This window comes from Burkholderia sp. 22088 (assembly GCF_052045915.1).
GTDB lineage: Bacteria > Pseudomonadota > Gammaproteobacteria > Burkholderiales > Burkholderiaceae > Burkholderia > Burkholderia cepacia.
Genome location: NZ_JBQEPY010000016.1, coordinates 170,813 through 228,483, shown reverse-complemented (window position 1 = coordinate 228,483; position 57,671 = coordinate 170,813). Strand labels below are relative to the sequence as shown.

The following is a 57,671-nucleotide window of genomic DNA, read 5'->3' as shown; positions in this document are numbered from 1 at the left end:
GTGACGCTGATCTCGCTCGTGCTCGGCACGCTCGTCGCGTTCGCCGTCGCGCTCACGATGCTGCGCGATTCGCCGGTGCATGCGGTGAGGGAGGCACGCCATACGATGGATGCGGTCGGCTGGGCCGCGATCCTGCCGCAGATGCTCGCGGCGCTCGGCGCGCTGTTCGCGGTCGCGGGTGTCGGCGGGGTGGTGTCGGGGCTCGTGAAGGAGTGGGTGCCGATCGATTCGCCGTTCGCGGTGGTCGCGGCCTACACGGTCGGCATGGCGCTGTTCACGATGATCATGGGCAACGGCTTCGCCGCGTTCCCCGTGATGACGGCCGGCATCGGCCTGCCGCTGATCGTCCACCAGTTCCACGGCAACCCGGCGATCGTCGGCGCGATCGGGATGCTGAGCGGCTTCTGCGGTACGCTGATGACGCCGATGGCCGCGAACTTCAACATCGTGCCGGCGGCGCTGCTCGAACTGAAGGACAAGAACGGCGTGATCAAGGCGCAGTGGCCGACCGCCGTGCTGCTGCTCGCCGTGAACACGTTGCTGATGTATGCGTTCGTATTCCGCTTCTGACTCGATGGACGAGATCCTCATGACCGACCGACTCACCCCCGAACTCGCGTCGAAGTTCGCGTCGCTCGCGCTCGCGCACCTGACCCGCGAATATCCGAACAAGCTCACGCATTCGCTCGCCGGCCCGCAAGACGTGCAAGGGCCGCGTGCGCTGCACCCGATCTTCTACGGCAGCTACGACTGGCACTCGTGCGTGCACGGCTACTGGCTCGTGCTGCGCGTGCTCGAACGCTACCCGGCATTGCCGGAGGCCGAACGCATCGTCGCGATCGTCGATGCGCACTTCACCGATGCGAACGTCGCCGGCGAGCGGGCGTACCTCGCGCTGCCGCACAACAGCGGCTTCGAGCGGCCCTACGGCTGGGCGTGGCTGCTCGCGCTCGCCGCGCAGCTCGAGCGGCTCGCGCTGAGGGGCGCGCTGCCGCAGGCCGCGCGCTGGGCGAAGACGATGGCACCGCTCACCGACCTGTTCGTGTCGCGCTTCGAGACCTTCCTGCCGAAAGCGACCTATCCGCTGCGCGTCGGCACGCACTTCAACACCGCGTTCGCGCTGGCGCTCACGCTCGACTTCGCGCGCGACACGCAGCGCGACGGGCTCGCGGCGCTGATCGTCGATACCGCGAAGCGCTGGCACCTGAACGACGTCGCGTGCCAGGCGTGGGAGCCGTCGGGCGACGAATTCCTGTCGCCGGCGCTGATGGAGGCCGAGCTGATGCGGCGCGTGCTGCCGGCCGCCGAATTCGACGGCTGGTTCGCGCGCTTCCTGCCCGATCTCGCGCGCGGCGAGCCGGCGACGCTGTTCGAGCCGGCGACGGTCAGCGATCGCAGCGACGGCAAGATCGCCCATCTCGACGGGCTGAACCTGAGCCGCGCGTGGTGCCAGCGCGCGCTCGCCGGCGCGCTGCCGGAAGGCGACGCGCGGCGCGCGAAGCTGCTCGATGCGGCCGGCCGGCACCTCGCGAGCGCGCTCGCGCACGTGGCCGGCGACTACATGGGCGAGCACTGGCTCGCGACGTTCGCGTTGCTCGCGCTGGAGGCGTAGCGCGCGAAACCCCACGGGCGGCAAGGTCATCGATGCGCGGCTATACTCGCCGCTCGAGCCGCCTCGTGCCATCCATGTTGCGCGAGGCGGCCATCCCTCCGTTCGCCGCCTCGCCATGGACAAGCTCATTTCCTACGTCGCCGCGATCCACGGGCTCGCGGGCCCGGTGTCGATCGTGTCGCATGTCACGTCGCACGACCGCTGGACCGACGACGACGTCGAGGTCACGCGCGACGAAACCGAATACCGCTTCGACAACGGCGCGATCGTGCGCCGCTCGGTCGAGCAGGACCGCGCGCCGTCCGACCTGCTGTGCGCCGAGTGCTGGATCGACTACGACGTGCTTCGCCATCCCGATGCGCAGCCGATCGGCCCGACGCGGATGACGTTCGACAACGCGTGCCGCGAAACCTTCTGGCTGCGTTATCACCTCGCGTGACCGAGTGACCGAGTGACCGAGTGACCGAGTGACCGAGTGACCGAGTGACCGCGCACAGCCGCTTCAACCCGCCGGCGCGCCATCGGCCGCCTGCAGCAGCGGCGCGAGCCGCGTCGCCGCGTCGCGCATTTTCGGCACGTTCTCCAGCAGATCGTTGAGCGTCGCGCGCGCGGTCGGCGCATGCACGGCGAGCGCCGCAAGCACGCGGCCGCTCGCCGCATCCTTCACCGGCACCGCGACGGCCACCATCCCGCGTACAAATTCCTCGTTGTCGATGCCGACGCCGCGCGCGGCGAGCCGGTCGAGCTCGGCCGCGAGCAGTTGCGCATCGGTCAGCGTCCGGTAGGTCATCTTCTTCAGCGTGAGCCGCGCGAGCATCGCGTTGCGCTCCAGCGCATTCATCTGCGACAGGAACAGCTTGCCGCTCGCCGTGCAGTGCAGCGGCACGCGCATGCCGGGCCGCATCTCGAGCCGCAGCGGCTCGGTCGTCTCGACGCGTTCGACGTACAGCACCGTGTCGCCGTCGAGCGCGGTGAGGTTGCAGGTTTCGCCGAGCACGTCGACGAGCGCGCGCAGCACCGAGCGGCAGCCGCGCGTGAAGGTGTTGTTCGACAGCGCCGCGAGCGCGAACTGCGCGGAGCGCGGGCCGAGCGCGATGCCGCGGTCGTGGCCGCGCGAGTCGGGCATGTGGATCACGTAGCCGCGCGCCTCCAGCGACTCGATCAGCCGCAGCAGCGTCGCCTTCGGGATATGCAGCCGCGCGGCGAGCTGCGACAGCGTGTACGGCTGGCCGGCCGACGCGAGCGCTTCGAGCACGGCGAGGGCGCGCAGCACGCGCGCGTCGTCGGCGGGCGCGCCATCGGGCAGCGCGGGGGCAGGTTCGCGCATGTGTCTCCTCCGTCGGGATCGGCGTGCGTCCCGGGATGGTGTGTGTGCGATGGAAATGAAACGAATTGAACGGTTTTTGTACCACATTCGCCGCGTGGACAATAAATCGGCTTGTACGTGTTCCGTGTGCTCAATAAATTTGGACGAAACATACCGGATTTTTTCAAAACCCCGGAACGGAGACACGGAATGACACGCAGCTTCGACTATGTCGTGGTCGGCGCGGGATCGGCCGGTTGCGTCCTCGCCAACCGGCTGTCCGACGGCGGCCGCCATACGGTGTGCCTGCTGGAAGCCGGCCCCGCCGACAGCTATATGTGGATCCACGTGCCGATCGGTTACGGCAAGACGATGTTCCACCCCGTGTACAACTGGGGCTTCCACACCGATCCCGATCCGAACATGCACAACCGCCGCCTCTACTGGCCGCGCGGCCGCACGCTCGGCGGCTGCAGCTCGATCAACGGGCTGATCTACGTGCGCGGGCAGCAGCAGGACTACGATCACTGGGCCGCGCTCGGCAATCGCGGCTGGAGCTGGCGCGAATGCCTGCCGTATTTCCGCAAGCTCGAACACAACACGCTCGGCGAAGGGCCGACGCGCGGCACCGGCGGCCCGCTGTGGGCTTCCGCGATCCGGCAGCGGCACGAACTCGTCGATGCGTTCGTCGCCGCGTCGAACCGGCTCGGCGTGCGCGCCGTCGACGATTTCAACACGGGCGACCAGGAGGGCGTGGGCTACTACCAGCTCACCACGCGCAACGGGCTGCGCTGCTCGACGGCGGTGGCCTACCTGAAACCCGCGCGCGGGCGGCCGAATCTGCATGTCGAAACCGATGCGCAGGCGCTGAAGGTGCTGTTCGACGGCACGCAGGCGTCCGGCGTGCGGTACGTGCAGCACGGCAAGGTTCACGACGTGCGTGCGCTGCGCGAGGTGATCCTCGCGGCCGGCGCGCTGCAGTCGCCGCAACTGCTGCAGGTGTCGGGCGTCGGGCCGGCCGCGCTGCTGGGGCGGCACGGGATTCCGGTCGTCGCCGATCGGGCGGGCGTCGGAGAGAACCTGCAGGATCATCTGCAGATTCGTCTGATCTATGAAGTGACGAAGCCGATCACGACCAACGACGAACTGCATTCGTGGGTCGGCCGCGCGAAGATGGGGCTGCAATGGGCGCTGTTCCGCGGCGGCCCGCTCGCGATCGGCATCAACCAGGGCGGGATGTTCTGCCGTGCGCTGCCGGACGAATCGGCGACGCCCGACATCCAGTTCCATTTCTCGACGCTGTCGGCGGATTCGGCGGGCGGCAGCGTGCATCCGTTTCCCGGCTGCACGTATTCGATCTGCCAGCTGCGGCCCGAATCGCGCGGCACCGTGCGAATCCGCACCGACGACGCGCGCGATGCGCCGTCTATCCAGCCGAACTATCTCGACACCGAGCGCGACCGCCGCACGACGGTGGCCGGCGTGCGCTTCGCGCGACGCGTCGCGGCCGCCGAGCCGATGGCGCCGCTGATGAAGCGCGAGGTGCGGCCGGGCGCGGACGCGCAGACGGACGACGAGCTGCTCGAGTTCTGCCGGGAATACGGGCAGACGATCTTTCATCCGTCCGGTACGGCGAAAATGGGCGTCGCGAGCGATCCGCTCGCGGTCGTCGACGAGCGGCTGCGCGTGTACGGCACGCGCGGGCTGCGCGTGGTCGACTGCTCGATCATGCCGACCCTCGTATCGGGCAATACCAACGTGCCGATCGTGATGGTCGCCGAGAAGGCGTCCGACATGATCCTCGAGGACGCGCGCGCCGCCGATCGCGGCCGCAGCGTCGCGCCGGCCGCCGAGGCCGTCGCGTAGGGCCTCGCCACGCATCTCCCCGCGTGGCCCGTGCGCCTGCGCCCGGACGGCCGCCGCGCGTTCATCGATGCCCCTGCCGGTACGGCGCCGGGGCAGGTTGCGGCGCATCCTTACCTGGAGAAGCTCGCATGGCAATCGAATCCCGGGTCGTCCGACGCGTGGCCGCGGCCAGCGTGATCGGCGCGACCGTCGAGTGGTACGACTTTTTCCTGTACGGCGTCGTCGCCGGCATCGTGTTCGACAAGCAGTACTTTCCGGCCGGCGACCCGTTCGTGTCGACGATGCTCGCGTATGCGACGTTCGCGGTCGGCTTCGTCACGCGGCCGCTCGGCGGCTTGCTGTTCGGCCATCTCGGCGACCGCGTCGGGCGCAAGTCCGCGCTGATCCTGACGATGCTGATCATGGGCGTGTCGACGGCCGGCGTCGCGTTCCTGCCGACCTACGCGCAGATCGGCATGTGGGCGCCGGTGCTGCTGCTGACGCTGCGCGTGCTGCAGGGCATCGGCCTCGGCGGCGAGTGGGGCGGCGCGGTGCTGATGGCGTACGAATATGCGCCGCCGCACCGGCGCGGGCTGTACGCGAGCCTGCCGCAGATCGGGCTCGCGATCGGGCTGTGCCTCGCGGCCGGCGTGGTCGCGGCGCTGTCGCGCGTGTTGCCTGACGCCGCGTTCCTCGCATGGGGCTGGCGCGTGGCGTTCGCGGCGTCGCTGCTGCTCGTCGCGGTCGGCTTCTACATCCGCACGCGGGTGGCCGATACGCCCGAATTCGTCGCGCTCAAGCGCCAGCGGCGCGATACGAAGCTGCCGGTGGTCGAACTGCTCGCCAACTACCGGCAGGCGATCCTGCTCGGGATGGGCGCGCGCTATATCGACGGCGTGTTCTTCAACGTGTTCGCGGTGTTCTCGATCGGCTACATGACGCGCAACCTGTCGATCTCGCGCGGCGACGCGCTGCTCGGCGTGATGAGCGCGGCGGTCGTGATGTGCGGGTTCATCCCCGTGTTCGGCAGCCTGTCCGACCGGCTCGGCCGCGCACGCGTGTACCGGTGGGGCGCGACGCTGTGCGGGCTGTCGGTGCTACCGGCGTTCTGGCTGCTGCAGACGCAGTCGTCGAACCTGCTCGCCGTATGGCTCGCGCTGGTGATCCCGTTCGGGATCTTCTACGCGATGGCGTACGGGCCCGAGGCCGCGCTGTTCGCGGAGCTGTTCGACGCGAACGTGCGGTACACGGGCATTTCGTTCGTCTACCAGGTGTCGGGCATCTTCGCGAGCGGCCTGACGCCGATCGTCGCGACCGCGTTGCTGCGCGTGAACGGCGGTGCGCCGTGGCTCGTCGGGGTGTACGTGATGTTGTCTGCACTCCTGTCGATCGTGTCCGCGCGGGCGATCGAGAAGCGCGGCAGCGTGGCCGAGGTCGCGGTGCGCGCGATGTGACGGCGGGCGGGGCGGAGGGAGCGGGCGGGGCGCGGGGCCGTTTCGACGAGGCGGTTGGCGGTCGTCGATCATCAGTCGGCGGCGCCCGCGCCCGCGCTGCTGATCGTTGCCGCCAACCGCTCGTCCGCTGTTCCCCGCCGTTCGGCACCCTCGCACGCTGGTCCAAGCGAATCCGGCCCACTGGCCCTACCTGCCAAAAAACGGCCTGCCTACACTTTCCTCGACAGATCGCCGCATTGAAGCATCTGCACACGATCGACCCGAAGAGAACGATCAGGAGACAGGCATGACCAACAGGCAGTCGGCAGCATTCGCCCGCCCGGCGAGCGTACGCCCCGCATCAGTCAGTCGAATCGCCTCGCGCGCCCGTTGCGGCGCGGCAGGCAAGCCCGCGTCGGAGGTCTGACCATGTCGACCCCTTCCATCGAACGCACCGCGAGCGGTTTTGCCGGCGGCCGGTCGAACGATACGCGTTACGACCCGACCTACGATCCGCTCGTGTCGCCGGGGCCAGGTTGCGGCAAGCAGTACGCGCCGACCTACTGGGTCGCGACGGCCGGCAACCCGCCGCCCGACGACGGCCCCGTCACGCGCGACCTCGACGTCGACGTCGCGATCATCGGCGCCGGCTACACGGGCCTCGCGACCGCGCTGTGCCTCGCGCGGGACCATGGCATCAAGGCCGTCGTGCTCGAGGCCAACCGCACCAGCTGGGGCTGCAGCAGCCGCAACGGCGGGCAGGGGCAGAACGCATCGGGCCGGCTGTCGCGCTCGCAGTGGATCGAGAGCTGGGGCAAGGACGTCGCGCTGAAGATGCACGACGAGATCCTCGAAGGCTTCGAACACTTCAAGTCGCTCGTGTCGGAAATCGACTGCGATCCGCAGCCGGGCGGCCATTTCCTGATCGCGCACCGTCCGCGCATCATGGCGAAGCTCGCGGCCGAGGCGAAGGTGTGGAAGGACGTGTTCGGCTACCCGTCCGAACTGCTGAGCGCGGAAACCTTCCGCCGTGAATTCATCAACGACCACGAGGCGGCCGGCGCGCTGCACGAGCCGGAAGGCATCGGCATCCATGCGCTGAAGCTCGCGTTCGGCTACCTGCGCCTCGCGCGCGCAGCCGGCGCGAAGGTGCATACGAGCAGCCCGGTGCTCGGCTTCGAGACGATCGACGGCGTGCACCATCTGCGCACGCCCGGCGGCGTCGTGCGTGCCCGCGCGGTCGGCATCGCGACCGGTGCGTACACGGCGCAGACGCTGCATCCGTCGCTGCGCAGCAAGGTGATGCCGATCCTGTCGAATTCGATGGTCACGCGCCCGCTCACCGACGCGGAAATCGACGCGTGCAATTTCCGCACGACGCAGGTGCTGACCGATACGCGTACGCTGCGCTTCTACTACCGTTTCCTGCCCGATCGCCGTCTGCAGATCGGCAGCCGCAGCGCGATCACCGGCGACGATGCACCGAACCCGCGCCATGTCGAATTGCTGAAGGAAGGGATGGCGCGCAAGTTTCCCGCGCTGCGCGGCGTGCAGATCGATTATTCGTGGTGGGGCTGGGTCGACGTGAGCCACGACATGATGCCGCGCGTGTGCCAGCCCGATCCGCGCCAGTCGGTGTACTACGCGCTCGGCTACGGCGGCAACGGCGTGTCGTATTCGCAGCAGGCCGGCCGCCGGCTCGCCGAACAGATCGCGGGGAAGGGCGCACGCCAGACGCTGCCGATCTTCACGTCACCGCTGCCCGGCCACCCGTTCGCGCCGTTCCGGCGCATCGGGCAGCGGATGCTCTACCTGTCGTACTTCAGGAACGACGAAAAGCCCTGAAAAAGCCCTGAACGCAGTGCACATCGCCCGGGGTGATGCAACGCGCGCCGGGCCGTCCAACACAAGAAAAGCAACGGAAATCCGTGCGGCCGGGGCTGCAGGCGCCCCTGTACGCGCCGTCGCCGGCGGCGCCCGCGTTCACCCGACGGTGGCGCGGGCGGCGTCCGGACAACTGGATATGGAGAAGACATGCAACCCTCGATGAACCAGAGTGACCTGAAGTGTGGGCTCAAGCAGCGCCACATGACGATGATCGCGCTTGGCGGCGTGATCGGTGCCGGGCTGTTCGTCGGCAGCGGCGTGGTGATTCAGCAGACCGGGCCGGCCGCGATCCTGTCGTTCCTGATCACGGGCGGGCTGGTCGTGCTCGTGATGCGGATGCTCGGCGAGATGGCGTGCGCGATGCCGGCCGTCGGCTCGTTCTACGAATACGCGCGCCTCGCGTTCGGCAACTGGCGCGGGCCCGGCAAGATGGCGGGCTTCCTCACCGGCTGGATGTACTGGTATTTCTGGGTGATCGTCGTCGCGCTCGAAGCGGTCGCCGGCGCCAAGCTGATCCAGTTCTGGCTGCCCGACACACCGGCGTGGATCATCAGCCTCGCGCTGCTGGTCGTGCTGACGCTCACGAACCTGATCTCGGTCGGCAGCTACGGCGAGTTCGAGTTCTGGTTCTCGTCGATCAAGGTCGGCGCGATCATCGTGTTCCTGTTCCTCGGCGGCCTCTACGTGCTCGGCCTGTGGCCCGCGTCGATGCACACGACTTCCGTGCTGCCGACGCTGCTCGGCCACGGCGGTTTCATGCCGCTCGGCATCGGGCCGGTGATGAGCGGGGCGGTCGCGGCCACCGGCTTCTACTTCGGCGCCGAGATCGTCACGATCGCGGCGGCCGAGGCCAAGGAGCCCGCGAAAGCCGTCGCGAAGGCCACCAATTCGGTGATCACCCGCGTGCTGGTGTTCTACGTCGGCTCGGTCGCGCTCGTCGTCGCGCTGGTGCCGTGGAATTCGCATCAGATGGCCACGCCGTACGTCAGCGCACTCGAAGTGATGGGCCTGCCGGCCGCCGCCAACGTGATGAACGCGATCGTGCTGACGGCCGTGCTGTCCGCGCTCAACTCGGGCCTCTATGCGGCGTCGCGGATGCTGTTTGCACTGACCCGCCACGGCGATGCGCCGGCCGCACTCGCGAAGGTCAACAAGCGCGGCGTGCCGGTGCGCGCGATCCTGCTCGGCACGGTGTTCGGCTACGTGTCGGTCGTGATGTCGTACGTGTCGCCCGATACCGTGTTCGCGTTCCTCGTCAATTCGTACGGCACCGTCGCGCTGTTCGTGTACGTGCTGATCGCGTTCTCGCAACTGCGCCTGCGCAAGCGTCTCGACCCGGTGGCCGCGAGCAAGCTGCGCGTCAGGATGTGGGCGTATCCGTACCTCACCTGGGTCGCGATCGTCGGCATGGTCGGCATCCTCGTCGCGATGGCGTTCATCCCGGACCAGCGCAAGCCGCTGTGGCTCGGCGTCGCAAGCCTTGCCGTGCTGGCCATCGCTTACGGACTCACGCGCCGCAGCCGCCGCGAGCATCTCGACGACAGCGAACTGCTCGCGTATCCGCCGCGGTAATGCACGGTAACGCATGACGCTGAAGGCCCGGCACGCAAGCCGGGTCTTTGCGCATGCGGCGCCGGCGTCGGCCCGATGGATCGCGCGGCCAACTATCGGGCCGCGCGATAGAACCGATCGGAGGATGCGACTTTATGTCGGCGGCCGGCGCGACTAGCATGGACGAATCGATTCACGGGCGTGCCCCGCGGGGGGCGCCCTCATCCGCGAACGAGGACAGACGATGGAACATCGGGCACGCGAGCGCGACGAGCAGGCCGATATCAAGACGACGACGTGCTACATGTGCGCGTGCCGCTGCGGCATCCGCGTGCACCTGCGCGACGGCGAGGTGCGTTACATCGACGGCAATCCGGAGCATCCGCTGAACCAGGGCGTCATCTGCGCGAAAGGTTCGTCCGGGATCATGAAGCAGTATTCGCCCGCGCGGCTCACGCAGCCGCTGATGCGCAAACCGGGCGCCGAGCGCGGCGACGCGCAGTTCGAGCCGGTATCGTGGGACGTCGCGTTCGACGTGCTCGAAAAGCGCCTCGCGCACCTGCGCGCGACCGATCCGAAGCGGTTCGCGCTGTTCACCGGCCGCGACCAGATGCAGGCGCTCACCGGCCTGTTCGCGAAACAGTTCGGTACGCCGAACTATGCGGCGCATGGCGGGTTCTGTTCGGCGAACATGGCGGCCGGGATGATCTACACGATCGGCGGCTCGTTCTGGGAATTCGGCGGACCCGATCTCGACCACGCGAAGCTGTTCTTCATGATCGGCACCGCGGAAGACCACCATTCGAATCCGCTGAAGATCGCGCTCGGCAAGTTCAAGCGCGCGGGCGGCCGCTTCATCGCGATCAATCCGGTGCGCACCGGCTACGCGGCGATCGCCGACGAATGGATTCCGATTCGCCCCGGCACCGACGGCGCGCTGTTCATTGCGCTGATGCATGAGCTGATCGCGCGCGACGCGTTCGACCTCGAATTCGTGTCGCGCTTCACGAACGCGGCCGAGCTGGTTGACCAGCGCGACGGCGCCGACACGTTCGGGCTGTTCGTGCGTGACGCCGGCGCGCCGGAAGTCAACGCGCTGTATCCGCAGAACCGGATGTGGTGGGACACGAAGACGAACCGCGCGGTGCTGCATCACACGGAAGGCGCCGAACCGGCGCTCGACGGCCGCTACACGCTCGACGACGGCACGCCCGTCGCGCCGTCGTTCACGCTGCTGCGCGAACAGGTGGCCGGTTGCACGCCCGAGTGGGCGGCCGACATCACCGGCATCGCGGCCGACACGATCCGCCGCCTCGCCCGCGAGATGGAGACGGTCGCGCGCGACCACGCGATCGAACTGCCGGTGCGCTGGACCGACTCGTGGGGCAAGGAACACGCGACGGTGAAGGGCGTGCCGATCGCGTTCCATGCGATGCGCGGGCTCGCCGCCCATTCGAACGGCTTCCAGACGATCCGCGCGCTCGCGGTGCTGATGTCGCTGCTCGGCACGATCGACCGGCCGGGCGGCTTCCGGCACAAGGCGCCGTATCCGCGCGCGGTGCCGCCGTCGGCGAAACCGCCGAACGATCCCGGCCAGGTCAGGCCGAACACGCCGCTTGCGACCGGCCCGCTCGGCTGGCCCGCCGGCCCCGAGGACCTGTTCGTGCATCCGGACGGCACGCCCGCGCGGCTGGACAAGGCGTTTTCCTGGGAATATCCGCTCGCGGTGCACGGGCTCATGCATTCGGTAATCACCAATGCGTGGCGCGGCGATCCTTATCCGATCGATACGCTGCTGATCTTCATGGCCAACATGGCGTGGAATTCGTCGATGAACACGACGGAAGTGCGCAAGATGCTGGTCGACAAGCGCGACGACGGCGAATACCGGATCCCGTTCCTCGTCGTGTGCGATGCGTTCGCGTCGGAGATGACGGCGTTCGCCGACCTGATCCTGCCCGACACCACCTACCTCGAACGGCATGACGTGATGTCGGTGCTCGACCGGCCGATCTCCGAATTCGACGGCCCGGTCGACTCGGTGCGCGTGCCCGTCGTGCCGCCGACCGGCGAGTGCAAACCGTTCCAGGAAGTGCTGATCGAGCTCGCGAGCCGGTTGAAGTTTCCGGCCTTCACGACGGCGGACGGGCAGCGCAAGTACCGCGACTATCCGGATTTCGTCATCAACTTCCAGACCGCGCCGGATTCGGGCACCGGCTTCCTGATCGGCTGGCGCGGCAAGGACGGCGACAAGGCCGTCGTCGGCGAGCCGAACCCCGACCAGTGGAAGCGTTACGCGGAGAACAACTGCGTGTACCACCACCGGTTGCCGGAGCCGCTGCAGTACATGCGCAACTGCAACGGGCCTTACATGCAGTGGGCGGTCGACAACGGGATGCGCAAGTTCGGCGTGCCGATCGTGATCCAGCTCTACTCGGACGTGATGCAGAAATTCCGGCTCGCCGCGCAGGGTCGCACGTCGGGCCGCCAGCCGCCCGACCATCTGCGCGAACGCATCGCGCGTTATTTCGATCCGCTGCCGTTCTGGCACCGGTCGCTCGAAAGCGGGTTGACCGACGCGGGCCGCTATCCGCTCGCGGCGATCACGCAGCGGCCGATGGCGATGTACCACTCGTGGGATTCGCAGAACGCGTGGCTGCGGCAGATCCACGGCGAGAACCATCTGTTCGTGAACCCCGTGACGGCCGCCGCGCAGCAGATCGACGACGGCGCGTGGATCTACGTCGAATCGCCGTGGGGCAAGGTGCGTTGCCGCGCGCGCTACAGCGAGGCCGTGGAGCCCGGCACCGTGTGGACGTGGAACGCGATCGGCAAGGCGGCCGGCGCGTGGAACCTCGGGCCGCAGGCGGGTGAATCGCAGCGCGGTTTCCTGCTGAACCACGTCATTACCGATGAGCTGCCGGATACGGCGCGTGACGGCGCGCGGATGTCGAACTCCGATCCGATCACCGGGCAGGCCGGCTGGTACGACGTGCAGGTGCGGATCTATCCGGCCGAAGCGGATGCCGCGACCACGCTGCCGCAGTTCGCGCCGATGCCGGCGCTGCCCGGCACGCCGCGCGTGCTGCAGCGCGTGCAGGCGTATTTCGCGGGCACCGGCGCATTCGCCGCGCGGCTGCGGCGCGCGACTTCCGCCGGCCCCAAACCTGACGACCGTTGATCGAAGGAGCACGACCATGACCCAGATGGCCCTCGTCATCGACCTGAACGTGTGCGTCGGCTGCCATGCCTGCGTGACGAGCTGCAAGGAATGGAACACGTCGGGCGAAGCCGGCAGTCTCGCCGATCTGCGCCCGTACGACGACGATCCGTCCGGCACCTTCTTCAACCGCGTGCAGACGTACGAAGCGGGCGTGTTCCCGATGACCGACACGATCCACTTTCCGAAGTCGTGCCTGCATTGCGAGGATCCGCCGTGCGTGCCCGTCTGTCCGACCGGCGCGAGCTACAAGCGCAAGTCGGACGGGATCGTGCTGGTCGACTACGACAAGTGCATCGGCTGCAAGTACTGCGCGTGGGCGTGCCCGTACGGCGCGCGCGAACTCGACGAAGGCCGCAAGGAGATGACGAAGTGCACGCTGTGCGCGGACCGCATCGACAACGACGCACTGCCCGAACGCGACCGGAAACCCGCGTGCGTGCTCGCATGCCCGACGTCGGCGCGGCTGTTCGGCGACGTGCACGATCCGGAGTCGGACGTGTCGCGCGCGATCCGCGAACGCCGCGGTTATGCGTTGATGCCCGAATGGGGCACGCGGCCGTCGAACCATTACCTGCCGCGCGTGAAGACCGAAGCATCGTGCGCATGCGGCAGTAGCGGCGGATGCGGCAGCGGGTCGACCGGCCGCGACGAGAGCGACTCGTTCGAAGCCCGCGCGGCGCGTGGCGACGTCGGTCTCGTGTCGCTCGCGACGCAGCGCTGAGCCCCGCGCTTTTCATCCAGAACCAGACGGAGTTGCCATGCGCCCAGCCTTTTCGGTCGTTTTCCTCACCACGCTGTGCGGCGCCGCACAGGGTTTGCTGTTGACGCTCGTGAGCGTCGAGGCGCTCGCGCGCCTGGCCGGCGTCGACGTGGCCGCCGCGTTCTACGTGACCGGCGCCGCGCTGTCGGTCGCGCTCGGCGTGCTCGGCCTGTTCGCGTCGTTCTTCCATCTCGGCCACCCCGAACGCGCGTGGCGCGCGATCGCGATGTGGCGCACGTCGTGGCTGTCGCGCGAATGCATCGCGCTGCCGGTGTTTCTCGCGTGCGCGTTCGCGTATGGCGTGGCCCACCTGTTCGGCTGGCCCGGCACGTTGCTGATCGGCGCGGCCGGCGCGCTCGCGAGCGTCGCGCTGTTCGTGTGTACCGCGATGATCTACGCGTGCCTGCGTTTCCTGCAGGAATGGGCGAGCCCGTTGACGCTCGTGAACTTCGTGCTGCTCGGCTGCGCGTCGGGCTGCACGCTGGCGACGGCTTGCGCCGCGTGGCTCGCGCCGGCGCTGGTCGGCCGGCTCGCGGCGGCCGCGTGCGTGCTGACCCTCGCGGGCTGCGTCGCACGGCTCGCGTCGCTCGCGCGCAATGCCCGGCTGCGGCCGAAGTCGACCGTGCAGAGCGCGACCGGTATTCGCCACGAGAAGGTCGAACAGAAGTCGCGCGGTTTCACGGCCAGCGCGTTCAATACGCGGGAGTTCTTTCACGGGCAGGGCAACGGCACGTTGCGTGCGGTGAAGGCCGGCTTCCTGACCGGCGCATTCGCGGTGCCGTTCGTCCTGACCGGCGCGGGCGCGCTCGCGCCGACGTCGGTCGCGGCGGCCGTCGTGCTCGGCGCGGCATTCGTGATCCAGTATGCGGGGCTGGTCGCGGAACGCTGGTTCTTCTTCGCGGATGCGCGGCATCCGCAGAACATCTACTACCAGCGCGCGTCATGACGTTGCGCGCGTGCCGCCGCGCGGCGCTAGAAGGTCGCCGCGAGCGCGCCGGCCGCTTCCTGCAGGCGCGGCACGCAGTCGAGCAGCCGCGACAGCGGCGCGCGCGACACGGGCGCATGCACGGCGACCGCGGCGATGCACGCGCCGTCGTCGCCGACGACCGGTGCCGCGATGCACGCGATGCCCGCGACGAATTCCTCGTTGTCGATCGCGACACCCTTGTGCGCGGTGCGGTCGAGTTCGGCTTCGAGCAGTTCGGGATCGGAGATCGTATTCGGCGTGTAGCGCGGCAGCGCCAGCGCGCGCACCAGCGCGGCGCGCTCGTCGCGCGGCAGCAGCGCGAGCAGCAGCTTGCCGCTGGCGCTGCAATGCGCGGGCACGCGCGAGCCGGGCTTCAGGTCGAGGCGCAGCGGCCAGTCGGCTTCGACGCGGTCGAGATAGACGACTTCCGTGTCGTGCAGCGCGGTGAGGTTGCAGGTTTCGCCGAGATCGGCGACGAGCCGTTCGAGGATCGCATGGCGCAGCCGGCGCCCGCCCGCATGCAGCATCACGCCGGTGCCGAGCCGGGCGAGGCGCGGGCCGATCGCATACGCGTTCTTGCGGCCCGGCTCGCGGATCACGAGGCCGCCGGCTTCGAGCGACGCGAGCATCCGGTGCAGCGACGCCTTCGGGATATCGACTTCGCGCACGAGATCGGCGAGCGACACGGCATCGCCGGCCTGGACGAGATGTTCGAGCAGCGCGAAGGCGCGCAGCGTGGGCGTATCCGCGGGCAGCATGGCAGGCGTTCCGGAAACTGGACTGCGGCCATTGTACCGAACGGCCCGACAGGCCGGCCGCACGGGGCGGCGGGTGCGGCAAGCCGGCACGGATTGCCGGCGATGGAACGAATCGTTCCGTAAACAAGGATCGACGCCCGCGCATCGGGTAGCGACACGCAAACACCGACAAAGACAGGCAACGACAGGAGCGCAACGCAATGGAAGGGGTGACGAACAAGCCGGACTGCATGGTGTCGGTCCGCGAACGGTTCGGGTTCGATTCGGACCTGATGGTGCCCGCGTTCAGCGCGCGCGACGACCACGTGCCCGATATCGACGACGCATACCGTTTCAACCCGGACGTCACGCTCGCGATCCTCGCCGGCTTCGCGCGCAACCGTCGCGTGCTCGTGCAGGGGATGCACGGCACCGGCAAGTCGACGCATATCGAACAGGTCGCGGCCCGGCTGAACTGGCCGTGCGTGCGCGTGAACCTCGACGGCCACATCAGCCGGCTCGACCTCGTCGGCAAGGATGCGATCGTCGTGCGCGACGACGTGCAGGTGACCGAGTTCCAGGAAGGCATCGTGCCGTGGGCGCTGCAGCGGCCCGTCGCGCTGATCTTCGACGAATACGATGCGGGGCGGCCCGACGTGATGTTCGTGATCCAGCGGATTCTCGAACGCGACGGCAAGTTCACGCTGCTCGACCAGAACCGCGTGATCCATCCGCATCCGTCGTTCCGGCTGTTCGCGACGGCGAACACGGTCGGGCTCGGCAACCTGAACGGGCTGTATCACGGCACGCAGATGCTCAACCATGCGCAGATGGATCGCTGGAACGTGGTCGCCACGCTCGACTATCTGCCGCGCGACGAGGAGATCGGTATCGTGCGTGCACGCGTGCCCGAACTCGCCGACGATGCCGGCCGCCCGCTGCTCGAATCGATGGTGAGCCTCGCGGAGTTGACGCGCAACGGCTTCGCGACCGGCGATTTGTCCACGCTGATGTCGCCGCGCACGGTGATCAACTGGGCAGAGAACTGCCAGATTTTCCGCGATCCGGCGCTCGCGTTCCGGCTCACGTTCCTGAACAAGTGCGACGACGCCGAGCGGCCCGTCGTCGCCGAGTATTACCAGCGCTGTTTCGGCGAGGAACTGGCGGTTGCGTCGCGCGCTGGCGGCGGTGGCGAGCCGGGAGCCGGGCGGTGAGCGCCGATCGCGACGCCGCGCGCCGCGCGTCGGCGCGCGAAGCGCTGGGCGCGTCGACCGTGCGTGCGCTGACTCGCGATGCGGCGCTGCATTACCGTGCGGGCCGCGTGTGCCGCGACCTGCGGCCGCTGCCGATCCACGCGCCGCACCTGCGCGCGCAGGCCGCCGACGACGATCTCGCGTCGTGGCGCGGCGCGGCCGACGGCGCCGCGCTGCGCATCCTGCATTCGGATGCCTACTTGCATCGCGCGTTGTCCGGCGACGATCCGGTCGAACGCGTGCTGTTCGAAATGCTCGAGCAACTGCGCTGCGAATCGCTCGCGCCACCCGCGATGCGCGGCGTCGTGCAGAACCTGCGCCATCGTTTCGAAACCTGGTCGCGCGCGTTTCACCGGTCGGGGCAGGCCGATACGCATGTCGGGATCCTCGTGTACACGGTCGCGCAGATCGCGTGGTCGCGGCTGACCGGCTGGCCGGTGCTCGAAGAAACGGAAGACCTGATCGAAGCGTCGCGCGCGGCGATCGTGCCGGAGATCGGCGTGCCGCTCGCGGGGCTCAAGCGCTGCCGGCACGATCAGCGCGCATTCGCGGAACACGCGCTGACGCTCGCGCGCCGGATTGCGGCGATGATCCGCGACGCCCGCGCGGCCGTCGTCGAAACGGCATCGGAAGACGCACGCGAGCAGGACGATGCGCTGACGAATTTCTCGCTATGGGTCGATTTCGACGACACGGGCATCGACCTGCCGGCGCTCGTCGAAACGGGCGACAGCGTCGTGCTGCATGGCGGCGATGCGGTCTACCGCGCGTACACGACGCGTTACGACCGCGAACTCCGGCCGGCCGCGCAGATCCGCGCGGCACTGCTGCGCGAGTATCGCGACCGGCTCGACGGCCAGGTCGCCGCGCAGCGGATCAACGTCACGCGGCTCGCACGGGTGCTGCGCGCGGCGCTCGTCGTGCCGCAGGCCGACGGCTGGTCGTTCGGCGAGGAGCACGGCCGCCTCGACGGCCGCCGGCTCGCGCAGCTCGTCAGCTCGCCGGCCGAACGGCGGTTGTTCCGGCTCGAACGCGTGCGGCCGCACGCGGACTGCGCGCTGGCGTTCCTGATCGACTGCTCGGGATCGATGAAGACGTGGATCGACGGCGTCGCGCTGATGGTCGACACGCTGGCCCGCGCCGGCGATGCCGCCGGCCTCGCCACCGAAGTGCTCGGCTTCACGACGCTCGCGTGGAACGGCGGCCGCGCGCGGCAGGACTGGCTCGCGCGCGGCAAGCCGCGCCATCCGGGCCGGCTCAACGAAACCGGCCATCTGGTGTTCAAGGACGCGGACACGCGCTGGCGGCATGCGCGCACGGGCATCGCCGCGCTGTTCAAGGCCGACCTGTTCCGCGAGGGCGTCGACGGCGAAGCGGTCGAATGGGCGTGTGCACGGCTCGCGGCGCGGCCGGAAGCGCGCAAGATCCTCGTCGTGATCTCCGACGGCAGCCCGATGGACGGCGCGACGGCGCTCGCGAACGATCCGTTCTACCTCGACAATCACCTGAAGCAGGTGGTCGCGCGCCAGGAAGCGGCCGGGCGCGTCGACGTCGTCGGGCTCGGCGTCGGGCTCGATCTCGGCCCGTACTACCGGCACCGGCTCGCGATCGATCTTGCGTCGGCGCCGGACATGAAGCGGCTCGTCGAAATCGCGCGCTGGATCGGTGCGCGGCGGTGAAGCGGGCACTGTGCGTGCGCATCGCGGCGCGAATACCGCGCGCCGGAGGGTTCGATGCGGCGTGCGCCGCGCGGCACTACACGCCGCGCAGCAGCGGCGGCAGCGACGTCGCGATCAGCCCGATGCCGATCGCCATCAGCACGCCGAACGCGAACCGGCGCAGCGCGACCGGCGACAGCGGCGGCGGGTAGTGGCGCGCGGCGACCGTCGTCAGCATCACGACCGGCGTCGCGATAGCGGCCAGCAGCCAGATGTCGCGATCGATCTGGCCTTCGCATGCGCTGTACAGCACACGCGCGGCGGAGGTCGTCGTGAACAGCACGATCAGCGCGCAGCGGATCTGCACGAGCGTCAACGGCTGGCGGTAGAACTGGAAGATCAGCGGTGGCCCCGACACGCCGAACATGCCGCTCAGCAGCCCGCCGAACAGGCCGCTGACGAAGAAGCTGCGGTTGTCCGAGCGCGCCGTGAGCGGCGTCGGGCGCAGCGCCGCGCTCAGGCCGCCGTACAGCACGACCGCGCCGAGGATCAGTTGCAGCAGGTCGGCCGCCGAGCGGCTCAGGCATTCGAGCAGCAGCACGCCCGCGACCACCGACGGCAGGATGCCGAGCGTCGCCGCGCCGACCGCGCGCCAGTCGATGTGATGCAGCCGGCCGGGCAGCGCGGCCGCGCCGTTCGCGAGCGACACGACGCTCATCAGCGTGGCGACGGTGGCGAGCGGCGCCAGCCCGAAGCCGCTCGTCGCGCCCATCACGATCATCCCGAGCCCGAAGCCGGTGACGGTCTGGAAATAGCTGCCGGCGCCGATCACCGCGATCAGGATCGCCAGTTTGTCGGCCGTCATGCGGGCGCGGCCTCGCCGGTCGCAGTGCGTTGCGCGGCCGCCTGCGCCTGCACGGTGGTCGCCGCGATCACGTGATACACGTCGTCGGCGCTGCAGCCGCGCGACAGGTCGTTCGCGGGCCGGCGCAGCCCCTGCAGCAGCGGGCCGACGGCCTTCGCGCGGCCGATCCGTTCGGCGAGCTTGTAGCCGATGTTGCCGGCCTCGAGGCTCGGGAACACGAGCACGTTCGCATGGCCGCCCACCTGCGAATGCGCGATCTTGCGCTCGGCGATCTCCGCGACGATCGCCGCGTCGAGCTGCACGTCGCCGTCGATCGCGAGGGTGGGGCGCAGTTCGCGCACCTGCGCGGTCGCGGCCGTCACCTTGTCGACGGCCGCGTGATGCGCGCTGCCGCTCGTCGAGAACGACAGCATCGCGACGCGCGGTTCCTCGCCGAGCAGCGCTTGTGCGCTGTCGGCGGCGGCCATCGCGATTTCGGCGAGCTGGCCGGCATCCGGATCGACGACGAGCGCGCAGTCGGAGAAGATCAGCCCGCCCTTGATCGTGTGGAACGGTTCGCACAGCATCATGAGGAAGAAGCTCGACACGATCCGGAACGCCGGGTCCACGCCGATCAGCTGGATCGCCGCGCGCACGACGTCGGCCGTCGCATGCACGGCGCCCGCGACCGAGCCGTCCGCGTCGCCGAGCCGCACCATCAGGTTGGCGTACGTCAACGGATCGCGCACCGCGTCGCGCGCTGCGTCGGCGGTCATGCCTTTTTTGGCGCGCAGTGCATGCAGCGCGTCGGCATACGCATCGCGTTGCGGGGCGTCGGCCGGATCGACGAGCGTCATGCCGTCGAGATCGATCGCGTCGCGCGCGGCTGCCGCGTGGATGGCCGCACGGTTGCCGACGAGCACGATGCGCGCGATGCCGTCGCGCGTCGCGCGCGCGGCGGCGTGCAGCACGCGCGGATCGTCCGCTTCGCACAGCGCGATGCGCATCGGCGCGCGGCGCGCGGATTCGAGGATGCGGTCGAGGGCTTTCATCGTTCGCTCGCTGAGGAATGGAACACGGGAAGGAAAAACGGCCGGATGCGGCGGCCCGCACGGGGCACGGCGTCCGGCCGGGTTCAGGCCGCGCGGCGATGCGCGCGGCCTGACGCGGGTGCGTCAGCGACGCGGGCTCACACGTAGTCCTTGTACTTGTCGAGCATGCGTACCGGCTTCGACAGCGCATCGCGGCGGAACGGATCGCCGAGTTCACGCGTGCACATGATCTCGATGATCGTGGTCTTGCCTTCGTTCATCTGCATGTCGATCGCGCGCTTGAGCGCGGGGCCGACGTCCTCGAGGCGGTCGACCGTGATCCCTTCGGCGCCCATCGCGCGCGCGATCGCCGCGAAGCTCTGGTTGTCGAGTTCGCCCGCGACGAAGCGGCGGTTGTAGAAGTCGACCTGGTTCTTCTTCTCCGCGCCCCACTGGCGGTTGTGGAACACGACGGCGGTGACCGGGATGTTGTGGCGCACGCAGGTCATCGTTTCCATCAGGCTCATGCCCCACGCGCCGTCGCCCGCATACGACACGGCCGGACGATGCGGTGCGGCGACCTTCGCGCCGATGATCGTCGGGAACGCATAACCGCAGTTGCCCCAGCTCATCGCCGCGAAGAAGCTGCGCGGCTTGTTGAAGCGCAGGTAGCTGTTCGCGACCGAGTTGATGTTGCCGATGTCGGTCGACACCATCACGTCCTCGGGCATCGCCTTCTCGAGCTCGCGCAGCACCTGGCGCGGATGCAGGTACTGGCCGCCGCTGAACGGCTTCTCGTGCTTCTGCTCCTCGATCATGTCGAGGCTGTACGCGTCGCGCTCGTGCGTCCAGTCGTCGAGTTCCTTTTCCCACGCGGCCTTTTCGGTCGCGATCTGGTCGGCGCGATCGCCGCGCGAGCCGTCGCACGCGAGCGTGCGGCCTTCGAGGCGTTGCGTGAGCGCGATGGCCGCTGCCTTCGCATCGCCACAGATGCCCACCGAGATCTTCTTCACGAGGCCGAGCATCTTGTGGTCCGCGTCGATCTGGATGATCTTCGCGTCCTTCGGCCAGTAGTCCATCCCGTGCTGCGGCAGCGTGCCGAACGGCCCGAGGCGCGAGCCGAGCGCGATCACGACGTCCGCGCGCGACAGCAGTTTCATCGCGGCCTTCGAGCCCTGGTAGCCGAGCGGGCCGCACCACAGCGGATGGTTCGCCGGGAACGAGTCGTTGTGCAGGTAGCTGTTGACGACCGGTGCGCCGAGCCGTTCGGCGAGCGCCTTGCATTCCTCGATCGCATCGGCCATCACGACGCCGCCGCCCGAGATGATCACCGGGAACTTCGCCTGCGCGATCAGCGCGGCCGCATCGTCGAGGCTCTGTTCGCCGCCGGCGCCGCGATCGAGCCGGCGCGGTTGCGGAATCTCGACCTTGACCTTGCCGTAGAAGTAGTCGCGCGGGATGTTCAGCTGGGTCGGGCCCATCTCGGCCTGCGCGCGGTCGAAGCAGCGCGCGGTGAATTCGGCCATCCGCGCCGGGTGCGTGACGTGGCCCTGGTACTTCGTGAATTCCTGGAACATCGGCAGCTGGTTCGCTTCCTGGAAACCGCCGAGGCCGATGCCCATCGTGCCGGCTTCCGGCGTGACGATCACGACCGGGCTGTGTGCCCAGTACGCGGCCGCGATCGCCGTCACGCAATTGCTGATGCCGGGGCCGTTCTGGCCGATCACGACGCCGTGGCGGCCCGACACGCGCGCATAACCGTCGGCCATGTGGCCCGCGCCCTGTTCGTGCACGACCGGGATCAGGCGGATGCCGGCGGGCGCGAAGATGTCCATCGCGTCCATGAACGCGGAGCCCATGATGCCGAACATGTCGGTCACGCCGTTGGCCGCGAGGGTCTCGACGAAGGCTTCGGACGGCGTCATGTCCTGCGGACCGCTGACCGATGCACGCAGGGAAGTGGATTGTTCGCTCATGGGTTGTCTCCGATTGTTCAATTAACGGAACGTCTCGTTCCAGATGCTATTTGCCGGGAAAAGCCGGTCAAGTCATTCCACCTGCTGCGGGGAAATGTGGAATGAAATGAAATGATTCGTTTCAAAATGCGCGCGGGTACGGTGGCCCCGAGTGGTGCGCTCAGGCCGGCTGCTTCGGCCGTTCCTTGCGGAACGCACGCTTGACGGCGATCAGCCCGTCGCGGAATTCGAACAGGTCGCAGCCTTCGGCCTCGATGCGCCAGCCTTCGGCGTGCGTGCCGGTGAACACCCACTCGGACACGCCGCGCTCGCCGGTCACGTAGTGGCGGCCGCGGCCCCAGTGCGCGTCGGGGAAGGTCTTGAACACGGCTTCGAACGCGGCGCGCACGGCGTCGCGGCCGACGAAACGCGTGCCGTGGATGTCGGGGCCGCCGGCTGCGTCGAATACGCAGTCCTCGGTCATGAAGCCCATCAGCGCATTCGCGTCATGCCGGTTGAATGCGTCGGAAAACGCCGCGAGCATGGCGGCCGTGACGGGGGCGGTGAGCGTGTCGGACATAACGTGTCTCCTGTCGAATGGTGGGCGGTGCGCGAGGCGCTGGCGCGCATGCGGCACGCGGTATCGACACGTTAGTGAGCGCTCGTTTTTGGCGGTAGCGCCAGTTCGGGGGATTCGGTTGGGCCAGCGGCGGATGCCGGGCACGTTCGCGCGTTCACGGCATTCCCGACGTTCCCGACGTGGCGGGACGCACGGCTTGAACCGGTTTCGTGCCGTCTCGCATGACGCGACGGCGAACGAGGCCGGTGAGCGTGGCGTGCACGGAAAATGGCGGGCGAGGGATTCGGCCGCCATCGGGGCGGGACCCGCGACGCGGGCGAGCAGGAGGAGGCGGGGGGGCACATCGTCGCGCGCGATGTGCCCCGCCGGTCATGCGGGCATCAGGATGCCGTCATGCCGATCCCGAACACGTGCATCTTGCCGGCGCTGACCTGCCGCGGCAGCACGATACTCGTCACCACCTTGCCGGGCGGCACCGGAATCTTCTGCGCGAAGATGTAGGTCTTGACGTTGTCCTGCTGGCCGTTGCCGGCATTGCGATAGGCCATCGTGACGGCCACCGTCGAGCGTGGGCTCGCGCTGCCGCCGTTCAGGGTCCAGTCGTCGAAGGCCAGCGTGACGGCCTGACTCGACCCGTCCGCGAAGTTCAACTGCGCGATCCCGCTGCTCGGGCCGTTGTTGGACGAACCGAGCACCACGACGCCGGTACCGGCCGATCCCGGCGGCAGCATCACGGTCTGGCCGACGGTCACGGTGTTGTCGAGCGAGAGCGGCCCGCCCGCCACCGTCACGGTGGCGCCGGCCACCGCGAACGGCTTGCCGGGCTGCACGCCGGCCGCGCCGAGCGCATTGACCGAGTAGCTGAACAGGCTGCCGTCGAAGTCCGCGCCCTGGCCGTCGGTATTGGTCGCACCGTCCATGCTGAAGCCGCGGTTGTTGTAGCTGTCGGCCGCGTTGAGCGCCACCGGTACGCCGAACGACGGCGGCTGCGCCTGGGCGCCCCATCGAGACGGTGCGCTGCCCATCGCGAAGTGCAGCGTCGCACCATTGGCGATGTCGTCATAGGCGACCCATGCGGCAGGGTGGGCACGACCGTTGATCGACAGTGACTGCACGTAGCTCGAGGCCGGCGCGCCTGCGGCACGGATCCGCCAGGTGTGGCCGTTGCCGAGCCGCACGTCGATCTGCGGGAACTGCGGGCTGCCGATCGCCAGGCCCGCGACGCCGGGGATCTGCGGGTACAGGCCCAGCGCGCCCCACACATACCAGCCCGACACGGCGCCGAGGTCGTCGTTGCCCGGCAAGCCGTCGGGGCCGGTGCCGAACGCGCTGGCCATGATCTGCTGCACCACGCGCTGCGTGCCGGACGGTTGCGCGGCCCAGTTGTAAAGCCACGGCACCTCGAAGGTCGGCTCGTTGCCCATGTAGAAATTCGGCAGGCTCAGGCCGGCATTGAGCACCGTGAAGAACTGGTCGAGCCGCGACGTCACGGCCGTGTTGCCGCCGAGCTGCGCGAACAGGCCGGCCGCGTCGTACGGCACCATCCACGTGTACTGTTCGGCATTGCCTTCCACGTAGTTGTCGCCGCTGCCCGGCGTTTCGGGTATCCACGCGCCGTTCGATTGCCGCGCCGCGATCAGCGGCGGCGTCAGCGCGGTGTTGAGCAGGTTCTGCCAGTAGGCCGAGCGGCTCAGCAGCATGCGCTGCGTGGCGGTATCGCCGAGTGCGCCGGCAAAGCGCGAGATCGCGAAGTCGCTGCTCGTGTATTCGAGCGTCGACGAAGCCTGCCCCCACTCGCCGCCGGTGATGTAGCCGCCCTGCAGGTAGCTTGCGCGACCGCCGTTGGTGGTCACGTTGTTGCAGGCGGTGCCGGGGATGTTCGCCATCTTCACCATGTGCTGCAGCGCGGAGCGCGTATCGAAGCGCCGCGCGCCGAATGCGTAGGCGCTCGAAACGATCAGCGAACCGGCATCGCCCGGCATCACGCCGTCCTCGACGTTGTCGTTGACCCAGTGCGGAATCGCGCCGCACTGATCGGCGTCGTTGACCAGCGACTGGATCATGTCGCTGGTTTCGGACGGCGAGAGAATCGACTTGAGCTGGATCAGCGAACGGTAGATGTCCCAGCCCGAGAACGACGAATACTGCGCGTTCTGGCCTTTGGCGAGCTGGTGCACGGTATTGTCGAAGCCGATGTACTGGCCGTTCGCGTCGCTGAAGATGCTGGGCGCCCACAGCGCGTGATAGAGCGCCGTGTAGAACTTCTTCTTCGCGTCCAGCGTCCCGCCTGCCACGCGGATCGCGTTGAGGCGCTCGTTCCAGATTCTGTCTGCCTGCGTGCGCACGCCCTCGAAGTCCCAGCCGCGATTTTCCGCGTCGAGGTTGGCCTTTGCATTGGCGGCGCTGACGTACGAAATGCCGATCTTCATCCTGACTGCCTGGCCGGGACGGAAGCCGAGCTGCGCCACGCCGTGCGAGATCGACGCCGACGTGAACGCCTGGTCGAACGCGGCATAGAAGTAGACGGGTACCGGCACCGAGTTGCCGCAGAAGCCGCCGCCGATCGTGCTGCCCGAGATGGCGCTGTCGGAAACCTGCGTAATCGCGCCGGTGGTCGAGGTCTTCGTATTGGTGCGCGTCGCGTCGAGTACCAGCAGCGCGGGTTTGCCGGCCGGGTAGGTGAACCTGCCGAAGCCGGTGCGCAGGGTGGCGGTCAGTTCCACCTTGATCTGCGAATCGAGCGCGACCGAGTAGTAGCCGGGTCGGGCCGTTTCATTCGCATGACTGAAGGTCGGAACGAGCTGCGCCGCGTCGGTGGTCGGCATGACCGGGAATTCGCCGTTGTTGCCGCTGCAGCCGGCACCCGGCATGTGCGTGACGCTGAAACCCTGGATCGAATGGAGGTCGTAGTAATAGCCGGCCGGCGAGTTCTGTTCCTTGCTGTCGTTCGGCGCCGGCGTGGTGTTGGTGTCGGGCGCCCATTGCACCATGCCCGACGGCAGCCCGGCGGCCGGCACGACGCTGCCGGCCTGTCCCGCCGGCACCGGGTTCGGCGAATTGCTCGCGAGCGTGCCGATCAGCGGGTCGACATACTGCGTCAACGACAGGCTGCGGTTGTCGTCGAGGTTGGTCGTGTCGGCCGCACCGGCCGACGATTCCGCCGGATGTGCTGCCAGTATCGACGCCGCTGTTCCGTCGCTGCCGTCACCGCCTCCGCACCCGCTCAATGCGCACGCCGCGGCCAGCAACGCCGCGAGCGTCGTGAATCGACTCATGATCGTCCCCTCCAGTCGGAGATGCCTTTTTGCCTTGACGATCCCGACGATCGAATCCCGGGATCGCTGTGGGTTGTTGCTGTCGTGTTGCGTCGTAACACTAGGATTCGTATGAATTCGCTGTCAATCCGAATAACGGATTTGTAATGTTTTTATTAGATTTACTAAACGAGTGGAAACGATGTGCAGGCGGTGGCGCGGTATCGGCGGGTGCAACGGATTCAGTGAGTGCGTGGCGAATGCAGGGTTCTACGACAAGGCGAGAAACAACGTGCCGATCGGGGGCGGCGCACGTTGCGTGCGCACGTGAACGCGACCTCTACCCGAAAGGCAGCCTGCTGCCCGGCAGCGCGACCCGATCGATCGTTACGATCGGCACCTGCGCGCATCGCACGGGAGCGACGCGCGCGAAACCGGCGGCATGCTTCCCGCGCAACGAAAGTCGGGATCGTTTCCGGATGCGTGATTGTGCACGAGGGGCGAGGGCGGTCACGCAATCGGTGGCGCGACGCCCTTCCGCATCCGGTCAGGCGCCCGGCTTCTGCGCCCGCACGCACTGCGCCAGCGCCCGCACACCCGGCTCGATCCGCTCGAGTGGAATCGCGGAGAATCCCATCCGGAAGCAGCGGCGCGCGTCGCCCGTATCGTCCATGAAGAACACGTTCCCCGGCTCGATGAGGATGCCGGCCGCCTGCGCGTCGGTCGCGAGGCGCGTGGCATCGAGCCACGGCGGCCCCTCGACCCAGCACGACGCACCGCCCGTCACACGCACATGACGCGCTTCCGGCAGATGCGCATCGAGCGCGGCCATCAGCGCCTGCGAGCGCTCGCTGTACGCATGCGCGAGCCGGCGCAGCAGCGCGTCGTGATGACCGAGCGCGAGAAAGGTCGCGAATGCACGCTGGATATACGCGACCGGATGGCGCACCATCAGCCGCCGCAGCGCGCGCAACTCGCGGATCAGCTCGCGCGGCCCGACCACGTAGCCGAGCCGCAGCCCCGGCGCGAACGTCTTCGACAGGCTGCCGACGTAGATCACGCGGTCGGCCGTGTCGAGGCTCTTCAGTGCCGGATGCGGCGTGCCGGAGAACGTGTTCTCGCTCTCGTAGTCGTCCTCGATGATCACGAAATCGTGCTGCCGCGCGCAGTCGAGCAGCGTGCGGCGGCGCTCGACCGGCATCGTCGCGGTGGTCGGGCACTGGTGGCTCGGCGTCACGTACACGTAGTCGCAGCGCGCCAGCGTATCGGCGAGCGCATCGGGCGCGATCCCGTGGCCGTCGACAGGCAGCGGCAGCAGCCGTGCGTTGCGGTTCTCGAAGATGTTGCGCGCGTCGGGATAGCCGGGATTCTCGAAGCCGACCGTCGTGTGCTTGCCGCACAGCAGGTCCGCGATCAGGTACAGCGCCTGCTGGCAGCCGTTCGTGACGACGATCTCGTCGGGCATCGCGAACACGCCGCGCCGCGGCAGCACGCGCGTGCGGATCTGCTGGATCAGCGATTCGTCGTCGCGCTCGATCAGGTCGGGCGCCCAGTTGCGGATCTCCATCACCGACAGCGCCTTCAGGCAGCATTCGCGCCAGTCGTTGGTCGGAAACAGCGACTGGTCGAATTGCCCGTAGATGAACGGAAATTCGTAGTGCTGCCAGTTCGCGGGCTTCACGATGTTGCGCTGCCTCGACGGCGGATGCGCGATGCGCTTTTCCCACGCAGGGCGGCCCGGCGTGTCGTCGTCGCCGTCCGGTTTCTCGCCGGGCTTGGCCGCCGCGAAGCCGGGCACGCCCTCGAGCATCTTCGGGTTCACGAAGTGCCCGCTGCGTTCGCGCGAGATCAGGTAGCCCTCCTCGACGAGCATCTGGTACGCGAGCACGACGGTGTTGCGCGCGACGCCGAGCTGGTCGGCGAGCTCGCGGCTCGACGGCAGCGCGGCATCGGGGGCGAGCTGGCCGTCGAGGATCGCGGCCACGAGCATCCGCCGGATCTGGTCCTGCAGGCTCGACGCCGACGACCGCCGGAACTGCTGGGCCCATAGGGCGGTCGGGGTACGACTCGGCATGCTTCCTCCTGTGATCGGTACGGAAAACGCGAGGCGGTGCGCGCGGCCCGCGAGAGGCGCGGTTTCGCGAGAATACGCGCGTCGCGCCGCGGATGTGGACTCAATGAAAGGTGTCGTCTGGCACTACTGCGCGCCGACGTGGCAAGACGATACTCAACTCGTCGCCCCTGGACGATCCGGATAACTCCCCGGTACGCGGGCGCGGGAGGGCGTGCGCGCATCGCGTTCGCCCGCATCGTGATGCGAAGGGAGGAGGCCATGCACGTCGTCGTGTTCAGGGATCGCTGCGAGCGCGTGATCCGCATCGTGTTCGACGACACGCGCGCGACGGCGGTCGCGTATCGCGACGACGAGGCGATCGGCGAACTCGGCATCGACGACGGCGGCGACGGTGCCGCTGCCGCGCGATCGCCGTCGCTTGCGCGGCTGTACGTGGAACCCGCCTATCGACGCAGCGGCATCGCGCACACGCTGCTGGCGTGTGCATCGCGCGAATACGGACGGCCGATCCGCATCGACACCGGCGCGCGCGAGTGGCCCGATTCGCCGGCATGGGCGACGTTGTGCCGCTGCCTCGAATACGAAGGGCTGGTCGTGGTGCGGTAGGGCGCGCCGCGACACCCGGTAGCGTGGCCACGATCACGCATCACGACAACGGAGACGACATGAGCACGGTCCTGAAGCCGATTCCCGCATCCGACGTGCGGCACGAAGCGTTGCGCATCGACGGGCAGCGCGTGTGGCACGACGCGGTAATCGAAGTGCGCAACCCGTACGACGGCGCGCTGGTCGGCACCGTGCCGAAGGCGACACTCGACGACGTGCGGCGCGCGTTCGCGGCCGCGCATGCATACCGGCCGGCGCTCACGCGCCACGATCGCGCGGCGATCCTGCGCCGCGCGGCCGACATCGTGCGTGCGCGCACGGCGGAGATCGCGGCGCTGATCACCGCCGAGGCCGGGCTGTGCATCAAGGATTCGACGTACGAGGCGGGCCGCGTGGCCGACGTGCTGACGTTCGGCGCCGGCGAAGTGCTGAAGGACGACGGGCAGATCTTCTCGTGCGACCTGACCCCGCACGGCAAGAAGCGCCGCGTGTACACGCAGCGCGATCCGCTGCTCGGCGTGATTTCGGCGATCACGCCGTTCAACCACCCGATGAACCAGGTCGCGCACAAGATCGTGCCGTCGATCGCGACCAACAACCGGATCGTCGTGAAGCCGTCCGAGAAGGTGCCGCTGTCGTGCTACCTGTTCGCGGACATCCTGTACGAAGCCGGCCTGCCGCCGCAGATGCTGCAGGTGATTACCGGCGACCCGCAGGAGATCGCCGACGAGCTGATCACGAACCCGGCAATCGACCTCATCACGTTCACCGGAGGCGTATCGATCGGCAAGTCGATCGCGGCGCGGATGGGCTACCGGCGCGCGGTGCTCGAACTCGGCGGCAACGATCCGATCATCGTGATGGAAGACGCCGATCTCGACGAAGCGAGCACGCTCGCGGTGTCGGGTTCGTACAAGAACTCGGGGCAGCGCTGCACGGCGATCAAGCGGATGCTCGTGCACGAGTCGGTGGCCGATCGCTTCACCGGGCTGGTCGTCGAAAAAACGCGTGCGTGGTCGTACGGCAATCCGGCCGATCCGTCGGTGGACATGGGCACGGTGATCGACGAAGCGGCCGCGAAGTTCTGCGAGCGGCAGGTGAACGACGCGATCGCGCGCGGGGCGCGGCTGCTGGTCGGCAACGTGCGCGACGGCGCGCTGTATTCGCCGACGGTGATCGATCGCGTGACGCCCGACATGCCGCTCGTGAAATACGAAACCTTCGGGCCCGTGTCGCCGATCATGCGCTTCCGCGACATCGACGAAGCGATCCGGATGTCGAACAGCACCGACTATGCGCTGTCGTCGTCGGTGTGCACGAACCGCTTCGATCACATCACGCGCTTCATTACCGAACTGGAAGTCGGCAGCGTGAACGTGCGCGAAGTGCCGGGCTACCGGCTCGAACTGACGCCGTTCGGCGGCGTGAAGGATTCGGGGCTGGGGTACAAGGAAGGCGTGCAGGAAGCGATGAAGAGCTTCACGAACGTGAAGACATATTCGCTGCCGTGGTGAGCGCGGCGAGGAGGGGCGTACCACGCCCTCCCGCCGCCAGCCGCGTTACTGATAGAAGTTGAGCGTGACCATTGCCGAACGGCCCGGCGCCCAGGTCGCGTAGATCGGGTACGCGCTCGCGTAATACTTCTTGTCGAACAGGTTCTGCACGTTCAGCTGAACGTCCATCGTCTTGTTCACGCGCCAGGTGGCGGCCGCGTCGAAGCGCGCGTAGCCGGGCGTCCATTTCTTCGTCGTCGCGGACACCGACGCATAGGTCTGGCTCATCACCGTCGCACCGGCGCCGAGCGTGAGCTTCGGCATCACGTCGTAGCTCGTCCACAGCGTGAAGTTGTGCTTCGGCACCATCACCATCGGCAGGCCCGATGCGCCCGGGTTGCCGGGGCCCGCGTCGGTCGTGATCGCGTTCAGGTACGAGTAGCCGCCGAACACGTGCCACTTCGGCGTCATGTTGCCCGCGAAACCGAATTCGAAACCGCGCACGCGCTGCTTGCCCGCGTTGACCGTGTGACCGAGGCCGTCGCTCACGCGCGCGTTGGTCTTCTCGGTCTGGAACAACGCCGACGTCAGCGACAGTTGATCCCGCAGCACGTCCCACTTCGCGCCGATCTCGATGTTGCGCGAGCGCTCCGGCGCGAGGTCCTGGTTCGTCGCGGTGATCTGGTCGGTGCCGCCGCCGAGGCCGCCGTTCGACCCCGGCGGGTTCGACGACGTGCCGTACGACGCATACAGGCTCACGTTGCTCACCGGCTTGAACACGAGGCCGAACTGGTAGCTGAACAGGTTCGACGTGTTCGACAGGTCGGCGACGCCGGCCTGCTTGCCGGTCGTGTCGTAGCGGTCGAAGCGCAGCCCCGTGTTGAACTGCCAGCGCTCGGACAGCTTCACGGTATCGAAGATGTACGCCGACACGGTGTCGGTGCGCGTGTTCGTCGTCGCGCCGGGGAAGCCCTTGTCGCCGTTCAGCACGATGCTGCCGGTCCACGGCATGTTCGGGTTCCAGCCGCCCGCGAGCGGCGTGCAGTTGCCGGCCACCGAGCACGGGCCGCCCGAGCGGATGTTGTGGCCGGCCGAATCCGACACGAGGTAGCCCTCGTAGCGCGCCTGTTCATGGCTGAACTCGACGCCGGCCGTCATCGTGTGCTTCATGCCGAACAGGCTCGCGCTGCCGGTCACCTCGGTCTGGTTCGAGAAGCCGTTGAGCGCGTACTTGCCGCTCTTTGCCTGCAGGCTCAGCATGTTCGGGTTCGACGCGAGGATCTGCGGGTTCGTCGCGACGTAATCGAGCGTCGAGCGGCCGAACATCGTCGTGTTCTTCAGCTTCCAGTCGTCGTTGAGCTTGTGCTCGACGCGCACTTCGGCGGTGTCGGTCTGCCCGTAGCGGTAGTCGCGCGTGTTCAACCCGAAGAACTGCCCGCGATCGGTCGGCACCGGCGTGCCGCCCGACGCGCGGAACGGCACGCTGAAGTCCGGCATGTCGTACGAGTTCATGTGGTAGTAGCTGACCGTGACCATGGTCGGCGTATTCAGCCCGAACACGATCGACGGCGCGACACCCCAGCGCTTGTTGTACACGTCGTTGCGGCCGGCCTGGTTCGCGTCGTGACCCATCACGTTCAGGCGCACGGCCGTCGTGTCGTTGATCTTGCGGTTCGCGTCGACCGTCGCGCGCTTGTAGCCGTCGGTGCCGAAGCCGATGCTGCTGTTGATGAAGTCGTCGTTCTTCGGCGTCTTCGTGACGATGTCGATGCTGCCGCCCACCGAGCCGCGGCCCGCATAGACCGAATCGGGGCCCTTGATCACGCTGATCTGCTCGACCGCGAACGTTTCGCGGTTCTGCAGCCCCGAGTCGCGCATCCCGTCGACGAAGATCGAGTTGCGCGATTCGAAGCCGCGGATCACCGGGCGGTCGGCCGACGGGTTCGCGGCCGCATCGCCGCCGAGGAACGTGATGCCCGGTACCGAGCGCAGCGCGTCCGCGAACGACGTGACGTTCTTTTCCTTGATCAGTTGCTCGGGGATCACCGTGACCGAGCGCGGCGTATCGAGCAGCGGCGCGGTGAACTTGTACGACGGCGATTGCTTCACCTGCATGTCCGACGGCGCGGACGACTGGATCGTGATCGTCGGCAGCGTCGCCTGCACGTCGGCGGACGGGGCCGGCCGGTCGGCGGCGGGGGGCGGTGCCGTTTCGGCGGAGGCGAGCAGCGGGGTCAGGAAAACGGAGCAGGTCAGCGCCGACACGAGGGCGCGAGGCCTCGTTTTGAACTGGGCGGGCATATCGAGAGGCAGCAGAAGATTCGGTGAGCAGGCGCGTCTTCTCGATGCAGGCCGGGCAGTGCGGAACATCGGAAAACGTCAATGTAAATGCGTATGATTCGCGTTTGCGGTCGCAATTCTACGGATTGGTACTAATTCTGTAAACGATTGAATGGTTTTTGTACTAATTCGGTCAGGTCTTCGTGGGGGCGCGATCGCCTTTGCGTCATATGCAACACCGCTTTCCATGGCCGGGCCGGCGCGTGGCGCGGCGACTCGCTACACTGCCGTACCGGTTGGAAGGGCCCCGGCAAGCAGGCCCCGAGCATGGAGACAACATAAGATGGACACCCAACGCGCAGCAGTCGTCACGTACCGCGGCAAGGCGATCGAGAACACGCACGTCGCCGATGTGGCGGTGGTCGATGCACGCGGCAGGCTGCTGGCCCGGTTCGGCAATCCGTTCCGGATGACGCTCGCGCGATCGGCGGCGAAGCCGGCCCAGGCGCTGTCGGTGATCGAGACTGGCGCGCCCGAGCGCTTCGGCTTCGACGATGCGGACATCGCGCTGATGTGCGCGTCGCACAGCAGCGAGGACCGGCATATCGACCGCACGCGCGCGATGCTCGCAAAAGTCGCCGCGCACGAATCGGACTTGCGTTGCGGCGGCCATCCGCCGTTGTCCGACGCGGTGTACCGCGCGTGGATCAAGCGCGACTACACGCCGACCGGCGTATGCAGCAACTGTTCGGGCAAGCATGTCGGGATGCTGGCCGGCGCGCAGGCGATTGGCGCCGCGATCGCCGATTACCATCTGCCCGAGCATCCGATGCAGGTGCGCGTGAAACAGGTGATGGCCGATGCGTGCGGACTGCGCGAGGACGAAGTGGGCTGGGCGATCGACGGGTGCAACCTGCCGACGCCGGCGTTTCCGCTGGACCGGCTGGCGCGCCTGTACGCATCGCTGGCCGACGGGGCGGATACGGTGGAGGCGGGCGGTGACGCAATCAGCGATCGCGTGCGCGCGCTGGCGCGCATTCATCGTGCGATGACCGCGTATCCGGAACTGGTGGCCGGCGACGGGCGCTATTGCACGGTGCTGATGAAAGCGTTCGACGGGCAGGTGGTCGGCAAGCTCGGCGCCGATGCGTGCTACGGGATCGGCGTGCGTGCGTCGGCGCGCACGCGGCAACTGGGCGCCGATGGCGCGCTCGGCATCTCGGTGAAGATCGAGGACGGCAATCTCGACGTGCTCTACATGGTCGTCAGCGAACTCCTCGAGCGGCTGCAGATCGGCACGGCCGGGCAGCGCGCGCAACTGGCCGCTTTCCATCGGCCGCCGATGCGCAACACGCAGGGCGTCGAGATCGGGCACGCCACGTTCCCGTTCGAATTGCAGCCGGCCTGACCGGCGCGGCGGCGGGCACATGCCTGCCGGCCGGCGCGGGCGTGAACGCAGGCGCGAGCGCTACGTGCGCGCGCCGCGGATCTTCGCCAGCTCCAGCGCCGACAGCTCGCCGATGTGCGCGAGGTGTTCCGCGAGAAAGTCCTTCAGGACGCGCAGCTTCGCCGAGCTGCGCCGGTTCGCCAGATACGCGATGTAGATGTATTCGCCCGTCAGCCGATTCAGCAGCCGGTAGCGCGGCAGCACGGCTTCGAGCCGCCCGCTGGCGAGCAGGTCGCGCACCAGCCAGATCTCGAACTCCGCGATGCCGAGCCCCGCGCAGGTCGCTTCGAGCAGCAGCTCCGAATGGTCGGTGACGAGGTTGCCGGCCGGCAGCAGGCTGTGATGCGCGTCGCCGTTCACGAGCTCCCAGCGCGGATCGCCTTCGGGGTGCACGTAGCGCAGGCAGTTGTGTTGCTTGAGGTCGTCCGGCGTGGACGGGCGCCCGCAGCGGTCGAGATAGCCGGGCGTTGCGCACAGGATGCTGTCGTTGCGCGACAGGCGGTGGACGACGAGGTTGTCCAGGTAGTTCTCGCCTTCGTGAATGTCGAGGTCGAAGCCGCCGGCCACGAGGTCGTTGTGGTTGTCGGTGAGGCGCACGTCGAGCTGGATCGTCGGGTAGCGCGCGAGAAACGGCGCGACCAGCGGGGCGAGATGGCGGCGGCCGAACGCAACCGGCGCGGTGAGCTTCAGCGGGCCGCTCGGCTGCGCATTCAGCTCGGCGACGACACGCAGCGTGTCGTCGAGATCGGCGATCAGCGTGACGGCGCGTTCCAGGTAGATATGGCCGGCCTCGGTCAGCGTGACGCTGTGCGTCGAGCGGTGCAGCAGCGCGACGCCGAGTGCCTCCTCGATCGCCGTGACCTTGCGCGCGACCGTCGACGTCGACACGTGCATCTCCTTCGCGACCGCCGAAAAACTCCCTGTTTCGACCACTCTCACGAACGCGCGCATCGCGCCCATGTGATCGATGCCGGTTTCTCTCGCGCCTTTTTTCATTCGATTCTCGCTGTTGCGTCCCACGCAAAACCGCTTTCGATAATACATAAGCGAGCTTGTTTTTGCAAAGGCATAGAATGCGAACCCGTCGCGTCGGGAAGCGGCGAACGGCAAGCGGTACGAGACATCCAGGAGGGCACGATGACAGAAAACGGCTTCCGCGTCGAAGCGGATCTTTTAGGCAAACGAAGTATTCCGGACGACGCGTATTACGGCGTCCATACGCTGCGCGCGAAAGAGAACTTCGACATTTCGGGCCGCACCATCGCGTCGCTGCCGTACCTCGTGATGGCGCTCGCCGCCGTGAAGGAGGCCGCGGCCGACGCGAACTGCGAGCTCGGGCTGCTGCCGCGACCGTACCGCGATGCGATCGCCGCCGCGTGCGTCGAGATTCGCGAAGGGCGCCTGCACGACCAGTTCGTCGTCGACGTGATCCAGGGCGGGGCCGGCACGTCGACCAACATGAACGCGAACGAGGTGATCTGCAACCGCGCGCTCGAACTCATGGGGCACGCGCGCGGGCAGTACGAATACCTGCATCCGAACGAACACGTCAATCTCGCGCAGAGCACCAACGACGTCTATCCGACCGCGATCCGCGTCGCGACCTGCTTCGCGCTCGAGCACCTGCTCGAAGCGATGGCGCGCCTGCGCGATGCGTTCGCGGAGCGGGCCGACGCGTTCGCCGGCCTGCTGAAGCTCGGCCGCACGCAATTGCAGGACGCGGTGCCGATGACGCTCGGCCAGGAATTCTCGACCTACGCGGTGATGCTGACGGAAGACATTGCACGCCTGCAGGAAGCCGGCTGGCTGATTCGCGAGATCAACCTCGGCGCGACCGCGATCGGCACGGGCATCACCGCGCATCCGCAGTACGCGGAGAAGGCGCTGGCGGCGCTGCGGCGCATTACCGGGCTCGACCTGAGCACCGCGCCGAACCTGATCGAGGCGACCCAGGATTGCGGCGCGTTCGTGCAGGTCTCGGGCGTGCTCAAGCGGATCGCCGTGAAGCTGTCGAAGATCTGCAACGACCTGCGGCTGCTGTCGAGCGGCCCGCGCGCGGGGTTTGGCGAGATCAACCTGCCGCCGGTACAGGCCGGCTCGTCGATCATGCCCGGCAAGGTGAATCCGGTGATCCCGGAAGTCGTCAACCAGGTCGCGTTCGAGGTGTTCGGCAACGACCTGACCGTGACCTTCGCCGCCGAGGCCGGGCAGCTTCAGCTCAACGCGTTCGAGCCGGTGATCGCCAGCGCGCTGTTCCGCAGCTTCAGCCACCTGACGGCCGCCTGCACGACGCTGGCGCAGCGCTGCGTGAGCGGGATCACCGCGAACCCCGAGCGGCTGCGCGAGACGATGGAGCGCTCGGTCGCGCTCGCGACCGCGCTGAATCCGTACATCGGCTACAAGCGCGCGACCGCCGTGGCGGCCGAAGCGCACGCAACTGGCAAGTCGATTCGCGAGGTCGTTCTCGAACGCCAGTGGATGACCGATGCGCAGGTCGACGAAGCGCTTCAGCCCGAAGCGCTGATCCGGCCGCGCGTGCTTTGACGCCGGCTGAAGGCCGCCGGCGCGCGCGTTGAGCGCCCGGCGGGCCGTCATTTCATCAGCGCCCCCGCGCGGGGCGCGACACATCAAGAAACTACGGAGACTCACGATGAACCACAGCAGCGAGCGCCCGGCCGGTCCGGCCGGCGGCGCGGATTCCCGTCATGCCGACCCCGACGCGATGTTTGCATCGCACGAAGCAGGTTACGCGAAGCAGTTGAAGCCGCGGCACGTGCAGATGATCGCGATGGGCGGTGCGATCGGCACCGGCCTCTTCCTCGGTGCGGGTGGACGCCTGCAGAGCGCGGGGCCCGCGCTCGCGCTCGTGTATCTCGTCTGCGGCGTGTTCGCCTTCCTGATCATGCGCGCGCTCGGCGAGCTGGTGATGCACCGGCCGACCAGCGGCAGCTTCGTGTCGTACGCGCGGGAGTTCATGGGCGAGCGCGCATCGTTCGTCGCGGGCTGGATGTACTACCTGAACTGGGCGACGACCGGCATCGTCGACATCACGGCAGTCGCGATCTACATGAAGTACTGGGCCGTGTTCACGGACGTGCCGCAGTGGGTGTTCGCGCTCGGTGCGCTCGGGATCGTGTCGGTGATGAACATGATCGGCGTGAAGGTGTTCGGCGAGATGGAGTTCTGGTTCTCGCTCGTCAAGGTGGGGACGCTCGCGGTGTTCCTCGCGGTCGGCGCGGTGTTTCTCGCGAGCGGCCATCCGGTCGCCGGGCAGATGCCGGGGCTTCACCTGGTCGCGGATCACGGCGGGATCTTTCCGCACGGCCTCCTGCCGGCCGTGCTGATCGTGCAGGGCGTGGTGTTCGCGTACGCGAGCATCGAGCTCGTCGGCGTCGCGGCGGGCGAGACGGCCGATGCGCGCAAGGTCCTGCCGAAAGCCATCAACAGCGTGATGTGGCGTATTGCGCTGTTCTATGTCGGCTCCGTCGTGCTGTTGACGATGCTGCTGCCGTGGACGGCATACAGCTCGCACGAAAGCCCGTTCGTGACGTTCTTCAGCAAGCTCGGCGTGCCGTACGTCGGCACCGTGATGAACGTCGTGGTGCTGACCGCCGCGCTGTCGAGCCTGAACTCCGGCCTCTATTCGACCGGGCGCGTGCTGCGCTCGCTGGCGATGGGCGGATCGGCGCCGCGCTTCGTGTCGCGGATGAACGCACGCGGCGTGCCGTACGGCGGGATCCTGATCACGGTCGCGATCAACGCGATCGGCGTGCCGTTGAACTACATCGTGCCGGCGCAGGCGTTCGAGATCGTGCTGAACATGGCGTCGCTCGGGATCATCACGACGTGGGGCTTCATCGTCATGTGCCAGATCCTGTTCCGCCGCGCGGTCGATCGCGGCGAGCTGAAGGCGGTGTCGTTCCGGATGCCCGGCGCGCCGTTCACGTCGTGGCTCACGCTCGCCTTCCTCGTCGGCGTGCTGGTGCTGATGGCGTTCGACTATCCGGGCGGCACGTGGACCATCGCGATGATTCCGGTCGTCGTGCTCGCACTCGTGGTGGGCTGGAAGCTGGCGAAGCGCGGTGCCGCGCGAGAACAGGCGGCGAATGCGCGTACGTCCGTCGCCACGGGTGCCGTCGCCGATCCGGCGCGGGGCGCCTGACGGTACACGCCGGGCGCGCCGGCGCGGTCGCGCCCGGCGCGCCGGTACGGTCAGTTCAAGCCGGCGCGTTCGCCGACCCATCGGCCGAAATCGCCGGCCATCTCCGCGGTCAGCTCGTGGCCGGCATCATACAGCCGCGTATCGTGCGCGACACCGAGCGCCGTGAGTTTCGCGTCGGCGGTGTCGGCCCACGCGACGGGCAGCTTGTCGTCGAAGCGGCCGTGCACGATCAGCGCATGGAGCGGGCGAAGCGCATCGCGCGGCGCGATCAGCGGATCGATTTCGGGCAGGATGCGCCCGCACAGCACCGCGAAGGCGGTGACATCGTCCGGCGACGTGAGGCCGACGCCCGCGCTCATGATGCCGCCCTGGCTGAAGCCGGCGATCACGGTCGGCAATGCGGCGCCCGCGCCGTCGCGGGCGCGGAATGCACGCAGCAGCGTGATCAGCTGAATGCGGCTTTCGTCCGCGCGGGCCGCGTCGATTTCGGGGCCGTTCGGGCCGAAGCGCACCGGAAACCATGCATGCTGGCCGGGCCCGAACGTGAGCGGGGCGCGCAGGAACGCGATCTCGATCCGGGGATCGATGATGCCGGCCAGGTTCAGCAGGTTGGTTTCGTTGCCGCCGACGCCATGCAGCAGCAACAGGCGGGCAACGGGGCGGCCGGCGGCAGGGCGCAGCCGGTATGGGAGGCCCGACTCGGGATCGGTGGTCAGCGGCAGGACGTCGGTCATTGCGTGAATCCGGAAAGGGAACGATGCGACAGTCTAGAGCGTACGGACGGGCGGGTGAATCGTCGGCGAGCGATTGATTGTTTCCTGGGAGGAATGAATTCGACGCATCGAGCCTGCCGCTCATGCGCAGGCGATGCCGCCGCCACGCCCGAACCCGCTAGGGAAAACCATAGTGCCCGGAATGCCGCGCGCGCAAGATCGAGTAAGCGCGCAGTCAGCTTCGCTATTCAGAATCGCCGAACTCATTCAAAAAGCAAACCAGGAGACAGGCGATGCATGATGGGTTGGTGAAAAAAATCGAAGCGCATCCGAAGTACGCGCTGCTCAAGCGACGGCGCAATACGCTCGGTGTCTTTCTGACCGCGCTGATGTTGATCGTCTACTACGGCTACATCGCGCTGATCGCGTTCGACAAGTCGTTTCTCGCGAAGCCCGTGAGCACCGGCGTGACGAGTGTCGGCGTGCCGATCGGCATGGCGGTGATCGTGTTCACCGTCGTCATCACCGGCATCTACGTGCGCCGCGCGAACAACGAATACGACCAACTGACGCAGGACATCCTGCAGGACGTCGCCCGATGAAGAAGACACTTTCGACGATGCTGGTCGCGCTGCTGGCCGCGAGCGCGTGCGGCGTGGCCGTCGCGGGCGGCGGCGATGTCGGGCAGACCGCCAAGCAGGCGACCAACACCACGGCCATCGTCCTGTTCGCGCTGTTCGTGGCAGGGACGCTGTGGATCACCAAGTGGGCGGCTTCCCGCACGCGTTCCGCGGCGGATTTCTATACGGCCGGCGGCGGCATTACCGGGTTTCAGAACGGGCTGGCGATCTCGGGCGACTACATGTCGGCCGCCTCCTTCCTCGGCATTTCCGCCGCGGTGATGACCTCGGGTTACGACGGCCTGATCTATTCGATCGGCTTTCTGGTCGGCTGGCCGGTCATCACGTTCCTGATGGCCGAGCGGCTGCGCAACCTCGGCAAGTTCACCTTCGCCGACGTCGCGGGCTACCGCTTCGAGCAGGGGCCGATCCGCAGTTTCGCCGCGATCGGCACGCTGGTGGTGGTGGCGTTCTACCTGATCGCGCAGATGGTGGGCGCGGGGCAGCTCATCAAGCTGCTGTTCGGTCTCGACTACTGGGTGGCTGTCGTGATCGTCGGCGCGCTGATGATGGTCTACGTGCTGTTCGGCGGCATGACCGCGACCACCTGGGTGCAGATCATCAAGGCGTGCCTGCTGCTCGCGGGCGTGACGTTCATGGCGATCATGGTGCTCGCGCAGTACGGCTTCAGCCCGGAGGCGTTGTTCGCCCATGCCGTGGAGGTCAAGACCGCGATTGCCGCGAATGCCGGCAAATCGACGGACGACGCGACCCGTATCGGGCTGTCCGTCATGTCGCCGGGCGGGTTCATCAAGGATCCGGTCTCGGCCATCTCGTTCGGCATGGCGCTGATGTTCGGCACCGCCGGCCTGCCGCACATCCTGATGCGCTTCTTCACGGTGCCGGATGCGAAGGAAGCGCGCAAGTCGGTGTTCTGGGCCACCACCTGGATCGGCTATTTCTACGTGCTGATCTTCATCATCGGCTTCGGCGCGATCACGCTGGTGCTGACCAATCCGGAACTGTCCGACGTGGCCAAGGGCGTGATCAAGGGCGGCGCGGGTACGGCCAACATGGCCGCGGTGCTGGTGGCCAAGACGGTGGGCGGCGACGTGTTCTACGGCTTCATCTCGGCCGTGGCCTTCGCGACGATCCTTGCCGTGGTCGCCGGGCTCACGCTGTCCGGCGCTTCCGCGGTGTCGCACGATCTCTATGCGACCGTCTTCAAGAACGGCAAGGCCGACAGTGCCGACGAACTGAAGGTGTCGCGCATCACGACGCTGGTGCTCGGCGTGATCGCCGTGCTGCTGGGCATCGCGTTCGAGAAGCAGAACGTCGCGTTCATGGTGTCGCTGGCCTTTGCCGTGGCGGCGTCGGCCAACTTCCCGGTGCTGTTCCTGTCGATGATGTGGAAGGGATGCACCACGCGCGGCGCGGTCATCGGCGGGTTCCTGGGGCTGGTCTCGTCGGTGGGGCTGACGATCGTGTCGCCGTCGGTGTGGGAGGCAACGCTCGGTTATCCGAAGGGTTCGGCGTGGTTCCCGTACACGTCGCCCGCGCTGTTCTCGATGACCATCGGCTTCGTGGGCGTGTGGCTGTTCTCGGTGCTTGACTCGAGCGCGCGCGCACGGTCGGAGAAGGGCGCGTTCGCCGCGCAGCAGGTGCGCTCGGAAACGGGCCTGGGGGCGACCCGCGCCAGCAGCCACTGACCGGCCGCCGGTCACGCCCGCTCCGGGGCCGACGATGCCGTTCATCGCATCGTCGGCCCCGGGGCGGGCGGTATCGTTTTCATCCGTCCGTCCAATGATTCACCGGCAATAAAAAATCGCGCATTCAACCGGATTCGCCGATAATTCGCAAACGTTTTGCGAAAGTCATATAACGGTCAATTCGCGGATCGAATAAATAAAAAAATATCCGTATCCCGGATTTCCGGTCACGCACAGGCACCGCCAGAAGCCTTGAGGCAGAGGGTTAACGGCAGATCCCGGCAATACTTTAGGGTTCTTTCGCCACAATTATTCATTGCATTTTTATCAATGAACGATTGATTTCCGGTCATCGGAGCGTCATACACCATCCCCGATAATTCGGCGCTCACATTCTTTCAATAGACCAAACGGCGATCGAAGCCGGATCGCTGCGGGGAGCTGTACTCATGACCATCCGTCATCGCATTACGCTGCTAGTCGTCCTGACGTTCGTCGCGCTGTCCGCGATCGGCATCTATGCCGTGTACCAGACGCGCAAGAGCGCGTCGGAGGTGCGTCAGGTCACCCAGGGCATCGTGCCGAGCGCGCTCGCGTCGGCCGATCTCGTCGCCGATGTGAAGAACATCCAGATCGCGACGATGACGCTCGTCTACGCGCCCGACGCGAATACCGCCGCCCAGGCGCGCGACGAGCTGAAGGCGAAGCAGGCCGCGCTGCGCGCCGCACTCGACGTGCAGGCGAAGTCGGCGGTCGGCCAGGCGCAGGTCGGGCTCGTGTCGCAGGCGAAGGACAGCGCCGCGAACTATTTCGCGGCGATCGACGACACCGTGAAGATGAAGGCCGACGGCAAGCCCGAGATGGCGCAGGCGTACCTGTTCGCGAACGTCGCGCAGTATCGCGACGAACTCGAAAGCATCGTCGACACGCTGCGCGTCGAGAAGAACCGCCAGAAGGACGTCGCGATCAGCGCGCTGAACGGGATGCTCTCGACGACGGCGACCGCGATCGCGGGCGTCGCCGGCACGGTGATCGTGCTGCTGACCGCGCTCGGCTTGCTGCTGTATCGCCAGATCACGCGCCCGCTGATCGGGATGCAGACGGCGATGAGCGAGATCGCGGCGAGCCAGGATTTCACGCGCCGCGTACCGGTGGGCCGCATGGACGAAATCGGCCATTCGATCGTCGCGTTCAACGGGATGATCGAGAAGATCCAGGAGAACGCCGCGCAGCTCAAGCAGAAGACGGCGGACATCCAGGCGATGCTGCAGAACATGCAGCAGGGGATCCTGACCGTCGTCGAAGGCGGCGTCGTGCATGCCGAGTATTCGGCGTACCTCGAGACCATCTTCGAGACGAGCGACATCGCCGGCCGCGACCTGATGGCGCTCGTGTTCGACGATTCGGCGATCGGCGCCGATGCGCGTTCGCAGGTCGACGCGGCCGTGCACGCGTGCCTCGGCGAAGACAGCATGAACTTCGAGTTCAACGAGCACCTGCTGGTGAATGAAGTCGCGAAGCGGATGCCGGACGGCCGCGAGAAGTGGCTCGACCTGAGCTGGTCGGCGATCACCGACGAGACCGACACGGTGGTGCGCCTGATGCTGTGCGTGCGCGACGTGACCGAGATCCGCGAGCTGACCGCGCAGGCCGGCGAGCAGCAGCGCCGCCTCGAGATGATCGGCGAGATCCTGTCGATCAGCCAGGACAAGTTCCACGACTTCGTGCACAGCGCGAAGGGTTTCCTCAGCGAGAACGAGCGGATGATCCGCCAGCACGAGCGCGCCGATCACTCGATCGTCGCGGCGCTGTTCCGCAACATGCACACGATCAAGGGCAATGCACGCACGTACAGCCTCCAGCACCTGACGAACATCGTCCACGAAGCGGAGCAGGCGTACGACTCGCTGCGCCGCGCGGACGGCGGCCCCGAGTGGAACCGCGACGCGCTGATGGACGACCTGGCGCGCGTGCGCGAGGCCGTCGAGCACTACGCGACGATCAATGCGGTCACGTTGGGCCGCAGCGGTGACGCGGTGCCGGGCGGCGCCGACTTCCTGATGGTCGAGCGCGCGCACATCAGCGAGAGCCTGCGCGTGCTCGACGGCGCCGATCCGGCGAACGCGGCCGACTGGCACGCGGCACGCGATGCCGTACGCCGCATGCTGAGCCAGCTCGGCACGCAGGGGATCGGCGATGCGCTCGGCGGCGTGATCGAGTCGCTGCCGTCGCTCGCGGCCGAACTCGGCAAGCCGGCGCCCGTCGTGCATATCGACAGCCATGGCCAGCGCGTGCGCAGCGAAATCGTCGCGACGCTGAAGAACGTGTTCATGCACCTGCTGCGCAACGCGATCGACCACGGGATCGAATCGTCCGACGAACGGCGCGCGGCCGGCAAGGCGGCATCCGGAACGATCGACATCGCGGTCGGCGTGGGCGGCGGCGAGCTGTGGTTCGTGCTGAGCGACGACGGCCGCGGCCTCGCGCTCGACCGGATTCGCGGCATCGCGCGCGAGCGTGGCTGGATCGATGCCGACCACGACGCGGCGCTGTCCGACGACGCGGTGGCCGAGCTGATCTTCCGCCCGGGCTTCTCGACCGCGAGTGCCGTGACCGAAGTGTCGGGGCGCGGCGTCGGCATGGACGCGGTGCGCAACTTCCTGAAGCGCGACGGTGGCGATATCGCGCTGCGTTTCACCGACGATCGTGTCGGCGCGCCGTATCGTGCATTCGAAACGATCGTGTCGTTGCCGGCCCGCTTCGCGGCCGACGGTGCCGCTCACGAGCGCGCGCGCAGCGCGGACGTCGGCGCAGTGGAGTGACGAAGTGATCGTGCAGGCGTGGATGATCCAGATGGCCGCCGCGCTGGCGGGCGGCGCAGTCGTCGCAATCGTGGCGGCGATCGCATTTCGCGTGATGCGCAAGCGGCTCGTCGCGGCGCTGGAGCGCGATGCGCATGCGTTGCGCGCTGCGCTCGACGCGGCCGGCGAGCGTGCCGAACAGGCGGCGTCCGCGCACGCGGAGGCGGCCGACGCATGGGCGCAACGCGAGGCGCAGCTCGAGGATGCGCTGGCACGCGAGACTTCCGCGGCGGGCACGCAGCGTGACGCGCTGCAGGCCATGTCGGCCGATCGCGCCGCGCTGGCGCAGCACGCGCAGAAGATCGCCGACGAAGCCGCGCGCCTGCGCGGGCTCGCCGGCACCTTCGAGCGCTGGCACGAGCAGATGATCTCGCTGACCACGCAGAACCAGGACATGCGCACGAAGAACCAGGAGCTGTCGGCGATCGTCGCGCACGTGTCGATCGTGTCGCTGAACGCGTCGATCGAGGCGGCGCGTGCCGGCACGGCCGGGCGCGGCTTCTCGATCGTCGCGAGCGAGGTGCGCGGGCTGGCCGCGCGCTCGCAGCAACTGTCGAACAGCTATCGCGACAGCCTGAACCGCAACGATCTCGTGACGGCCGCGACGTTCCAGGACATCCAGGCCGGCGGCAAGATGATCACGGCCGCGCTGGCGACCGTCGAGGCGCTGGCCGGGCAACTGCACGCGCGGATCGACGGAGGCGCGGCGTGATCAGCGCGCAGGCGAAAGCCGGTTTCGAGCGGATTTTCTTCGATGCGGCGCGCACGCGGCTCGCATCCGGCGGTGCGTGCGACATCCGGCCGTCCGCCGGCGAGGCGCACGACGCGCACGATCGCGCGCGCGCGAAGTCACGCGCGAAGCCGACGGTGCCCGAGCACGTCGCGGCGCTGACGATCTCGGCGCTGCATTTCCGCCTGCTGCTCGCGCTGCGCTTCAGCGACGACGACGCGACGCGCCGCCATTTCGCCGGCGCGACCGCGGGCGCCGGCAGCCAGCGGCCGCTGCCCGAAGCGTTCATGGAGGTCGCGAACCTGTGCTGCGGCGCGATCAACCAGGCGCTGACCGCGCCGTTTCCCGACCTGGGGATGTCGACGCCTTATCTGCTGAGCGGATCGAGCATCGATTACCTGGGCGCGCTGTCGCCCGATCACGTGGCCGCTTACGACCTGACGCTCGACGGCGGCGTGCGGGTCGGCGCGACGCTGTGCGTATGCGCGAACGCGCCGGTCGATTTCCACGTGCCGGAAACGGCCGTGATGGAAACCGGCGGCGAGCTCGAACTGTTCTGACCGACCCCGACCGACCATTAGGAAACCTTGAGATGACCGTAGACCAACCCGTCAGCAAGGTGCTCGTGCTGGACGACAGTCGCGCGCACGCCGACGCGATCAAGCGTTTCTGCGACGAGCACAACCTGGTCGGCCTGACCGTGCGGCGCAACCGGCTGCTGAAGGTGCTGCGCTCGAACATCGACCTCGGCGCGATCCTGTTGGCCGAGGATTACGGCGGCTCGCCGGCCGAGAGCGCGATCATCGCGACGCAGATCGATGCGCTGCGCCCCGAGCTGCCGATCATCCTGCGCCGCGACTCGCACGCGTCGCGCGACGGGTTGCCGGAGGCGCTCGCGCGCGTTGCGTGCGCGGCCTACGTCGCGGACGACATGACGCCGCTCAAGCGCGCGATCGACGAATACCTGTTCGGCCGCGATTACCCGAACGCGCTCGTGCGCGGCATCTCGGAGATCACCGAGGCGCGCCTCGACGGCCTGTTCCCGGGCATGACGATCGAGCACGAAACGCCGTGTATCGTGCGCGACCAGATCATCTTCGGCGAAGTGTTCAGCCTGATCGCGCTCGAAAGTGCGTGGTGCCGCGGCTACATGCTGCTGCAGACGAGCGAGCAGCCGCTGCTCGACATGCTCGGCGGCACGCGCGACGCCGGCCGCGCGCCGGATTTCCGCGACGTGAACGGCGTGCTCGGCGAGCTCACCAATCTCGTGTGGGGCGCGTTCAAGAACCGCTATCTCGGCGACGCCGAGGCACTGGCGCGCCATCCGGTGCAGGTGCCGCTCGTCGTCAATCACAAGCAGAAGTTCATCTCGTTCGGCGGCGACTGCCCGCAGCTCTGCTTCAAGTACCGGATGACCGACCCGGCATCGGGGCGCGCCGTCTGCATCGACCAGCGCTTCGTGTTCAGCCTGAGCTGGTCGCCGGAGGATTTCCGCGAATCGGTGCAGGACGTGGGGCCGATGGTCGAATCGGGTGAACTCGAACTGTTTTGAATGTTGAAGTCGCAACAAGGAAAGGGGAATACAGCATGGCAAAGATTCTGGTGGTCGACGATTCGGGCACGGTGCGCGACGAGGTCGCGGGTTTCCTGCGCAATCACGGGCTCGACGTCGCGACGGCCGTCGACGGCAAGGACGGGCTCGCGAAGCTCAAGGCGACGCCCGGCGTGCGCCTCGTGATCAGCGACGTGAACATGCCGAACATGGACGGCCTGACGATGGTCGAGAAGATCCGCGGCGAACTGGCGAATTCGACGGTCAACGTCGTGATGCTGACGACCGAAAGCAGCCCGGCGATGAAGGAGCGCGGCAAGGCCGCCGGCGTGAAGGGCTGGATCGTGAAGCCGTTCAAGGGCGACGCGGTGCTCGACGCGTTGAAGAAGCTCGCGGGCTGACGCGTGTCGGCGACGTCAGCTTGCAGGACGGTGCGACGGTCGAGGTCCGCTCCGCACCGCAGACGCCCGCGATGACTGCGCGGATGAATACGTTCGGCGCGATCCGGGGCGGTGTGCTGGCCATTGGTGCCATGGGTGCCGTCTTTTTCCTCGGTGGCGTCGGGCATCTGTGGCCGGGCGGGCGCGGGTGGCGCAGCGGGCGGCTCCCGGTCGCGCGCTGAAGCGGTCCCCCGTTCGTTACCGGGCGTCCGGCGCGGCGCTCGCGAATTCGTCGACGACGGCTTCGATCACCGCCTGCACGCGTGCGGTCTTGTAGAGATCGGCATGCGCGACGAGCCACACGTCGAAATGATTGCATCGTCGGGGCATGAGGCGCACCAGTTCCGGCTCGGCTTCGGCGCGGAAGCACGGCAGCTCCGCTATGCCGAGCCCCGCAAGCGCGGCCTCGACCAGCATCATCGTCGACGATGTCTGGAACATCACGCGGCCGCGCGACGTCGGTTCGCCGCACAGGGCGTCCCACATCGTCGGCACCACCGGCTGCTGGTACATCACCAGGTCGTGTCCTTCGAACGCACTGCCTGCGACCGGTTCGCCACGCTCGGCCAGGTAGCGGCGCGATGCGTAGATGCCCGTTTCGAGATGCCCCAGCAGCCTGACGATCAGGTCCGGTGATTCCGGCCGCAACGTGCGAATCGCGAGATCCGCTTCGCGGCGCGTGAGATTGGCGATTTCGGCCGACGTCACGCACACGACGTCGATGCCGGCGTGCCTGCGCCGCAAGCTGGCGATGGCGGGAATCACGAAACGCTTGCCGAGCGAGTCGGTCGTGGCGATGCGCACCGACCCGGCAAGCTGTTCGTCGAGCCCCATCACGCGTCGCTCGATGGTGAGCGACGCCCGTTCCATCGTTTCGGCGGGTTCGAGCAGCGCTTCGCCCGCGGTCGTCAGCACATAGAGGGTCGGGGTTCGGAGAAACAGGCGGGCCGAGAGTTCGTCTTCGAGCGCGGCGATCCGACGCCCCACCGTCGCCTGATCGACGTTCAGTTGCGCCGCGGCGCCGCGAAGCGTGCCGGTGCGCGCAAGGGCCAGGAAGAAGCGGGCGTTGTCCCAGTTCATACGGGTCGGCAGTGTCATCGGGCAGGGCGGCGGCGGGGAGTGGAGATGCATATCTGCATCAGGCAAATGCGAAATTATCACTTTTCTGCATCGTGTGCCGTTTCTAGACTCCCGGGATCTGCCTGGAGGTTTCATGCCCGATTGCCATCCCGTTTCCCTTCCCGTATCCATCACGACAGCGTGCCGCCCGACGGCCCGCGAACGCCGCTTCACGCTTGCGCTCGTCGCGATCGGCATGTTCATGGCGGTACTCGATACGACGATCGTCAACGTTGCGCTGCCCGCGATGCGCGCGAATCTCGGTGCGACGGTCGCGGCGCTCGCGTGGATCGTCGACGCGTATACGCTCAGTTTCGCCGCGCTGATTCTCGCGGGCGGCGCGCTGTCCGACCGGTTCGGTGCCAAGCACGTCTATCTCGCGGGGCTGGCGCTGTTCGTCGCGGCATCGGCCGGATGCGGCTTCGCGCCGTCCGTGGCCGTCCTCGTGGCCGCGCGATTCGTGCAGGGCATGGGCGCCGCGCTCTTTTTACCCGCGTCGCTCGCGGTCGTGCGCAGCACCTTCGACGTGCCTGCCGAGCGGGCGCGGGCGATTGCGGTATGGGCGGGCATCGCGTCGGTCGCGGTGGCCGTGGGCCCGGTGCTGGGCGGCGTCCTCGTGGACGATTTCGGCTGGCGCAGCGCATTCCTGATCAATGTGCCGACCGGCGCGGTCGCTCTTGCCGGGGCGGCCGTGCTCGTTCGGGCGTCGGTCGCGCGGCATGCGCGCCACTTCGATTGGGCCGGCCAGTGTGTCGGTGCGATCGCGCTCGGTGCGCTGTGTTTTGCCGTGATCGAGCTGCCGACGCGCGGCCCGGGTGCGGCGGAAGTCCGGGGCGCGCTGCTGGTCGCTGGTCTCGCCGCCTGCGCGCTGGTCATCATCGAACGGCGTGCTCGCGATCCGATGGTTCCGCTGGCGTGGTTTCGCAATCGCACCTTCGTCGCGATGAACCTGATGGGCAGCCTCGTTTATGTCGGGTACTTCGGCCTGCTGTTCGTCCTGAGCCTGTACCTGCACGGGCGCTTCGGCATGAGCGCGCGGCAGACGGGGCTGACGCTGTTGCCGTTCGCGTTGAGCCTGTCGCTTGGCAATCTGCTGTCTGGAAAATTGCAAGGCCGTGTCCATCCGGTTCGGCTGATGGCGAACGGTCTCGGGATGGCGGCGCTGGCCATGCCGGCACTCGCGGCAGCGTTGACGCTGCGTGCGCCGTGGCCGGTGGCCTGGGCGGCGATGGCCGCGTTCGGCACCGGAACCGCGCTGTCCGTGGCGCCGATGATCGCGACCGTACTCGAACAGGTGCCCGCGGACGCGGCGGGCGTGGCGTCGGGATTCCTCAATGCGGCGAGACAGGCAGGCAGCCTGTTCGGTGTGGCCATCGCCAGCGCCGCAACGATACTGCTGCCGAATCCGACCGCCGCCCTATGGGCGATCGCGGCGGTCGGTTGTATCGCCTATGCGACGGCCGCTCTTGCCGCGCGGACGGCAGGCACGGCGAGGGCCGCGCAACGGCGCGGTTGACGCGCGAGTCGCGTGGTTGTTGCACGACGGCACGCCGGCGACTGCGCATGCATGCGCGTCCGCGCGACTGGACGCCGCACGGAATGTGGAGGACGATTTCAACACCGTGCCGTGAACGGGCGTGCATCACCGCCGCCCGTTCGTGCCGCGCCGAATCCTGCCGAACCCCGTCGAGCGAATCATCATGGAATCCCATCAAGAGACTGCCGAGCCGATCCTGTTGCGCGACGCGCACGACGGCGTCGTCACGCTGCGATTGAATCGTCCGCAGCAATTCAACGCGTTATCCGAGGCGATGCTCGCGAGCCTGCACGATGCGTTCGATACGCTGGCGGCCGATCCGCATGTGCGCTGCGTCGTGCTGGCCGCCGAAGGCCGGGCGTTCTGCGCGGGCCACGACCTGCGGCAGATGCGCGGCACACCCGAGCTCGATTACTACCGCACGCTGTTCGCGCAGTGCAGCCGGGTGATGCTCGCGATGCGCGCGTTGCCGGTGCCGGTGATCGCACGCGTGCACGGCATCGCGACGGCGGCCGGTTGCCAGCTCGTCGCCGCGTGCGATCTGGCCATCGCGGCCGATACCGCGCGCTTCGCGGTATCGGGCATCAACGTCGGGCTGTTCTGCTCGACGCCGGCCGTTGCGTTGAGCCGCAACGTCACGGCGAAGCGCGCGTTCGACATGCTCGTGACCGGGCGTTTCGTCGATGCGGCGACGGCCGCCGCGTGGGGGCTCGTCAACGAGGCCGTGCCCGAGGACGCGCTCGACGCGGCCGTCGCACGCAAGGTCGCCGAGATCGTCGCGAAGAGCCCGGCCGCGGTGCGCTACGGCAAGCAGATGTTCTACCGCCAGCGCGAGTTGCCGCTCGACGAAGCCTATGCGTATGCGGGCGACGTGATGGCGCGCAACATGATGGAAGAGGATGCGGGCGAAGGGATCGACGCGTTCCTCGAGAAGCGCAAGCCGACGTGGCGTTCGTAGTGCGACGTCGAAGGCCAGTGAACGGCGCGGAAGGGCCGTAACCCGGGCCTGTCCCGTACACCGGAAAACGAACGGGCTGCCCGAGGCAGCCCGCAACCGAAGCGGCACTTGCAGCGTAGCGCGCGGCCGCGCGCCGCCGCAGCGACCCGGGTCAGCGCCCGTAGCTTCCGGTCCGCAGCGCCGGCTGTTCGCTCGACGCACCGGGCGGCACGATCACGACCGGCACGCGGCGCGCGAGCGCACACATCAGCTCGTACCCGATCGTGCCGCTGGCTTCCGCCACGTCGTCCACCTTCACCTGGTCGCCCCACAGCTCGACGCTCGACCCGATGCCCGCGCCCGGGCACGGCGTCAGGTCGACGGTCAGCATGTCCATCGACACGCGGCCGACGACGCGCGTCATCACGCCGTCCACCGCGATCGGCGTGCCGGTCGGCGCGTGGCGCGGATAGCCGTCCGCATAACCGCACGCGACGACGCCGATCCGCATCGGCCGGTCGGCCGTGAAGCGGCGGCCGTAGCCGACGGTTTCTTCCGGCGCGAGCGTCTGCACGCCGATGATCTTGCTCGTCAGCGTCATCGCGGGCATCAGCGGCGTGTCGGCGATATCCCGCGACGCACCCGTCGGCGATGCACCGTACAGGATCGTGCCGGGCCGCACCCAGTCGCGGTGCGCATGCGGATGCCACAGCACGGCCGCCGAGTTCGACGTCGAGCGCTCGCCGGGAATCCCCGCCGTGGCCGCATCGAACTGTTCGAGCTGCCAGTCGGCCTGGCCTTCGTCGGCGTTCGCGAAATGCATCATCAGCGTGATCTTGCCGATCGACGGCGCGCCGGCCGCGCGCTCCCACGCCGCGCGGAACACGTCGGGCCGGTAGCCGAGGCGGTTCATCCCGGAGTTCATCTTGAGCTGGATGTCGATCGGCTGCCGCGGCTTTGCCGCGATCAGCAGGTCGAGCTGTTCGTCGCAGTGCACGGACACCGTCAGCCGATGACGGTCGGCCAGCTCGACGTCGGCCGGCTCGAAGATCCCTTCGAGCAGCAGCACGGGCTTGTCCCAGCCGAGCTCGCGCACGCGCACGGCTTCGTCGAGGTCGAGCAGCGCGATGCCGTCGGCGGCGGCGAGGCCCGGATAGACCCGCTCGATGCCGTGGCCGTATGCGTCGGCCTTGACGACGGCCCACACGCGCGATTGCGCGGCGGTGCGGCGGATGAAGTCGAGGTTGTGGCGGATGGCGTCAGGGCGGATATGGGCGACGATGGGACGGGGCATGGCGATGTCTCGGATCGGATGTCGTTGGGCGCGCGCGGCGGCGTGGGTTCGGCAGTTCGGCGCGAAAACACGCCGGGCCAGTGTTGAACGCTATCTTATTGGTGTTCGACCAGTTTTAATTAACGTATTTGTCGACGATTTGGTGGAAATTTTTGTGTTCGTCCCGGCTGGGCGCGGCTGTCGACAGGCCGCGCAGCCGAGTCTCCCGTCTAGAAAACCGGTGCGCGAACGGCATGACGCAATGCTAAGCTCTCGGCGATCTTGTCATTGATCAATGTAACGATAAAGGAGGAGACTTTTGATGACGACGTCCCAGCTGTGCCTGTTCATCGTCGCGCTGCTGCCGTTCACGATGACGTTTCTCGCGAAGGCCCGCAAGGGTTACGACAACCGCGCGCCGCGAGACTACCTGGCGAAGCTCGAAGGCTGGCGCGCGCGGGCGCAGGCCGCGCACCAGAACGCATGGGAGGCGCTCGCGCTGTTCACGGCCGCGCTGGTGGTGGCATGGCACAACGGCGCGAACGTGCATCGCGTCGACCAGCTCGCGATGGCGTTCGTCGCGATCCGGATCGTCTACATGCTGATGTACTTGCTGAACTGGGCGTCGCCGCGTTCGCTCGTGTGGTTCGGCGGGATGGCGTGCGTGGTCGCGTTGTTCTTCGCTGCGCCGTAGGCGCCGGCAGGCAAGGCGAGGCCGGCTTCGTGCGCCGGCCCGTCAGGCGCCGCCCGCGCCGCGCGCGTGACTGTCGTTGGATGCGGGCGCAACGATCTTCGCAAGCGTGGCGGGTGGCGCGGCTTCGGCTTCGCGACGCAGGAACGCGATCAACGGATCGAGCAGCCGGTGCCGCGCGGACGGGTTGCGACGCAGCACGAAGCGCCATGACGCATCGCGTGCGAGGCCCGGCACCAGCGGAACCAGGCGCCCGCTGCGCAGTTCGGGCTCGATCAGCGGCACGCGGCCGAGCGCGATGCCCGCGCCGCCGACCGCCGCGCCGATCACCTGGCTGAAACTGCTGTAACGGACGATCTTCGTCTCGAAGTCGTCCGGCAAGCCGAATTCCGATGCCCAGTTGTGCCAGTCGATCTCGGGGCTGTTCTCGTGCATCTCCTGCAGCAGCCGCGAGCGGCACACGTGCCCCGATGCGTACGGAAACAGCTCGGGGCTGCACACCGGGAACACCGTCTCCCGGATCAGCACGTCGTCGTCGTCCCGCAGCCGGTGCGCGGGCACGTGCACGATCGCCAGATCGACGCCGCTGCGCGCGAAATCCGGTTCGTCGTCGAGCACGACGGCGTGCAGCGGCGTTTCGGGATGAAGCGACGAGAATTCCGCGAGGCGGCGTGCGAGCCACATTGCCGAAAACGGCGCGTTGGCGGAGACGGTGAGCCGTTGCGCGGTGCCGCGAATCTCGGCGCAGGCATCGGTGAGGCGCGACAGCGCATCGCTGACGGCCGGCAGCAGGCGCTCGCCGGCCGGCGTGAGGCCGATGCCGCCGAGCCCCGTGCTGCGTTCGAGCAGCCGCGCGCCGAGCGATTCCTCGAGCGCGCGAATCTGATGGCTGACCGCGCTCGTCGACACGTTCAGCTCGACCGCCGCGCGCGCGAACCCGCCGAGGCGGACGGCCGCCTCGAAAGCCCGCAACGCGCTGAGGGGAGGGAGGTGCGACATGGCGGGTATTGTAGTTGACTCAACACCCGTTGAAAAATCATCTTTTGCCGCGCGCGGGCCGCGCGGGTAGCCTCGATCCGGTCAAGAAAAATGCAACCAGACACTACCGGAGGGCTTCATGTATTTCGACCGACGACTATGGGCAATGATGGCGGGACTGCGCTGGCGGGTCGCCGCGGCAGTCGCGCTCGGACTGCTCGCGATGGGTGTCGGGATCCTGCGCTTCGTGTTCCTCGGCCGCGTGCTGGCGCTGGTCTTTTCCGGCGCGCCGGCGCGCAGCATCGGCGAAGCCGTCGTTGCAACGGCGGCCTGCGTGCTGCTGCGCGCGTGGCTCGACCATCGCCGCACGGTGCTCGCGCAGCACACGGCCGGGCGCGTGCAGGCCACGCTGCGCGCGCGGCTATTCGACCGGATCGCGGCGCTCGGCCCCGCATGGTTCAGCGGCGAACGCACGGGCGGCGTGATGCTGGCCGTCGTCGACGGCGTCGAGCAGCTGCAGACCTTTTTCGGCACCTACCTGCCGCAGCTCGTGATCGCCGCCTGCGCGCCGGTGATGATCTTCGCGGTGCTCGCGTGGTGGGACGTGCCGACGGCCGCCATCCTGCTGGTCGCGGCACTCGTCACGCTCGCGCTGCCGCAACTCGTGCATCGCGCCGACAAGCGCGCGGCGCTCGCGCGCTCGGCAGCGTTCAAGGCGTTCGGCGAGGAGTTTCTCGACGCGGTGCAAGGCCTGCCGACGCTGAAGGCGTTCGGGCAAGGCACGGCGTTCGGCGCGAAGCTGGCCGCGAAGGCGCGCGCGCTGTCCGACAGCACGTTCTGGGTGCTCGCGCTCGGCCTGCTGACGCGGCTTTTCACCGATCTCGGCACGGGCCTCGGCGCGGCCGCCGCGATCGCGGTCGGCGCGTGGCGCGTGCGGCACGGCGACATGAGCCTTGAGGCGCTGCTGATCGTGCTGATGGCCGGCAGCGAGATCTTCCGGCCGCTGCGCGACCTGCGGTCGGTGTTGCATCAGGGGATGATCGGCCAGTCGGCGGCGAATGCGATCCATGCGCTGCTCGACGCGCGGAGCCACACGCCCTGCACCGATGCGCCGCGCGTGCAGGGCCTGCGGCCGGAGATCGCGTTCGACGCCGTCAGCTTCGCGTATCCGGGGCGTCGCGCCGACGCGCACGCGGCGCTGAGCTTCTCGGTTCGCGAAGGCGAGACGGTCGCCATCGTCGGGCCGAGCGGCGCGGGCAAATCGACCATCGTGCGCCTGCTGCTGCGTCAGCACGATGCGCAGGGCGGCGCGGTTCGCATCGGCGGCCGCGACGTGCGTACGCTCGATGCCGGCCAGGTGCGCGAGATGATCGCGGTCGTCGCGCAGGATGCGACGCTGTTCGACGGCAGCGTCGCCGACAACCTGCGGCTCGGCCGCCCCGACGCGAGCGACGCGGACATGATCGCCGCCGCGCGTGCGGCCAACGCGCACGATTTCATCTCGGCGCTGCCGGACGGTTATGCGACGCGCATCGGCGAACGCGGGCTCATGCTGTCGGGCGGCCAGCGCCAGCGCCTCGCGATTGCCCGCGCGCTGCTGCGCGACGCACCGATCCTGCTGCTCGACGAGGCGCTGTCGTCCGTCGACGCGGAGAACGAAGCGTTGATCCAGCAGGCCCTCGACCGGCTCACGCGCGGGCGCACCACGCTCGTGCTCGCGCACCGGCTGTCCAGTGTGATCGGCGCCGACCGCATCCTGGTGCTCGACCAGGGGCAGGTGGTCGACGAGGGCACGCACGCGGCGCTGATCGCGCGTGACGGCCCGTATCGCCGGCTGATGGGGCCGCAACTGGAAGCGGTCGCCGAATCGGCCGGCGTGGCGACGACGGCCGGCACGACCTCGCGCGCGTCGTCCGGCCCGCAAGTGCGGCCGCTGAACGACGATGCGGCGGAGATCGGCTGGCCGGAAACGCTCCAGACGCTGCTGCGGTTCGTGCGGCCGTGGACGGGCAAGGTCGTGCTGACGGTGCTGTTCGGGATCGGCCGCGTGCTCGCGTTCATCGGTGTCGGCGTGATCGGCGCGCTGGTGGTCGGTGCGGTACCGGGCGGCCATGTGAGCCCGGCGCTCGTCACGGCGCTGCTCGTGATCGCGCCGGTGGCGGCCGTGCTGCACTGGCTCGAATCGTGGCTCGCGCACGACATGGCGTACCGGCTGCTCGCGGAAATGCGCATCGCGCTGTTCGCGACGCTCGAACGCCTCGCGCCGGCCGGGCTGCTGCGCCGCCGTTCCGGCGATCTCGTGTCGCTCGCGACGCAGGACGTCGAGACCGTCGAGTATTTCTATGCGCATACGCTGGCGCCCGCGTTCGTCGCGGTGCTCGTGCCGGCCGCCGTGCTGGTGCTGCTCGCGTCGGTCGCGTGGCCGCTCGCGCTCGCGCTGCTGCCGTTCCTGTTGTGGGCCGGGCTTGCACCGGTGCTGGCGCGGCGCGAGGTCGACCAGCTCGGCACCGGCGCGCGCGAAGCGCTCGGCCAGCTCGGCGCGCACCTGACCGAGACGATCCAGGGGCTCGCGGAGCTGACCGCGTTCCAGGCCGTCGCGCGCCGGCGCGAAGCGTTCGTGGCCGAAGTCGATGCATACCGGAAGCAACGCGCCAGGCTGCTCGACGACCTGTCGACGCAGAGCGCCGCACTGGAAGTCGCGAGCGGGCTCGGCGGGCTGGTCGTCGCGGCGCTCGGTGCGCTGCTGTGCGCGCGCGGCTGGTTTCCGCGCGAGTCGTTGCCGCTGCTGGTGCTGGTCGCGGTGGCTGCCTTCATGCCGGTTGCCGAAATCGGCCAGGTCGCGCGCCAGCTCGCCGACACGATCGCGTCGACGCGCCGCCTGCGCGCGCTGGAGAAGGAGCCCGTGCCGGTGACGGACGGCACGCATGCGCTGCCCGCCGATCCGGCGGTGCGCTTCGAGGCGACGTCCTTCACGTACCCGGGCCGCAGCGTGCCCGCGCTCGACCGCGTGAGCTTCGAGATGGCGCCCGGCAGCACGGTCGCGCTGGTCGGCGCGTCGGGCGCCGGCAAGTCGACGGTCGCGAGCCTGCTGCTGCGCTTCTGGGATCCGCAGCAGGGCCGCGTGACGCTCGGCGGCGTCGACCTGCGCGACCTGCGGCTCGACGACCTGCGGCAGCACATCGCGCTGGTTGCGCAGGATACCTACCTGTTCAACGACACGCTGGAGGCGAACATCCGGCTCGCGGCAAACGATGCGTCCGACGCGGACGTGCAGCGCGCGATCGAGCATGCGGCGCTCGGCGAATTCGTCGCGCGGCTGCCGGACGGGCTCGCGACGCGCGTCGGCGAGCGCGGCGTGCAGTTGTCGGGCGGCCAGCGCCAGCGCGTCGCGATCGCGCGTGCGTTCCTGAAGGATGCGCCCGTGCTGATCCTCGACGAAGCGACGTCCCACCTCGACACGATCAGCGAGCAGCAGATTCGCGCGGCGCTGGAAGACCTGATGACGCAGCGCACGTCGATCATCATCGCGCACCGGCTGTCGACCGTGCGCAATGCCGACCTGATCCTCGTGATGGAGCAGGGCAGCGTGATCGAGGCCGGACGGCACGCGGACCTGCTGGCGCGCCAGGGTGCGTATGCGCGGCTCGTGTCGCATCAGGCAAGCGGGGTGGCGGTGTAAGCGACGTCGCATCGGCGCGCGGGCCTCGCTTCCGGCAGCTCCGCGCGCATGCCGCAACATTCGTTGAGACACGCCGGCGGTAGCCTGCGTCGCGGGGGACGCCGCCCCGCCACGGCACCGTACCCGATCGCCGACGCTTCACGCTGACAAACCCAATGCGCGGGCCGCGACGATTGTTCGAGCGCCCGCGCCATCCTCCTCCTACCGTGCGTGACGCCCCGGGGCAGCAAGCCGGCCCGGTCACCGCCAACTACGCTCAGGCGCCGACGCCGTTCGGCGCTGGTGCTTCGCCCTGCGCCACACTCCCTTTCCTCCGATTTATCCGTGCCGCGCGCCCCGGTTTGTTTCGATGCATTTATCCGTTGCGCGTTTTTTTGTTGTCGTAGTATCGCGGTTGACAACACTTGTTGCACTAAGGTCTAATTCGACATCGCATGTTGCGGTGCGGCTTGATGTCGTCGTTACCGCCGGCCGGCTGGCCGGTCACATCGCTCAATCATGCGGAGAGAAACCATGAGTCGCCGTTCCTTCCTGAAAGCCGTCGCGGTCGTTGCCGCGCTCGGCGCAAGCCTCGCACACGCGGACACCAGGACGCTCGTCGTCGGCACCGACACGTCGTTCATGCCGTTCGAGTTCAAGCAGGGCGACAAGTATGTCGGCTTCGATCTCGACCTGTGGGCGGAGATCGCGAAGGACCAGGGCTGGAAATACACGATCCAGCCGATGGATTTCGCGGGCCTGATCCCGGCGCTGCAGACGCAGAACATCGACGTCGCGCTGTCGGGGATGACGATCAAGGAAGAGCGCAAGAAGGCGATCGACTTCTCCGCGCCGTACTACGACAGCGGTCTCGCGGCGATGGTGCAGACCGGCA

At 68.1% G+C, this 57,671-nt stretch carries 43 protein-coding genes (2 of these 43 running past the window's edge); 29 read left to right on the top strand and 14 right to left on the bottom strand.

Annotated elements, in window-relative coordinates:
• From ACTJLD_RS28720 to ACTJLD_RS28710, 3 genes are all read left to right on the top strand, one after another.
• Positions 1-570, top strand: partial view of a DUF979 domain-containing protein gene (locus ACTJLD_RS28720; RefSeq protein ID WP_440660179.1) — the 3' portion only. Its footprint begins 381 nt before the window's first position; only the last 570 of its 951 coding nucleotides appear in the window; its start codon lies beyond the left edge, outside the window; the stop codon is at positions 568-570.
• Between the two features lie 19 nt (positions 571-589).
• A complete protein-coding gene (locus ACTJLD_RS28715) occupies positions 590-1,612 on the top strand; it encodes a DUF2891 domain-containing protein (protein WP_027791244.1) in 1,023 nt (340 codons plus the stop codon).
• Between the two features lie 115 nt (positions 1,613-1,727).
• Entirely contained in the window at positions 1,728-2,051 is a 324-nt protein-coding gene (locus ACTJLD_RS28710; RefSeq protein ID WP_027791245.1) for a hypothetical protein, read from the top strand.
• 63 nt (positions 2,052-2,114) lie between these two features.
• On the opposite strand, the gene ACTJLD_RS28705 is transcribed toward ACTJLD_RS28710, so the two are convergent.
• Positions 2,115-2,939, bottom strand: coding sequence for an IclR family transcriptional regulator (locus tag ACTJLD_RS28705; RefSeq protein ID WP_334035756.1), 825 nt, complete (start codon positions 2,937-2,939; stop codon positions 2,115-2,117).
• 189 nt (positions 2,940-3,128) lie between these two features.
• On the opposite strand from ACTJLD_RS28705, the gene ACTJLD_RS28700 reads away from it, so the two are divergent.
• The 7 genes from ACTJLD_RS28700 to ACTJLD_RS28670 all read left to right on the top strand — a co-directional run bounded on the left by ACTJLD_RS28700 (position 3,129) and on the right by ACTJLD_RS28670 (position 14,563).
• Positions 3,129-4,784, top strand: a complete 1,656-nt coding sequence (locus ACTJLD_RS28700; protein WP_440660176.1) for a GMC family oxidoreductase — start codon at positions 3,129-3,131, stop codon at positions 4,782-4,784.
• Positions 4,785-4,912: 128 nt separating this feature from the next.
• Positions 4,913-6,217, top strand: coding sequence for an MFS transporter (locus ACTJLD_RS28695; protein WP_027791248.1), 1,305 nt, complete (start codon positions 4,913-4,915; stop codon positions 6,215-6,217).
• Between the two features lie 408 nt (positions 6,218-6,625).
• The gene (locus tag ACTJLD_RS28690; RefSeq protein ID WP_440660174.1) at positions 6,626-8,041 is read left to right on the top strand and encodes an NAD(P)/FAD-dependent oxidoreductase; all 1,416 of its coding nucleotides are present in this window, start codon (positions 6,626-6,628) and stop codon (positions 8,039-8,041) included.
• A gap of 189 nt (positions 8,042-8,230) precedes the next feature.
• Positions 8,231-9,655 (top strand): amino acid permease, encoded by a 1,425-nt coding sequence (locus ACTJLD_RS28685; RefSeq protein ID WP_440660172.1) that lies wholly within the window; start codon positions 8,231-8,233, stop codon positions 9,653-9,655.
• Between the two features lie 223 nt (positions 9,656-9,878).
• Positions 9,879-12,815: a molybdopterin-dependent oxidoreductase gene (locus ACTJLD_RS28680; RefSeq protein ID WP_440660171.1), complete on the top strand. Its 2,937-nt coding sequence runs from the start codon at positions 9,879-9,881 to the stop codon at positions 12,813-12,815.
• A 16-nt stretch (positions 12,816-12,831) separates the two neighbouring features.
• On the top strand, positions 12,832-13,578 hold the full coding sequence (locus ACTJLD_RS28675) for a 4Fe-4S dicluster domain-containing protein (RefSeq protein ID WP_440660169.1): 747 nt from the start codon (positions 12,832-12,834) through the stop codon (positions 13,576-13,578).
• Between the two features lie 37 nt (positions 13,579-13,615).
• A complete protein-coding gene (locus ACTJLD_RS28670; protein WP_059684232.1) occupies positions 13,616-14,563 on the top strand; it encodes a dimethyl sulfoxide reductase anchor subunit family protein in 948 nt (315 codons plus the stop codon).
• A 26-nt stretch (positions 14,564-14,589) separates the two neighbouring features.
• Here ACTJLD_RS28670 and ACTJLD_RS28665 read toward each other — a convergent pair whose 3' ends face one another.
• Positions 14,590-15,342, bottom strand: a complete 753-nt coding sequence (locus tag ACTJLD_RS28665; protein WP_440660166.1) for an IclR family transcriptional regulator — start codon at positions 15,340-15,342, stop codon at positions 14,590-14,592.
• A 200-nt stretch (positions 15,343-15,542) separates the two neighbouring features.
• Between ACTJLD_RS28665 and ACTJLD_RS28660 the strand changes: the two genes are divergently transcribed.
• Together ACTJLD_RS28660 and ACTJLD_RS28655 are read left to right on the top strand one after the other, a co-directional pair.
• Complete coding sequence (locus ACTJLD_RS28660; RefSeq protein ID WP_440660165.1) at positions 15,543-16,535, top strand: AAA family ATPase; 993 nt, start codon at positions 15,543-15,545, stop codon at positions 16,533-16,535.
• Entirely contained in the window at positions 16,532-18,253 is a 1,722-nt protein-coding gene (locus ACTJLD_RS28655; RefSeq protein ID WP_440660163.1) for a cobaltochelatase CobT-related protein, read from the top strand. Before ACTJLD_RS28660 ends, ACTJLD_RS28655 begins: the two co-directional genes overlap by 4 nt.
• Positions 18,254-18,329: 76 nt before the next feature.
• Here ACTJLD_RS28655 and ACTJLD_RS28650 read toward each other — a convergent pair whose 3' ends face one another.
• The 6 genes from ACTJLD_RS28650 to pdxR form a co-directional block, all read right to left on the bottom strand.
• A complete protein-coding gene (locus ACTJLD_RS28650) occupies positions 18,330-19,097 on the bottom strand; it encodes a sulfite exporter TauE/SafE family protein (protein WP_440660162.1) in 768 nt (255 codons plus the stop codon).
• Entirely contained in the window at positions 19,094-20,128 is a 1,035-nt protein-coding gene (pta, locus tag ACTJLD_RS28645) for a phosphate acetyltransferase (RefSeq protein WP_440660160.1), read from the bottom strand. The genes ACTJLD_RS28650 and pta overlap by 4 nt, the downstream gene beginning before the upstream one ends.
• A gap of 137 nt (positions 20,129-20,265) precedes the next feature.
• Positions 20,266-22,083 carry a sulfoacetaldehyde acetyltransferase gene (gene xsc, locus ACTJLD_RS28640; RefSeq protein ID WP_175853741.1) on the bottom strand — a complete coding sequence of 606 codons (1,818 nt, stop codon included), beginning with the start codon at positions 22,081-22,083 and terminating at the stop codon, positions 20,266-20,268.
• 160 nt (positions 22,084-22,243) lie between these two features.
• A complete protein-coding gene (locus tag ACTJLD_RS28635; RefSeq protein ID WP_060085058.1) occupies positions 22,244-22,642 on the bottom strand; it encodes a nuclear transport factor 2 family protein in 399 nt (132 codons plus the stop codon).
• Between the two features lie 380 nt (positions 22,643-23,022).
• On the bottom strand, positions 23,023-25,917 hold the full coding sequence (locus ACTJLD_RS28630; RefSeq protein WP_440660157.1) for a GH92 family glycosyl hydrolase: 2,895 nt from the start codon (positions 25,915-25,917) through the stop codon (positions 23,023-23,025).
• A gap of 526 nt (positions 25,918-26,443) precedes the next feature.
• Positions 26,444-27,970, bottom strand: coding sequence for a MocR-like pyridoxine biosynthesis transcription factor PdxR (gene pdxR, locus ACTJLD_RS28625; RefSeq protein WP_175898048.1), 1,527 nt, complete (start codon positions 27,968-27,970; stop codon positions 26,444-26,446).
• 258 nt (positions 27,971-28,228) lie between these two features.
• Here pdxR and ACTJLD_RS28620 point away from each other — a divergent pair, with 258 nt between their 5' ends.
• Both ACTJLD_RS28620 and phnY read left to right on the top strand, forming a co-directional pair.
• On the top strand, positions 28,229-28,576 hold the full coding sequence (locus ACTJLD_RS28620; protein ID WP_440660155.1) for a GNAT family N-acetyltransferase: 348 nt from the start codon (positions 28,229-28,231) through the stop codon (positions 28,574-28,576).
• A gap of 59 nt (positions 28,577-28,635) precedes the next feature.
• Positions 28,636-30,090 (top strand): phosphonoacetaldehyde dehydrogenase, encoded by a 1,455-nt coding sequence (phnY, locus tag ACTJLD_RS28615; RefSeq protein ID WP_440660153.1) that lies wholly within the window; start codon positions 28,636-28,638, stop codon positions 30,088-30,090.
• 45 nt (positions 30,091-30,135) lie between these two features.
• Here phnY and ACTJLD_RS28610 read toward each other — a convergent pair whose 3' ends face one another.
• On the bottom strand, positions 30,136-32,370 hold the full coding sequence (locus ACTJLD_RS28610; RefSeq protein ID WP_440660151.1) for a TonB-dependent receptor: 2,235 nt from the start codon (positions 32,368-32,370) through the stop codon (positions 30,136-30,138).
• Between the two features lie 322 nt (positions 32,371-32,692).
• Between ACTJLD_RS28610 and ACTJLD_RS28605 the strand changes: the two genes are divergently transcribed.
• Positions 32,693-33,757 (top strand): asparaginase, encoded by a 1,065-nt coding sequence (locus ACTJLD_RS28605; RefSeq protein WP_175757346.1) that lies wholly within the window; start codon positions 32,693-32,695, stop codon positions 33,755-33,757.
• A gap of 60 nt (positions 33,758-33,817) precedes the next feature.
• On the opposite strand, the gene ACTJLD_RS28600 is transcribed toward ACTJLD_RS28605, so the two are convergent.
• Positions 33,818-34,792: a LysR family transcriptional regulator gene (locus ACTJLD_RS28600; protein WP_060085063.1), complete on the bottom strand. Its 975-nt coding sequence runs from the start codon at positions 34,790-34,792 to the stop codon at positions 33,818-33,820.
• Between the two features lie 141 nt (positions 34,793-34,933).
• Between ACTJLD_RS28600 and ACTJLD_RS28595 the strand changes: the two genes are divergently transcribed.
• Both ACTJLD_RS28595 and ACTJLD_RS28590 read left to right on the top strand, forming a co-directional pair.
• The gene (locus ACTJLD_RS28595; protein ID WP_027791265.1) at positions 34,934-36,340 is read left to right on the top strand and encodes an aspartate ammonia-lyase; all 1,407 of its coding nucleotides are present in this window, start codon (positions 34,934-34,936) and stop codon (positions 36,338-36,340) included.
• A gap of 106 nt (positions 36,341-36,446) precedes the next feature.
• Entirely contained in the window at positions 36,447-37,958 is a 1,512-nt protein-coding gene (locus ACTJLD_RS28590; RefSeq protein WP_060056156.1) for an amino acid permease, read from the top strand.
• Between the two features lie 50 nt (positions 37,959-38,008).
• On the opposite strand, the gene ACTJLD_RS28585 is transcribed toward ACTJLD_RS28590, so the two are convergent.
• Complete coding sequence (locus ACTJLD_RS28585) at positions 38,009-38,692, bottom strand: alpha/beta hydrolase (protein WP_440660148.1); 684 nt, start codon at positions 38,690-38,692, stop codon at positions 38,009-38,011.
• A 272-nt stretch (positions 38,693-38,964) separates the two neighbouring features.
• Between ACTJLD_RS28585 and ACTJLD_RS28580 the strand changes: the two genes are divergently transcribed.
• From ACTJLD_RS28580 to ACTJLD_RS28550, 7 genes are all read left to right on the top strand, one after another.
• Entirely contained in the window at positions 38,965-39,273 is a 309-nt protein-coding gene (locus tag ACTJLD_RS28580; protein ID WP_027791268.1) for a DUF485 domain-containing protein, read from the top strand.
• Positions 39,270-41,000, top strand: a complete 1,731-nt coding sequence (locus ACTJLD_RS28575) for a cation acetate symporter (protein WP_059696531.1) — start codon at positions 39,270-39,272, stop codon at positions 40,998-41,000. The genes ACTJLD_RS28580 and ACTJLD_RS28575 overlap by 4 nt, the downstream gene beginning before the upstream one ends.
• Positions 41,001-41,449: 449 nt before the next feature.
• Positions 41,450-43,822: an MCP four helix bundle domain-containing protein gene (locus ACTJLD_RS28570; RefSeq protein WP_440660146.1), complete on the top strand. Its 2,373-nt coding sequence runs from the start codon at positions 41,450-41,452 to the stop codon at positions 43,820-43,822.
• A gap of 10 nt (positions 43,823-43,832) precedes the next feature.
• Complete coding sequence (locus tag ACTJLD_RS28565; RefSeq protein ID WP_374702489.1) at positions 43,833-44,573, top strand: methyl-accepting chemotaxis protein; 741 nt, start codon at positions 43,833-43,835, stop codon at positions 44,571-44,573.
• Positions 44,570-45,151 (top strand): hypothetical protein, encoded by a 582-nt coding sequence (locus ACTJLD_RS28560; RefSeq protein ID WP_440660145.1) that lies wholly within the window; start codon positions 44,570-44,572, stop codon positions 45,149-45,151. Before ACTJLD_RS28565 ends, ACTJLD_RS28560 begins: the two co-directional genes overlap by 4 nt.
• Positions 45,152-45,183: 32 nt before the next feature.
• On the top strand, positions 45,184-46,143 hold the full coding sequence (locus ACTJLD_RS28555) for a chemotaxis protein CheX (protein WP_059696528.1): 960 nt from the start codon (positions 45,184-45,186) through the stop codon (positions 46,141-46,143).
• A 35-nt stretch (positions 46,144-46,178) separates the two neighbouring features.
• Positions 46,179-46,544, top strand: coding sequence for a response regulator (locus ACTJLD_RS28550; protein ID WP_011355572.1), 366 nt, complete (start codon positions 46,179-46,181; stop codon positions 46,542-46,544).
• A gap of 237 nt (positions 46,545-46,781) precedes the next feature.
• On the opposite strand, the gene ACTJLD_RS28545 is transcribed toward ACTJLD_RS28550, so the two are convergent.
• Positions 46,782-47,663, bottom strand: coding sequence for a LysR family transcriptional regulator (locus ACTJLD_RS28545; RefSeq protein ID WP_059696527.1), 882 nt, complete (start codon positions 47,661-47,663; stop codon positions 46,782-46,784).
• A 133-nt stretch (positions 47,664-47,796) separates the two neighbouring features.
• On the opposite strand from ACTJLD_RS28545, the gene ACTJLD_RS28540 reads away from it, so the two are divergent.
• Together ACTJLD_RS28540 and ACTJLD_RS28535 are read left to right on the top strand one after the other, a co-directional pair.
• Complete coding sequence (locus tag ACTJLD_RS28540; RefSeq protein ID WP_060194728.1) at positions 47,797-49,218, top strand: MFS transporter; 1,422 nt, start codon at positions 47,797-47,799, stop codon at positions 49,216-49,218.
• A 184-nt stretch (positions 49,219-49,402) separates the two neighbouring features.
• On the top strand, positions 49,403-50,197 hold the full coding sequence (locus ACTJLD_RS28535) for an enoyl-CoA hydratase (protein WP_124814893.1): 795 nt from the start codon (positions 49,403-49,405) through the stop codon (positions 50,195-50,197).
• Between the two features lie 151 nt (positions 50,198-50,348).
• Here ACTJLD_RS28535 and alr read toward each other — a convergent pair whose 3' ends face one another.
• On the bottom strand, positions 50,349-51,470 hold the full coding sequence (gene alr, locus ACTJLD_RS28530) for an alanine racemase (RefSeq protein ID WP_440660142.1): 1,122 nt from the start codon (positions 51,468-51,470) through the stop codon (positions 50,349-50,351).
• Positions 51,471-51,771: 301 nt separating this feature from the next.
• Between alr and ACTJLD_RS28525 the strand changes: the two genes are divergently transcribed.
• Complete coding sequence (locus tag ACTJLD_RS28525) at positions 51,772-52,143, top strand: MAPEG family protein (RefSeq protein WP_440660140.1); 372 nt, start codon at positions 51,772-51,774, stop codon at positions 52,141-52,143.
• A 42-nt stretch (positions 52,144-52,185) separates the two neighbouring features.
• Here the strand turns inward: ACTJLD_RS28525 and ACTJLD_RS28520 are convergent, their stop codons facing one another.
• Positions 52,186-53,139, bottom strand: a complete 954-nt coding sequence (locus ACTJLD_RS28520) for a LysR family transcriptional regulator (RefSeq protein ID WP_440660138.1) — start codon at positions 53,137-53,139, stop codon at positions 52,186-52,188.
• A 118-nt stretch (positions 53,140-53,257) separates the two neighbouring features.
• Between ACTJLD_RS28520 and ACTJLD_RS28515 the strand changes: the two genes are divergently transcribed.
• A complete protein-coding gene (locus ACTJLD_RS28515; protein WP_440660136.1) occupies positions 53,258-56,797 on the top strand; it encodes an ABC transporter ATP-binding protein/permease in 3,540 nt (1,179 codons plus the stop codon).
• A gap of 513 nt (positions 56,798-57,310) precedes the next feature.
• A protein-coding gene (glnH, locus tag ACTJLD_RS28510; RefSeq protein ID WP_027791282.1) for a glutamine ABC transporter substrate-binding protein GlnH crosses the window boundary here: on the top strand, positions 57,311-57,671 show its beginning. Its footprint extends 392 nt past the window's final position; the window shows 361 of its 753 coding nt (coding positions 1-361); it begins with the start codon at positions 57,311-57,313; its stop codon lies off the right edge, out of view.

What these genes read in the sequence shown, in the direction of transcription:
- ACTJLD_RS28715 (WP_027791244.1), top strand. Translation starts at nt 590, where the DNA reads ATGACCGACCGACTCACCCCCGAACTCGCGTCGAAGTTCGCGTCGCTC.
- ACTJLD_RS28710 (WP_027791245.1), top strand. Translation starts at nt 1,728, where the DNA reads ATGGACAAGCTCATTTCCTACGTCGCCGCGATCCACGGGCTCGCGGGC.
- ACTJLD_RS28705 (WP_334035756.1), bottom strand. Translation starts at nt 2,939, where the DNA reads ATGCGCGAACCTGCCCCCGCGCTGCCCGATGGCGCGCCCGCCGACGAC.
- ACTJLD_RS28700 (WP_440660176.1), top strand. Translation starts at nt 3,129, where the DNA reads ATGACACGCAGCTTCGACTATGTCGTGGTCGGCGCGGGATCGGCCGGT.
- ACTJLD_RS28695 (WP_027791248.1), top strand. Translation starts at nt 4,913, where the DNA reads ATGGCAATCGAATCCCGGGTCGTCCGACGCGTGGCCGCGGCCAGCGTG.
- ACTJLD_RS28690 (WP_440660174.1), top strand. Translation starts at nt 6,626, where the DNA reads ATGTCGACCCCTTCCATCGAACGCACCGCGAGCGGTTTTGCCGGCGGC.
- ACTJLD_RS28685 (WP_440660172.1), top strand. Translation starts at nt 8,231, where the DNA reads ATGCAACCCTCGATGAACCAGAGTGACCTGAAGTGTGGGCTCAAGCAG.
- ACTJLD_RS28680 (WP_440660171.1), top strand. Translation starts at nt 9,879, where the DNA reads ATGGAACATCGGGCACGCGAGCGCGACGAGCAGGCCGATATCAAGACG.
- ACTJLD_RS28675 (WP_440660169.1), top strand. Translation starts at nt 12,832, where the DNA reads ATGACCCAGATGGCCCTCGTCATCGACCTGAACGTGTGCGTCGGCTGC.
- ACTJLD_RS28670 (WP_059684232.1), top strand. Translation starts at nt 13,616, where the DNA reads ATGCGCCCAGCCTTTTCGGTCGTTTTCCTCACCACGCTGTGCGGCGCC.
- ACTJLD_RS28665 (WP_440660166.1), bottom strand. Translation starts at nt 15,342, where the DNA reads ATGCTGCCCGCGGATACGCCCACGCTGCGCGCCTTCGCGCTGCTCGAA.
- ACTJLD_RS28660 (WP_440660165.1), top strand. Translation starts at nt 15,543, where the DNA reads ATGGAAGGGGTGACGAACAAGCCGGACTGCATGGTGTCGGTCCGCGAA.
- ACTJLD_RS28650 (WP_440660162.1), bottom strand. Translation starts at nt 19,097, where the DNA reads ATGACGGCCGACAAACTGGCGATCCTGATCGCGGTGATCGGCGCCGGC.
- pta (WP_440660160.1), bottom strand. Translation starts at nt 20,128, where the DNA reads ATGAAAGCCCTCGACCGCATCCTCGAATCCGCGCGCCGCGCGCCGATG.
- xsc (WP_175853741.1), bottom strand. Translation starts at nt 22,083, where the DNA reads ATGAGCGAACAATCCACTTCCCTGCGTGCATCGGTCAGCGGTCCGCAG.
- ACTJLD_RS28635 (WP_060085058.1), bottom strand. Translation starts at nt 22,642, where the DNA reads ATGTCCGACACGCTCACCGCCCCCGTCACGGCCGCCATGCTCGCGGCG.
- ACTJLD_RS28630 (WP_440660157.1), bottom strand. Translation starts at nt 25,917, where the DNA reads ATGAGTCGATTCACGACGCTCGCGGCGTTGCTGGCCGCGGCGTGCGCA.
- pdxR (WP_175898048.1), bottom strand. Translation starts at nt 27,970, where the DNA reads ATGCCGAGTCGTACCCCGACCGCCCTATGGGCCCAGCAGTTCCGGCGG.
- ACTJLD_RS28620 (WP_440660155.1), top strand. Translation starts at nt 28,229, where the DNA reads ATGCACGTCGTCGTGTTCAGGGATCGCTGCGAGCGCGTGATCCGCATC.
- phnY (WP_440660153.1), top strand. Translation starts at nt 28,636, where the DNA reads ATGAGCACGGTCCTGAAGCCGATTCCCGCATCCGACGTGCGGCACGAA.
- ACTJLD_RS28610 (WP_440660151.1), bottom strand. Translation starts at nt 32,370, where the DNA reads ATGCCCGCCCAGTTCAAAACGAGGCCTCGCGCCCTCGTGTCGGCGCTG.
- ACTJLD_RS28605 (WP_175757346.1), top strand. Translation starts at nt 32,693, where the DNA reads ATGGACACCCAACGCGCAGCAGTCGTCACGTACCGCGGCAAGGCGATC.
- ACTJLD_RS28600 (WP_060085063.1), bottom strand. Translation starts at nt 34,792, where the DNA reads ATGAAAAAAGGCGCGAGAGAAACCGGCATCGATCACATGGGCGCGATG.
- ACTJLD_RS28595 (WP_027791265.1), top strand. Translation starts at nt 34,934, where the DNA reads ATGACAGAAAACGGCTTCCGCGTCGAAGCGGATCTTTTAGGCAAACGA.
- ACTJLD_RS28590 (WP_060056156.1), top strand. Translation starts at nt 36,447, where the DNA reads ATGAACCACAGCAGCGAGCGCCCGGCCGGTCCGGCCGGCGGCGCGGAT.
- ACTJLD_RS28585 (WP_440660148.1), bottom strand. Translation starts at nt 38,692, where the DNA reads ATGACCGACGTCCTGCCGCTGACCACCGATCCCGAGTCGGGCCTCCCA.
- ACTJLD_RS28580 (WP_027791268.1), top strand. Translation starts at nt 38,965, where the DNA reads ATGCATGATGGGTTGGTGAAAAAAATCGAAGCGCATCCGAAGTACGCG.
- ACTJLD_RS28575 (WP_059696531.1), top strand. Translation starts at nt 39,270, where the DNA reads ATGAAGAAGACACTTTCGACGATGCTGGTCGCGCTGCTGGCCGCGAGC.
- ACTJLD_RS28570 (WP_440660146.1), top strand. Translation starts at nt 41,450, where the DNA reads ATGACCATCCGTCATCGCATTACGCTGCTAGTCGTCCTGACGTTCGTC.
- ACTJLD_RS28555 (WP_059696528.1), top strand. Translation starts at nt 45,184, where the DNA reads ATGACCGTAGACCAACCCGTCAGCAAGGTGCTCGTGCTGGACGACAGT.
- ACTJLD_RS28550 (WP_011355572.1), top strand. Translation starts at nt 46,179, where the DNA reads ATGGCAAAGATTCTGGTGGTCGACGATTCGGGCACGGTGCGCGACGAG.
- ACTJLD_RS28545 (WP_059696527.1), bottom strand. Translation starts at nt 47,663, where the DNA reads ATGAACTGGGACAACGCCCGCTTCTTCCTGGCCCTTGCGCGCACCGGC.
- ACTJLD_RS28540 (WP_060194728.1), top strand. Translation starts at nt 47,797, where the DNA reads ATGCCCGATTGCCATCCCGTTTCCCTTCCCGTATCCATCACGACAGCG.
- ACTJLD_RS28535 (WP_124814893.1), top strand. Translation starts at nt 49,403, where the DNA reads ATGGAATCCCATCAAGAGACTGCCGAGCCGATCCTGTTGCGCGACGCG.
- alr (WP_440660142.1), bottom strand. Translation starts at nt 51,470, where the DNA reads ATGCCCCGTCCCATCGTCGCCCATATCCGCCCTGACGCCATCCGCCAC.
- ACTJLD_RS28525 (WP_440660140.1), top strand. Translation starts at nt 51,772, where the DNA reads ATGACGACGTCCCAGCTGTGCCTGTTCATCGTCGCGCTGCTGCCGTTC.
- ACTJLD_RS28520 (WP_440660138.1), bottom strand. Translation starts at nt 53,139, where the DNA reads ATGTCGCACCTCCCTCCCCTCAGCGCGTTGCGGGCTTTCGAGGCGGCC.
- ACTJLD_RS28515 (WP_440660136.1), top strand. Translation starts at nt 53,258, where the DNA reads ATGTATTTCGACCGACGACTATGGGCAATGATGGCGGGACTGCGCTGG.